The following is a 57,671-nucleotide window of genomic DNA, read 5'->3' as shown; positions in this document are numbered from 1 at the left end:
TTTGGGCAAGGTTCCTGCGAAATTACCATTCCGATAAATCCGATCATTCATAATAACTTGAGCATTGTTCACGGGGGAATCACTGCAACAGTACTTGACACGGCCATGGGTGTCCTCGCCAATCATCAGCTGCCGGAAGGCTATGGAGCTGTAACAAATCAGCTCAATATTCATTATATTCTGCCGGGAAAAGGCGATACACTCCGCTGTAAAGCAGAAATAATCCATAAAGGCAGTAAAACGCTGGTTATTTCCGGTGAGGCTTTTCGTGATGACGGACGAAAAATCGCCTACGCGACGGGAACTTTTTTTATCATTCCTAAAGAATAAAATGGGGGCGTCTTCAAATGGTTACTGCTATTGTCATCCCAATCCTTTGCTTGTACTTTTATTGGCTGACAAAGAAAGAAATGAAAGAACAGGATGAGAGGTGGCTTGACGTCAGTAATGTTCGAAAGGAATCTGTCATAATAGGGGAGATTATTAGTATTACCGAAGAAAGACAGCGCTTTTATTATCACCGATACATATTTGTCCAAACACTAAGGCTTCAGACTGCTACAAAACTCATCACCGCGAAAAAGGTGACACCTATGACAAAAAACGTAAAAAATGATTCGTTTACAGTGGGTGAAGTGATTCTAACGTACGGCACTTGGGAAGGCAGCCAATTTTTGTTTAGTGAGTATGAACTAAAAAAAAGGTGACATCACGTCACCTTTTTATTCTTCTTTTTTTTGGATAAAGTTTTGCGTATAATATTTTTGAAATACTCCGACACCAATATGAGTAAAATCTTTATTTAATAGGGATTCCCTATGTCCCTTACTATTTAGCCATCCTTCGACCACGGCCGGGCCGTCTGAATAATTCGCTGCAATATTTTCTCCGGCATTAAGGTACGCGACTTTTGCCGTTTTTAATCGATTTGATAGGTCTCCAAATTTCTTTGAAGTATGTGAGAAATCATCATTTTCAGCCATATCCTTACTATGCCCATAGGCAGCCTCAGCTGTCATATCATCCCATATCAGCGGTTTTATTTTATTTCTGAGACGTAAGACGTTAGTAATGTCAAAAATCTCCTGAGCCATACCCGTTTCTATCAGCTTCCAGGTATCCTCATCAGGCTCTTCCGCTTTAATTAATTCTCCACTATAAACTAATTCGTAAGGTCGCTGTTTAATGAGTGTTTCAGCATTCAAAAAACGTACACTTGAGAGATTTCCCGTAAATTTATCTATGTAGAGCTGCACATAAATATCCCCTAATTTAACCATTGGCCGAAGATTTAAATCTGTATCATTAAGTTCAAAACGGTAGGAATTTCCGTTCACTTCAAGATTAATATTTGTATCAAAAAATTGCGTATTAAAGATTTCTTCTACTGGCTGACCAATTTCAAATGGAGCAACATCCAAAGTTTCACCGATAGCAAAAATGGTTACGACTTGATTATTTTCAACCCCTGCCTGGAAATACCGATTATAATTCTGCTTATAAATATACCATTGATAGCCATACATCGATTGATCAATTCTGTCAGGCGGGCCAAATTCCTTTTCTAACATAGTAACATCTTGTCCTATCAATAAAGCAATGCCTTCATTTGGCTTATCAAAGACTGTTTTATTACCTTCTTGAGTGTCAGGGCCATGAGGCAAAGATTGTTTCATTTCTAAATTGTGATCTTCTTTAATCATCTCATTGCTGTTATTTTTTTCATTTATGCTTACATAAAAACCAATCGTTAAAAAAACAACTGAGAGTATCAGAATTCTACTAAGAGTACGCAGAGGCATTCACCCTCTCTATTACTAGTTCCTTCATTATATGTATAGATAAACTAATTATATCACCTATGTCCAGATTAGTAACAGACAATATCGAAAATGTCTGATAAATCTAAAGAAAACAGGTACGCCTTGTACCTGTTTTCTCGAAAAATGCTAATTTTTAATTTTTAGTGTTGAACACCATTATAGTTTTGCTCAGAGATTTCAGTCAATGCTTCCTTTGCCTGATCATCCGTTAATTCACGGATCGCAAAATCACCAAGTGAAACAATACCCACTAACTCTCCATTCTCGACAACAGGTAAACGTCGAACTTGATGCTCCGCCATTAACATTGCCGCTTCTTTACTCGTTGTATCAGGAGATACTGTTACCAAGGTCCTACTCATTATATCTTCTACCTTCGTTGAACCAGGGTGTTTTTCCGCTACACCCCTGATAACGATATCTCTGTCGGTTATCATACCAACCAGCCTTTCCTGGTCAACGATTGGTATAGCTCCAACATTTAGTTCCTTCATTTTCACCGCAACCTCAAACATGTTATCCAACAATGTACAGCAATCCACATCGTCTGTCATAATTTCACGAATTTTTTCCATCATATTTTCCTCCAAGGTTATTAATTACGCTAAACAATATTATAGTTATCAAACCGTTATAGTTTTATTCGATGAACTATCCATTGCAAGTTGAAACATTTTCAACTATTATTAAAATGAATTATACTTGCTATTAAACCAAACTTGGGAACATAGGGGTAAGAAAAGCGTTTTTAGGAGGGTATAAAAATGAAATTTGAGAATACGGGAATTGAGAATTTAAAGGCGGAATTAAACCGTTTAGACGAAGTAATGCATGACCACGGTTTGGTTCGTGCCGGGCAATGGGATTACGAACGTGTTACATACGACCGCAAGTTTGAATTAAAAGAAGGTGTATATTACCTTCGCGTCCAGGGTTATTCAATTGAAGGTGACGTCGATACATTTAAAGCAACAATACAATTGATGACACCTCATTTGGGAAAACATTATTATCCACACGGTGTTGAGTATGGTGAAGCCGAGAACTTCCCGACTTCGCTTGTCAATCAATGCAAAAAGATTCTCGAAGCAGTAAATGCAGAAGTAAGTAAATTCGCATTATAATAAAGAAAAGCGTATGGTGTCTAGCCATGCGCTCTTCTTTTATATTAATTGGTACAAAGTAAAATAATAATATTAATAAAATTTCTATTCTAGTAAAACTTTTTCCATAGGGATAATAGATTAGAAGCCAAGAATGGCCTTAATCATGGATGTCGTTTCTCCGCCCTGGTAAAAAACATATAACAAAAGGTAAACAGCAACACCTGTAATTGCTGTAAAGAACCATATGATACTAGTAACCGGCCCAAGCTTCCGATGGATTGTCAGTTTATTCTTAAATCCAGTCAGGATGGAGACAATCCCAAATACCGCTCCAATTGTCGCTAAGGTAATATGGAAAATCAAAAATAGTGTGTAATAAATTTTAATCTCATCCGGCCCGCCAAAGGAGGTATTTCCAATAAAAATGGTACGCGAAGCATAGATAATAAAAAAGATAAGTGCAAACACCCCAGCAAGAAACATTGTTTTTTTGTGGGATTCAATTTTCCTTTGTTTTATTTGCCACCAGCCAATGGCAACGGTAATAGCACTTAAAACAATAAAGGAAGTACTGATTGTTGGTAAAATCGGTAATGAATTCATCCATAGATCCTCTCTTTTTACATATTCTATCCTCATTTTAAGGCAGTTCTCTATCCATTTCAATTAATATAAAGAAAACTCCCAATAAGAATGGGAGTTCATTCAATAATATTAGGATTTAAGATATGTTTCTTCATTTCACGTTCTGATTCTTCTTGATCTTTACGATACCATTCAAAAAAGACTTGAGATAAGACAACCGCATAAATGATTTCTTGAATGATTTTCATTACAACACCACCAAGGCGTTGGTCGTCTACTAATGACATCGAGCTAAATAACTCTGGGCCGCTTAAGTTTAAATTTGAAAATACTGATGGCCCTACACATAAACTCATAACATTTGCCCATACATCAGGGTCATGATAGGTTGCATAAATGGAGGAATCTGAAAAAATAATCAATGCACAAGCTGGTGTGATTAGCATACTGTTAGCAAATAAATAAGCTACTTTTTTAATTCCACTCAATGGTTGAAATTCTGACACAGGGCTGATTAATGACCACCACATAAAGACGGCTAAAACAAATAAAAGCATTGAATAACCGCCATGGTAAAATCGATTCTGCATCATATGATCAAAAATGATTGGAATATGGTAAAAGGAAAAGAAGCCGTTAAATAAAAGCAAGGCAATAACAGGTTTTGTAAAAAGCCTAAACAAAGAGTGAATGATTTTAACTCGTAAAATACTTTGCCACAGCCACGGTGGGATTGATAAAATAAATAACGGTGGAATCAGTAATACTAAAATCACCATTGTAATCCCGTGGATGTAGAACATTAGGTGTCCCATTAAATCAAGCGGTGAACCTTTAATCGCATACAATAAAATCATGGAAGTCAAAAATAATGAAGCTTGTTTGCCTGTTAAGGGCTCACTCTCATGGAACTTTGTTCTAAAAGTAATAGTAATAAGAAAATATGCAGCAGTCAGTACAACTAGGATGAACAAAAAGTACGGGCTCCAAAGGGCTTTAAAACCAAATATATCTAATGTAAGCACCTTGATTTCACCTCAATATTTAGTAAACGAATCTTGTCTTTATTATACCCATAGAAAATTCTCTGTGCAAAAAATTGAATTGCAATTTAAATACCTCTTCACTACCTAAAAAGAAAATCGGCTTCACGCCGATTTTCTTTTTCTTTTACCACCAAATAATGGTGACAAATGTCAATATTGTTAGTACAGCAACAAACACTCCTGAAAACAGAAACATTTGTGGAGCTTCATGACCTTTATGGCTCATGTGCATAAAGTAATACAATTGGAATACAACTTGAACTGCCGCTAATAGAAGGATAAATGGTACTGTAAACCATGCTGTGAATCCTTTAATAGCTACAGCGGCAAATGCGATTAATGTTAAGAAAATCATCAAGGAAAAAGATATGACTTGATAACGCATCTCCTCTGCACTTTTCCTGCGGCGATATTCAAGATCTACACTTGGGTTGTTTGAACTTAATGGCTGATTTGTCATTTTATCCCACCATCCCCATCAAATATACTACTGTAAAGATAAATACCCAGACAACGTCGATAAAGTGCCAATAGAGGCTGGCAACATAAAACTTCGGCGCATTGTACAGGTTTAAACCGCGTTTTGAGTTACGAATCATCAATGTCAGAATCCAGCATAATCCGAACGCAACGTGAGCACCGTGGAACCCAACTAATGTATAGAAGGCTGAACCAAATGCACTACTTGTAAAGGTATGTTTATATTCATGAACATAATGACTAAACTCATAAACCTCAAGACCTAAGAATCCAAAACCTAATAACACTGTAAGTCCAAGCCAAACCATCATTTTCTTAAAGGCAAAGTTTTTCATATGATACATCGCATATACACTTGTCAACGAGCTTGTTAATAACAACATTGTTGCCACAAATGTAAGCGGCAAATCATATAAATCTTTCGCCAGATGGTGACTTGTATCTGGCACCTTGTCTTTCAATGCAAGATAGGTGGCAAAGAGAGAGGCGAATAAAACAGTCTCTCCCCCTAAGAATAACCAAAAACCTAAAAATTTATTTTTTGCTTCAAGGGTGGATTTCTCCGGTGCCGCAGGCCAAGTTTCATACGTCATTTTCTCTTCAACGTGCATTATGCCTCAGCCCCCTTTTCTTCTTGTAATTCTTCTTTATGGATATGGAATCCGTGATCATCCTTAATTGAGCGAACAAACATAGAACCAAATGTTACAAGCAATCCGAAAATCATAAGCGGCAATGCCCATGCTGCCTTGTCAGCATGATACATCGCGCCAAAAGCAGCAATGAACAAACCAAGTGAAATCATGAATGGAATGAAAGATGAATTCGGCATGTGAATGTCACCAAGCGGTTCTGCAGGTGTCATACCTTTTTTACCTTCCATTTTTTCAATCCATAGAGCATCTAAGCCACGAACAAGCGGCAGCTGTTTAAAGTTATAGAATGGCGGTGGTGATGGAATCGCCCATTCAAGCGTTCTGCCATCGCCCCATGGGTCATTGCCTACTTTTTCATTCTTTACAGAAGTAATGACAATGTTATAAAGCAATACAATTACACCAATGGACATAAATGCTGCACCAATCGAACTAACCATATTCGAAGCGTCAAACCCTTGCCCTGGAAGGTAAGTGAAAACGCGGCGCGGCATTCCCCACAGACCTAAGAAATGCTGGATAAAGAATGTTAAGTGGAAACCGATAAAGAAGAACCAGAAAGTGATTTTTCCTAATGTTTCATTTAACATCGTACCAAACATTTTAGGCCACCATAGATGTGTAGCAGCTAAAATTGCCAAAACAACACCGCCGACAATTACATAGTGGAAGTGTGCTACGACAAAGTACGTATCATGATACTGATAGTCAGCTGCCGCTGTAGCAACCATGACACCGGTTACCCCACCACAGACAAACGATGGAATAAAACCAAAGGCATAATACATAGGGGTAGTAAACTTCACACTTCCGCCCCACATCGTAAACAACCAGTTAAAAATCTTAATCCCAGTAGGTACACCAATGGCCATTGTTGCCACAGCGAAAATAGCATTGGCAACAGGACCCAACCCAGTTGTGAACATATGGTGTGCCCATACCATGAAGCCTAAGAAACCGATTAACACGGTTGCAAAGACCATTGAAGAATAACCGAAAAGACGTTTTCTCGAGAAAATTGAAAAGATTTCCGAGAAAATACCAAAGGCAGGAAGGATCAGGATGTAAACTTCAGGATGTCCGAAAATCCAGAAAAGATGTTCCCAAATAACTGTATTACCACCCATTGTTACATCAAAGAAATTTGCACCAAACATACGGTCAAACATCATAAGTGTAATTCCGACAGTTAACGGCGGGAATGCGAATAAGATCATCGCTGAGGCAACGAACGTTGTCCAAGTAAACAACGGCATCCTCATATAGGTCATTCCCGGTGCACGCATATTAATAATAGTAACAAGGAAGTTAATCCCACCTATTAATGTTCCAAAACCTGAAATCTGCAATCCTAATACGTAGAAATCAATTCCATGTCCTTTTGAATGAATGGCAAGTGATGCATAAGAAGTCCAACCTGCATCAGGTGCGCCTCCCAAAAACCATGAAAGATTTAAAAATACTCCACCAAAAAAGAACAGCCAGAATCCTAATGCATTCAAAAATGGAAATGCAACGTCACGTGCTCCAATTTGCAATGGCATAACCGCATTCATAAAACCAAGCAAAATCGGCATGGCAGCTAAGAAAATCATCGTTGTTCCGTGCATGGTGATGATTTCATTAAATGCACCAGCACTAACAAAATCATTATTCGGTACTGCCAGCTGGATGCGGATAAATACGGCTTCAAGTCCGCCAACTACAAAGAAAAATCCACCGGCGATTAGATATAGGATTGCGATTTTTTTATGGTCAACTGTTGTTAAAAAGTCCCATAATGTTGCGCTAAATCCCTTTTTTTGAGCAATGGTACTCACAATTTTACCTCCCTTTCAACCAATTCCCCTTATTCCTGAACCTTTAAGCCCATTAAATACTCTGCCAAAGCATCAAGTTCATCATCAGACAGTTCTCCATACTTTCCAGTCATTGTATTACCTGGTTTATAGGATTCAGGATCTTTAATCCAATTTTTTAATTCTTCTTTATTGTGTTCTAAAATACCAGCAACACGTGATCTTTCACCAAAGTTTGTTAAGTTAGGTGCCAGGCGAGCTGTCTCAGGCATTTTATTAGCTGGTGTTACAGCATGACAGCCAATACAGCTTTGATTGAAAATATCCTGTCCTTTAGCTGCTAAATCAGTTTGAGCCTTTTGTGGTTCTGTTACATCCTGCATTGCAGCTACCCACGCATCAAATTTATCACGGCTGATAGCTTTTACTTTAAAGTCCATCAAAGCATGTGACGGTCCGCAAAGCTCAGCACATTTTCCATAAAAAAGATTTCCGGCTTCATTAGCGCGTTTATCATCAAATTCCAACCAGAATTTGTTAATGTTATCCGTATTAGTATCTAATTTTCCGCCCACAGCTGGAATCCAGAATGAGTGTTTAACATCCATTGATTTCAGGTTAAAATAAACCTTTTCATCTGTAGGAACGACTAAATCCTGACTCGTCACAATCTTTTGACCAGGATATTCAAAATCCCACCAGTATAAATGTGATCTTACGTTAATAACTAACGCGTCAGAGTTTTTCTTATCCATTTCTTTTACATCCGCAAGTTTAAATGTTGCAGATACAGTTGGTACTGCCAAAATGAGAAGTAATAAAATAGGGATCGCAGTCCAAATTATTTCTAACGTATGACTTCCCTCAACTTGCTTTGGAATTTTGTCGTCTTTTCTTCTAAAACGCACAAAAATAATGACAAAAATCAGCATTACTACAATGATTACTCCCACCATGACATAGGTGCTTAACTTCATTAAATCATATTGCATGTCTGCCACTTCACCAGCTGGTCTTAGCGCTGAAACAAAGTTTTCACCGCGGCATCCGGAAAGTACAAGCGCTAATAACGAGAACAACGAAATTAGGCGCCATTTCGCAAGCCTTTTCATAGCTTAATCAAACCCCTCTTTCACTAATAAATTTTAAAAATTTTGTTTGGCCAAAGAAGTATGTAGGATGACTCTTCCCACTTACCTGCGGAAAGAATCGTTTACAAAACTAAATTAGTGTCACAATAACCATTGCTACAAAAATAATAGTTAAATATTGCAAAGAATAAACAAACATTAGCTTTGCCCACTTAATGTCATCTTTGATCCTATATCCATAAATCCCTAATGCAAGCCAGCCTATATTTAAAATGCTGGCTAAAATTAGAAATGGGATTCCTAGTTTGGTGAGAAAAAATGGGATAGGCAAGAGCAAGGCCACCCAGATCAAAATATGGTTTTTCGTTGTTTTGAAGCCTTTCACAACTGGCAGCATTGGAACACCCGCAGCACGGTATTCTTTCACTCTTCTCATTGCAAGTGCATAAAAATGCGGAGGCTGCCAAACAAACATTAGGACAAATAACGCCCAAGCCATTATATCAAGATTAGCATCAACCGCTGCCCAGCCGATTAATGGCGGAACCGCGCCTGAAATACTTCCGATAATTGTATTGGAAACCAATTGACGCTTGGACCAGAGTGTATAAAGGAAAACATAACTAAAAACTCCAAGCAGTCCAATTACTGTTGCAGTCATGGTTGTAAAGAATAAAAACAGTGTTCCCATTCCAATAAGGAAAATACCTAGAAGAAGGACTTTTACTGGCTGTATTTTCCCTGTAACGGTAGGTCTTGCTTTCGTCCTCTCCATCAAATGATCAATATCACGATCAACATAATTATTGATGGCACATGAACCGGCAATAATCAGGGAAGAACCTGCCACGGTAAATAAAACAATATCTATATTACCGAGAAAGCTTTGGCCAGAAAAATGAAGCGCCAGCCATAGTCCAGTAAAGGTGGTAATTAGATTAGAATTAACAATTCCAATTTTAATCAGGGCCATGAAGTCTTTCCATACCGAGGTCTGTTCAATTGTTGAATGCAGGCTTGCAGCACCATTCTCCATGGCAGCTTCTCCATAAGCCTTTGAGTTAGACATATATTTCTCCTCCTAATCCTTACTAACAAATATTCACCAATCGAGGAATATCAATACTAAATTATTTAAAGTTATCTATATATTGAAGTTAAAAATTAAATGGTTCGAAGAAATAGATGAGTAATAATTAATTAATCAAAAGAAGCAGTGATTTTTAAAACACTTTCTCTGTATATTAAATCACACTTTATGGTATTTTTGTGAACTTTTTTTGAATAATTTTTGACTAAATTGTGACAGCCTCTATATTATCTTTAATAATTGTTCGTTTTTCAACATCCTAGTATTGCAATCCTGTAATCAATTCATTGAACGTTGAAAAACACGAGAGGAATTAGCCTTAATTTCCCATATTTTTTATTACTTTTAAAAAATAATGATTCTAAATAAATAGTCTTCATATCTATTTCTAACAGACTCAAACAGAAGTTTCAACTGTTTTCACTATAATAATAGTGAAAAATATTTATTATTCATCAGCTATTTATATTTACAAAAAGTTATCTAAAAATCTATGCTGAAATTCTGTTCTTTTTTGATTTTATTCGTTATGATAAATAAGGACTTTTAAATCTAGTTACTTTTCATTCATTATACTGTCAGGATTATCCATAGACAAATGTTTGAACTTTTTAAGAGGTGAATTTTTTGCGACGTTCTTTGAAGTGGTTTGCGGTTGCAACTACAATTGGAATGATATTTATTTTGCTAGGCGGAGCATTAGTAACAAAGACTGGCTCCGGAATGGGCTGCGGGCGCTCATGGCCATTATGCAACGGGAAATTGCTTCCTTCGGAAATAACCCCTGAATTGATTATTGAACTTTCCCATCGACTAGTCTCCGGTGCAGGTGGCATCATGGTACTCGTCCTTTCAATCTGGTCATGGAAGGCAATCGGTCATATCAGGGAAACCAAATTTCTTTCAATGCTTTCCTTTTTCTTTTTATTATTACAAGGTTTGATCGGGGCAGCTGCCGTAAAATGGGGACAATCAAGCTTTGTACTTGCCTTGCATTTTGGGATTTCGCTCGTTTCTTTTGCAGCGGTATTTTTATTGACATTGCTTATTTTTGAAATCGATAAAAAGTTTGATGCAGAAAAACTTTACATTGATAAGCGGATGGGCTTCCATATCATCGGTGTTTCAATTTATAGCTACCTCGTTATTTACACTGGTGCGTTAGTTCGTCATATGAAGGCAAGCCTCATTTGCCGCGATTGGCCTTTATGCCTTAATGATGCCCCTTCATTACCTGCTAACATCTATGAATGGGTCCAAATGGGGCACCGCGCTGCTGCAGGTCTTATCTTTATTTGGATTGCTTATGTTTTTTATTTAGCTCTTCGGCATTATAAAGATCAAAGGGTACTGTATTGGGGATGGACGATATCCTTTATTCTCGTTTCCCTGCAAGTAATTGCCGGTGCTTTTGTCATCTTTAGCAGACTTAACCTGTATATCGCTTTGCTTCATGCCTTCTTTATCACCTGCCTGTTTGGCGTTCTAAGTTATTTTCTGTTGTTATATTCAAGAACAAAACGAAAGCATTAGTAAAAAAGCTGCCTGCGATTTTTGGATCGCGGGCAGCTTTTTTTCCTATGATTTTGTCAATTCAAGTAATAGATCACCTGTCAGGATGGAGTCCCCGCTAGATACATAGATATCTTTCACAATGCCAGAGAAAGGAGCCTGAACGGTTGTTTCCATCTTCATCGCTTCCGTAATCATTAAATGATCACCGCGTTCAACCTTCTCCCCTTTTTCAACCACTACTTTTATGACTGTTCCCGGCATAGTTGCGGAAATGTGTTGTTCATTTTTAGGATCCGCTTTTAATCTTGAAATGACCGTGGATTTGATACTATCATCCTTTATAACAACTTCCCGCGGCTGACCATTTAACTCAAAATAGACAACTCTAGTACCATCTGCCTGAGGCTGTCCAATTGAAACAAGCTTTACAATCAGTGTTTTGCCAGTTTCAATTTCGATTTCGATTTCTTCCCCGAGCCGCATTCCATATAGGAATGTTGGTGTATCTAGCATTGAAATATTCCCGTACATTTCCACTGTTTTCATATATTCCATAAAAACTTTCGGATATAAAGCATAGGAAATAATCTCATGTGTTGTCACTTGTCTGCCAAGCTCTTCAAAAAGCTCTTTCTGCAGCTTGCTGAAATCCACTTCCTCAAGCAATTCTCCAGGGCGGGCCTCTAAAGGTTTTTTCCCTTTTAAAATTACATTTTGAAGCTCCTCTGGAAACCCGCCGTATGGCTGACCTAAATATCCTTCAAATAATTCAACAACAGAATCAGGAAAATCGAGTCCTTGCCCCTTTACTAACACGTCTTCTTCGGTTAACTCATTTTGAACCATGAATAGCGCCATATCACCGACAACCTTTGAAGAAGGTGTCACTTTGACAATATCGCCGAACATGTTATTTACTCGGGCATACATATCTTTTACATCTTCCCACTGCTCGCCAAGCCCAACAGCCTTAGCCTGCTGCTGCAAATTGCTATATTGTCCGCCAGGCATTTCATGCTGATAGATTTCCGTATGCGGGGATATCATTCCGCTTTCAAAGTCCTGATAGTACTTCCTGACATCTTCCCAGTAATACGACAATTTCTCAAGTGCGTCGATGTTGACTTTCGGCTTACGCTCAGTGCCTTCTAGTGCGTAATATAATGAATTTGCACTAGGCTGAGAAGTTAAGCCGGCCATTGTGCTTAATGCAGTATCAACGATATCAACACCGCCTTCAATAGCGCGCGCATAAGTAAATATTCCATTTCCACTTGTATCATGTGTATGAAGATGAATTGGGATATCTACTGCTTCTTTTAATTCAGACACTAAACGATAGGCTGCCTCCGGTTTCAATAACCCGGCCATATCCTTGATCCCTAATATATGGGCACCTTGCTTTTCCAGCTCTTTAGCAAGATTTTTATAATATTCAAGATTATATTTAGACCTTGCTGGATCTAAAATATCCCCCGTATAACAAATGGCTGCTTCAGCTATTTTTCCTGTCTGCCGCACCGCATCAATTGCCACTTCCATTCCCTTTACCCAGTTTAAACTATCAAAAATTCGGAAGACATCGATGCCTGCATCGGCTGATTGGTTAACAAAATCACGAATTAAGTTGTCCGGATAGTTTTTATATCCTACCGCATTGGCCCCACGGATCAACATTTGGAACAGGACATTTGGAATTCTTTCACGTAATGTCAATAATCGATCCCATGGATCCTCTTTTAAGAACCGGTAGGCAACATCAAAAGTTGCCCCGCCCCACATCTCAAAAGAGAATAAATCCGGCAATAGTTTGGCTGTCGGCTCTGCAATATGCAAAATATCAGTCGTCCTCATTCTTGTTGCTAACAATGACTGATGAGCATCCCTGAAGGTGGTATCCGTTAATAAAACCTGTTTTTGACTTTTCACCCATTGGACAAGTCCATCCGCACCAAATTTATCCAAAATTTGTTTCGTACCATCTTGATATGGGAAATTGTATTGTATCGTTGGAATTCTAGGCTTAGAGAATACAGGTCGTTTCTTTTTATCGATGCCCGGGAATCCATTTACCGTTACTGTGCCAATGTAATTTAGCATTTTTGTTCCCCGGTCTTTACTTACAGGGAAAATAAATAATTCCGGTGTAGTATCAATAAATGAGGTGTCATACTCACCATTTCGAAACTTCTCATGCTTAACAACATTTTCTAAAAACGGAATATTTGTTTTAATGCCTCTTATTCTAAATTCCTGTAAATTTCGAACCATTTTTGAAGCTGCCTGTTCGAACGTCAATGCCCATGTTGATAGTTTCACAAGCAAAGAGTCATAGTAAGGTGTAATCACAGCTCCTTGAAAACCATTCCCTGCATCAAGCCGTACGCCAAATCCGCCGCCGGAGCGATAGGCCATAATTTTTCCTGTATCAGGCATGAACTGGTTGAGGGGATCCTCTGTGGTAACCCTTGACTGAATGGCAAATCCATTCAGTTGAATTTTCTCTTGATCTGGAATACTAATGATTGGCCCGTGTAACTCATGGCCTTCGGCAACTAATATTTGTGTTTGGACGATATCAATACCTGTTACTAATTCTGTAACCGTGTGTTCAACCTGTACGCGCGGATTTACTTCAATAAAATAAAAATCATTACCGGAGACAAGAAATTCTACTGTACCCGCATTTAAGTAATTGACATTTTTCATCAATTTTACAGCGGCATCACAAATCTGCTTTCGTAATTCTTCAGAAATTGACACACTTGGGGCAACTTCGACTACTTTTTGATGGCGCCGTTGAACGGAACAATCGCGATCATAAAGATGGACGATATTCCTGCTGCTGTCTCCTATGATCTGAACCTCAATATGTTTTGGTTTTTCAATTAATTTTTCAAGATATACCTCGTCATTTCCAAATGCCGCTTTTGCCTCCGATTTCGCTCGGTCAAATGCCTCTCGAACTTCCTCACTTGTATGTACTATTCTCATCCCACGGCCGCCGCCGCCAAGTGAGGCCTTTATGATAATAGGGAATCCATGGACAGCCGCAAACTCCTCGACATCATTCACATCATTCACAGGCCCATCACTTCCCGGTATGACAGGGATATTGGCAAGTTCAGCCTGTTTTCTTGCCTTTACCTTATCACCAAACATATCCAAGTGTGTGGACGAAGGACCAATAAAAATAATTCCCTCTTCTTCACATCTTCTGGCAAAATGAATATTTTCGGACAAAAATCCATAGCCGGGATGAATGGCATTCACACCGCTTTTCTTGGCAATGGCAATGATGCCTTCAATGTCCAAATATGCATCAATTGGTTTCTTACCTTCCCCCACTAAATAGGCCTCATCCGCTTTATAGCGATGGTAGGCGCCTGAATCTTCTTTTGAATAAATTGCAACAGTCCGAATATTCAGTTCAGTACAAGCACGAAAAACCCTTATTGCAATCTCACCCCGATTGGCAACCAATACTTTATTTATCTGTCTTGTCACGTAAAGCACCTTCTATTCTATGTATTTTAAAAAGGCCAGGGGAGCTTGTCCCCCGCATTTTTATTAAATGTAATAAACCTTGCCATCGTTCGACTGTTGTTTTTTATTTTCTATGTCGTGTTTGTTTTTATATTTTTTTTCAAACTTCACAAACATCGAAACATTTACAAGTATTCCTGTTGCAGCAGCAAGCATCAACAAGGAAGAACCACCATAGCTTACATATGGCAGCGTAACGCCTGTTAATGGGATTAATCCGGAAACACCAGCTAAATTGATAAAGGATTGAATCCCTATCATACTCGAAATTCCAATTGCAAGCAGGCTCCCAAAAGGATCCTTACATTGCAGACCGATATATATCCCTCGTAAAACAATATAGGCTAATAGAAGAATAACGAATCCTACTCCCCAAATACCAAGTTCCTCCGCAATAACAGCCATAATAAAGTCTGTATGCGATTCGGGTAAATAACCAAGCTTTTGAATGCTTTTCCCTAAGCCGAGTCCGTTTACACCGCCAGAGCCGATTGCAATATAGGAATTTGCTAAGTGAAAACCAGCTTCTTGTGCATCTGCGAATGGGTTCTCCAAGACAGTAATCCGGCTCATCCGCTTTTCTGAAAATATCGCATCTCTCGCAACAAATATCACTGGTAAAAGAACGATAAGAGCCATGATAAGCAGTTTTGAAATACTCTTAAAATTCATTCCTGAAGAAAGAATAATCATCCCGGCAATCGCAGCAATTATGATTGCCGCACCATAATCCGGTTGCATGACAATTAAGCCACATACAATAAATAGAAACACTAATGGAGGCAGAACGCCTTTATTAAATTGGTTAATATAAGCCTGCTTTTTAGCGTAAACAGCTGACAAATAAATAATTACTGCCAGTTTAACAAATTCCGATGGCTGTAAACGAAACGTACCAAATTCATACCAGCTTTGTGCACCCCCGGCAATAATTCCAAAGGGAAATAATCCTATTAGCAAAAGAAGAGACCCAATGACCATGGGAACCTGAAACCCTTTTGTAAATTGCATTATTTTATATGGGGCGATAGCAAAAAGAATAAAGATGCCGAAAAATAAGAGAAGCCACATTTTTTGTTTTTGATAAAAATAATCTGGCGGGAAACCATATCTCTGGACAGCCCATGCCATGCTGGCACTGTATACCATCACAAGACCAAAGCCACACAACAGGATAACAGCGATGATTAAGGTATAATCATATGATTTCACTATTTTTTTAACCATTTAAGCCGTCCTCATTTTCAAAATTGATATATTCCACTCTATTATAATAGAAAATGAATGATATGACTTGGGTAAAAGAAAATTTGTTACAAGATTTTAATAATGAATAGTTCGAATATAGAGACAATAACGGATAATAAAAAACCCAAACAATCCCTATGAATTGTTTGAGTTTTTAATCCATTATTTTTTCAAGGATGCATCATGTAGTGCCGATAATTCTTTTTCTAATTGAGCTAAAATCGCTTTTCCATCCTTGCCATCTATTAAGCCTAATCGAACAGCAAAGTCTATTTCCCTTGATAGGCCAAACATTTGTGTATCCAATACCTCTTCATAAAGAGGGCATTGAGGCATCGTGAGATTATCCATTTGCACTTTGATAAGCTTTAATATTTTTTCAGCGTCAGCCTGCAATAAAGCAAAGGCTTTTTCCTGATGATTCACGATCATTTCAGACGCCAACATTGATCCCCCCATTTCAGAGCGATAATTCAACTTATCTATAAATTTTACCGTTTACCAGCAAAAATTGCAAGAACAATGAAGGATAATAACAAATAGGAGTGCACTTTATGACATTCTATTTAAAAAAAGCTATACTTAAATCTGTGTTAGACTTTAGGGGGTATGGAAGATGGAAAATATTTTGATTATATCTGGAAAAGTGAAATTTCCGATTACACTGGATCCTGGTGTCTGGATTTTTGATGATCGCCGTATTGATTTAACTACTTACTTTTTAAAGGAAATGGAAAATTCAGATTCAGTGGAGGCATATACGAAGGCTGTTTCAAAGCATTGGGATCGCGAAATAATGGAGGGAGCTGTTTTTCCTCCAACATTAAAAAGCGAGAAGAAATTTGAAAAAGAAAAGGTGTTGACTGGTACTTTTGGAATACCTTTTAAGCCTTTTTTAGCGAATGCCGAGCCGGAAAGTCATGCAGAGACATTGGTCGTCCACACGACAAATGGCGACTATGAGTTTCCTCTTGAAAAGGCTTTCGGTCTCATTTTAGGATTTTCAACGAATGGTCAGCCGTTATCATCTGATGGCCCCGTTCATATCTATAAAGGTGATGGTTCAAATCAGGAAAACCCAATTAAACATGTAATAGGCTTTACTGTGAAATAAACGGGCGCCAAACGGCACCCGTTTATTTATACTATCAGAATTAATATCGACATTGAGAAATGTCCAGCTCCAGCGCCCTAGCGGCGAGACGCCTTCACTTTTCTTATAATAAATCTGCCGCAAGTCTAGCCAGTCCGGACCGCTCCCCTTTTAATAGTTTTACATGCCCGGATATATCTTGATCCTTGAATTTCTCAACGACGTAGGTTAACCCATTGTTATAGGCGTCAAGATATGGATGATCAATCTGTTCCGGGTCGCCCATTAACACGATTTTACTTCCTTCTCCTACCCTGGTTAAGATCGTTTTCACTTCATGCTTCGTTAAATTTTGTGCTTCATCGATAATAATAAACTGTTTTGGCAAGCTCCTGCCGCGAATATAAGTCAATGCTTCTACCTCAATCGAACCCATACCGGCTAATATGGCATCAAGTTCACCAGGCTTCTTTGTATTAAAAAGATATTCCAGGTTATCGTATATTGGCTGCATCCAAGGTCTAAGCTTTTCCTGTTTTTCACCTGGCAAAAAACCTAAGTCCTTCCCAACTGGGACGATCGGTCTCGCGACTAAAAGCTTCTTATATTCTCTTAAATCCTCCGTGTGCATTAATCCGGCAGCAAGAGCAAGCAAGGTCTTGCCTGTCCCTGCTTTCCCGGTTAAAGTAACCAGCGGAATATCCTTACGCAATAATAATTCAATAGCCATGGTTTGTTGGACATTTCTTGGATGAATGCCCCAAACATGCTCTTGATTTAACGTTAATTTTTTTACCTTCTTACTCGTTTTATCAACCATTCCTATTGCCGAGGCAGAACTTCCAAGTATATCCTTCATCAACAAGTATTGATTTGGATAAAACGGATGATTAGCCACTTCTGAAAGCGATAATTCTCCCTTCTCATAAAACCGTCCTAATAATTCAATTGGCAGGTGGAGCTCAAAAAATCCGGTATATATATGTTCCACTTCTACCACACGATCATTCAAAAAATCTTCCGCAGTCAATCCGATTGCATCTGCTTTTACTCTGACTAATGCATCCTTACTAACAATGATGACCGGCTTCCCATTTTCCTTTGCTTGTTCCTCTAAGAATAAATTTTTTGCGACCGCAAGAATGCGATTATCATTGGTTTTTTCAATAAAAATATCTTGAAGTTCATGAAACGATCGATGGTTTAATTCAATACGAATGGTACCCCCGCCTTCAAGCGGGATTTTTTCATGAAGCTTACCTGATGCCCTTAGGCCATCAATTAGCCTTGATACATGTCTTGCATTTCTTCCTACTTCATCCATATATCTTTTCTTTGAGTCCACTTCTTCTAGAACTACTGCCGGAATAACAACTTCATTATCTTCAAAGGAAAAAATGGAATACGGGTCTTGTAATAAAACATTTGTATCTAACACGTATATTTTACTCAAAGCTACGCCTCCTGCTTCCGTTGGTGTCAGGTTAGTTATCATTTCAACAACCCTTTTGCTAGATTGAACTTTGGTAAAATATATGTTTATTGGAATAAAGATAGAAGACGTTTCGCACAATAATTGTTAATGACGACACTAACTAATCTTCTTGGAGGAGGGTTTAAATGAAAAATATTATTTTTATGATGCTAATATGTTTATTTTTAGCAGGTTGTAATGCCAATAATCATAAAGAAATCGCTAAAAGTGAAAACAATTCATTAGTAAATGTAAAAAACAGCTATATCGAAAGTGTCGACCGTAAATCGGGTCAGGAAATTTCAAAGCGTTTAGTTACTCTCGCCACAAGCATACCAAATGTAAACGATGCAACTGCTGTTGTTTTAGGGAATTATGCCATTGTCGGGATCGATGTAAATGCAAAAATCGACCGTTCACAGGTAGGCTCGATTAAGTATTCTGTGGCGGAGAGCTTGAAAAAGGACCCTTATGGCGCTAATGCAGTAGTAGTAGCAGATGCGGATACGACCGAGCGGTTAAAAGAAATCCAAGCAGATATCAAAAAGGGCAGACCAATACAGGGAATTATGGAGGAGTTAGCCGATGTTGCAGGGCGTCTAATGCCTGAAATTCCTGGAGATCTCATAACACCAAGCCCTAAAAATGCGACCGAAAAACCAGATAAAAAACTTCCGGCCGATGAACAAAAGAAATTAAACAAAGAACAAGAAGACCAGTCTAATCATCATAAATAGAAAAATTTCCATTTAACTATAAAGAAAAAAAGCTTAGTTTACACTAAGCTTTTTTCATTGCTTCCATCACTTGTCTGTCCAATTTTTCTGCCGCATTTTTATCATAGGTTTTGTCATACTGTACTTCTGTGACAATTTTCGATCCGTAGAACATAACATCCCTTACTTCATGGATGGTAACCTTTACAAGCGCAAGCTTTAACGGAACATCTTGCAGTCGTTCTTCTTTGACCGCTGCTTCACCTTGAATGGAATATGTAGATTCATTCGCAATCAAATTAATGATTACCTTGTTATTCTTATAAATATTTTCTAAAATACGGGAGCGATTATCTACTGCAAAATAAATCGTGCTGTCATCTTTAGCTAGTACCCAGGAAATCGCACTAACATTTGGTCCCCCTGTCTCATAATCAATGGATGCCAACGTTACAAAACGCTCTTTTTGCATCGCATCATATAATGGCTTAATAAGTTTAGGTTCCACTTGATTTGCCAACATTACAACCCCTTTACTTTTCCTACTTTCTGTTTAAAAACAGATAATCTCATATTACTACTATCCCTTTTTTTCATCAACTCTAACCAATTGATTAACTCCAGGTGTTCACTCATGGTATACTATAATACAAACTACTGTTTTAAGAAAGAAATGAAGAGGTGCTTAATGAGAGTAAAGTGTGTAATTTGCGATAAAATTGAAGCGATTGAAGATGAATCGTTAACAGCAAAGCGTCTTCGCAATCGTCCTATTCATACATATATGTGTAATTCCTGCCATGCCAGAATAACGGATAAGACAAATGCCCGAATTGAATCAGGAAATTTTAAGCTTTTCCGGACAAAATCTGATAATGATGATTGGTAAATAGTAAAGCGTAAGTGCCCTGGAGCTGGATATAAAAAAAGTGCTGACCTTAAAAAAACAGGCCAGCACTTTTTTTAATCTTCAAATGGATAGTCTTCATACTTTTCAGGTTCTTTGTTTATTTGATCCAGCATAATTTCAATTAATTCACGAGGATATCGGACTTTTTTCGTCTCATCACCTTGCTCATAGGAAAGGTAATACATCACGGCATCTGTTGTGATATTGATGTTTGATACTTGATGCTGCGCTGTTAACATCTCTTCAAAAAACTCCCGTGTTTCTTTTGCTGCTACATCATCAGGGCGGGCATCACAAACAACCTTAATGGTAAGCCAATTATAAAGTGCATCTTGTAAGGATTTCATTCCCTTACCTCCTTTACTTTACTTCAGCCTCTTGCTTTTTCGATTGGTGCAGACGAATTTTATATACAATTAATATTAAAGCTGCCACACCCAACCCTTCGGCAATTGGTAATGCATAGGAGAAAAACAACATGATTAAACATCCAATGCAAAGACTGATATAAATAACAATGTTTTTCAAAAGAGGTAATTTTTTTGCAAACCCTAACCTGTATACAATCACCGACAAAATAACAATAAAAACATATTGCAGCAGTACACCAGTTTCTACATCTTTTGTAAGCTCAATAAAAAACCTTAAACTCGGGGAGAAGGATCTTAAATCTTCCACAGCGTGCACCTCATTACTTAACTCATTTCAGCGTATTTTTTCTTTTTCGCCGCTTTTTCACGTTCATTCTTATCAAGAATTTTCTTTCGTAACCGAATAGATTCAGGAGTTACCTCACAATATTCGTCATCATTTAAATATTCTAATGACTCTTCCAATGTCATGATGCGCGGCTTTTTAATGACTGACGTTTGATCTTTATTGGCCGAACGGACATTTGTCGCCTGCTTCACTTTCGTAATATTGACAGTGATGTCATTTTCACGAGTGTTTTCGCCAACAATCATTCCCTCATAAATTTCCGTACCCGGTTCAACGAAAATGGTTCCACGGTCCTCTACTTGCATTATACCATATGTGGAAGCTTTTCCGGATTCCATTGAGACAAGAACACCTTGGTGTCTTCCGCCAACCTGTCCAGCAAGCATCGGCTGATAGCTGTCAAAGGTATGATTAATAATCCCATATCCGCGAGTCATTGTTAAGAATTCAGTTGTGTAACCAATTAAGCCGCGTGCAGGTACATTGAATATTAACCGAACTTGACCTGATCCATTATTAATCATATCAAGCATCTCGCCTTTACGAGCACCAATGGATTCCATTACAGAACCTGTATGTTCTTCAGGAACATCGATTTGTACTCTTTCCACAGGCTCACAGCGTACTCCGTCAATTACTTTCACAATTACTTCTGGTTTAGAAACCTGAAGCTCGTAGCCTTCACGGCGCATATTTTCAATCAAGATCGATAAATGGAGTTCTCCACGACCGGAAACAATCCAAGCATCCGGGGAATCCGTGTTTTCAACCCGTAAACTAACATCTGTATGCAATTGAGCAAGAAGTCTCTCTTCAATTTTTCTTGAAGTTAAATATTTTCCTTCTCTTCCAGCAAATGGACTATTATTTACGGCAAATGTCATTTGTAGTGTTGGTTCGTCAATTCGTAAAATTGGTAATGCTTCTTGATGCTCAATTGGGCAAACTGTCTCACCGACATTTATATCTTCCATGCCTGAAACTGCAATTAAATCCCCAGCTTGTGCTTCTTGTACTTCCTGACGCTTTAACCCGAAGAAACCAAATATCTTGGTCACACGGAATTGTTTAACACTGCCGTCTAACTTCATTAAGGCAACCTGTTGGCCAACATGCATTTTTCCACGGAAAACACGGCCAATCCCGATTCTACCCACATAATCATTATAATCAAGCAGAGCTACCTGGAATTGCAGCGGTTCGTCTTGATTATCAATTGGTGCAGGGATATATTCAACGATGGCATCATATAGACATTGCATATTCTCATCTTGTTTTTCCGGATTCATACTTGCAGTACCGTTGATACCTGATGCATAAATAACAGGAAATTCAAGCTGATCTTCTGAGGCATCAAGTTCAATAAACAAATCAATGACTTCATCTACTACTTCAGCGGGTCTGGCAAAATCACGATCAATTTTATTTACCACGACGATCGGAGTTATCTTTTGCTCTAATGCCTTTTTAAGAACAAAACGTGTTTGCGGCATACAGCCTTCATATGCATCGACTACAAGCAAAACACCATCAACCATTTTCATGATTCGTTCTACTTCACCGCCAAAGTCTGCGTGTCCCGGTGTATCCAAAATATTAATTCTTGTATCTTTATATTGAATCGCGGTATTTTTCGCAAGGATGGTGATTCCGCGTTCTCTTTCTATATCACCAGAGTCCATGGCACGTTCTTCCACGTGCTCATTAGAACGAAATGTTCCAGATTGTTTTAACAATTGGTCAACCAACGTCGTTTTCCCATGGTCAACGTGGGCAATGATTGCTATGTTACGTACATCATCTCTAAGTTTCAAAATTCCACTCCTACCTATTTTATAAAAATAAAAGCTATTTTTAGTTTCCCAAATACAACTAAAATATTATACCATACTTAAAGTGGAAACCGAAAAGCATTTTATGTAGAATAAAAAATATACCAGAAAAAATTTAATTAAATATAGAAAAACAAAGGGGTTTGAAAAATGAAAAATATAAAATGGTCTTTACTCTTTTATGCAATTTTAGCTGCATCATTCATAATGGGAATTGGAATTGCAATTGGTGAACAAAGTTTAATCGGAGCAATCGGCTGCATTTTTGCATTAATTGTGATCATGGGGATGGGCTTTAAAACAAAGAGAAAAATGCGTGAAAACGGAGAGATATAAAAAGAAGCCATGGATTGGCTTCTTTTTAAAATATTGACCTTATTGAACTACTTTTAAATAATCCTTTAAAATTACTTGATGCAGTCCTGGTTTCGCGGTAAAAAGTGAATCCTTAGAAATAAAGTCCAGTTTTTCTCCCTTTATATTTGTTACGACTCCTCCTAATTCTTCAATAATGACTGCCCCGGCAGCAATATCCCATGGAGACAGCCGCATCGAAAAGTAGGCATCTACTCTTCCGGTTGCTACAAACACCATCTCAAGTGCAGCTGTACCATATGATCTTGTCCCTCTGGCATCTCTTACCAATGGAATCATTAAATTGTGATCAATGCGTTTATTTTCCATAACCCATGTAGCATTAATTGCAAGGATGGATTCCTTAACAGTTGTTTCCTTGAGTCCAGGCAGAGGTTTTCCATTCATATAAGCACCCTCGCCGCGAATGGCGTGATAGAGCTCATCATGTACTACATCATATATGAGTCCGATTTTACCGACTCCATTTTCATAAACCCCGATCGATACTGCAAAGTTCCTTTGCTGGTGGATAAAATTCATTGTTCCATCGATGGGATCAATTAACCAGACAATTCCCTCAAGGCTATTTAATTCATCACCAAAGCCCTCTTCACCCAATATTTTATGATCCGGGTACTTTCCTCTAATCTTATGAATAAAAAATTGCTCAATTTCCTTATCGATATTAGTTACCAGATCATTGGGATTTGATTTTGTTTCAATATTTAACGTTTTCTCAAACGATAGACGAATCCTGTCCCCTGCTTCTTTGACCCATTCCTTAGCATGAGCATCAATGTCTTCCCAAATCATAATACGCCTCCATTTCTCCGTTTACCTTTTTTAAATCCAATGTATGTAGTATGATGCATGAGAAATATTTTAATGTACCTATAGCTTACTCAAATTGAAGAAACACAGCAACTTTTAACAATTTACGTTCAAATTATCACACAAAGGCACAATAATAAACGAACCCCTCTCATTCCTTCTCCGGAGTCCGTTTTAGATAAGTCGATAAACTACTCTCTTTTTGTTCATTGCAATTTGTTACTCCCTTGATAAAATATCAGCTAATCAATTAAAGAGCTTTTAATCGTACTAATTCCATACGGATTTTTTCTAATTTTTGTTTACATTCTTTCATTTTCTTCTCATTCTTTTCACCAATTGCTTCAAATAAGACAGCCAATTCATAATCCATTTCCAATCTTAATACTGCCGTTTTTTCCTTTTCTCCCACTTTTTTTAAAGATGTATTCATCAATTGTTTCACCTTGTTTCTCCCCTTTCAGTTAGTTAATTAATTATTCAGATTGTTTTTTACTGTATAATATGAGTCATCTTGATATGTTGCAACAAATATGTGCTTTAACCTAGAAAGCAACACGCTTCGTGAAATCTCGGAGTTATGCTACAATTAGTGACAAACGGCTTGTTGGGGGTACTTCAATGAACTTTACAGGATTTACTAATGAAGATTTTGATGTTTTTTTAATAGATGGATTAGAACCAAGAATGGACGGGCTTAAAAATACGATCCGACCTAAATTAGAAGCTTTAGGGGAATACTTTTCACCTTCCTTATCCTCGTTAACGGGTGATGAAATGTTTGTTCATGTTGCCAAACATGCAAGGCGTACCATCAACCCGCCTAAGGATACATGGGTGGCATTTGCCCATAATCCTCGAGGCTATAAAATGCTGCCGCATTTTCAAATTGGCTTGTGGCACACCCATTTATTTATTTGGTTTGCCGTTATTTATGAGGCACCCCAAAAAGAGGCAATAGGGGCACGATTTGCGAAAAAAGCGGCAAAAATCTATAAAGAAATTCCGAAAGATTATGTCTGGTCAATTGACCACATGAAGCCTGATACACTTCCACATGGTCAATTGACTAAGGTTGATCTTCTCTCCCACTTTGAGCGGCTGCAGAATGTAAAAAAAGCAGAACTATTATGTGGATATACCATAGACCGTGAGGCTGCTATCCAATTAGGTTCTGAAGGGATATTAGAACAAATTGAGGATGTCTTTAAGAAAGTAGCACCACTTTATAAAATAGCCCTAAATATTAAATAGAAAAAACTCCCGAATCCATTTTCGGGAGTTTTTTAAGATTATTTCATCATGATTCGGCTGCCTGATGGCGCTTCTTTTGCTTTTTTGATTGTTCGATAAGACGAATAACCGCTGATTTCTTCAAATTCATCACAAATGTTTTTTTCTTCCGCTTTGCTTGGAACGATTTCTTTGAACCGCCGATAGGCGTTCATAACCTCGTCTCTTTCAATCCCTTTTTCGTACGCCTTCTCGATTGTTTCGAAAAATTTGATTACATCAACAATTTCATCGGTTGACCAATTAAAATCAATCGGATATTGGTATTCCATTCATTTCACCTGCTTACTATTTACATTTAAAATGAATCATACCTTTATTTTCCCCATTTTGCACGAATTTCTTCCGCATCATGAATCATTCGTTCAAAAAGTACTGAAACACTAGGTATATCCTTAATCAGCCCCATGACTTGACCTGCCCATGCAAAACCTTTGCCCTCATCACCTTCATATATGTACCGTTTATTAGCCGTTCCACTAATAAATTCCTTCAGCTGATCATAATTTGCGTTTTTCTTTTCAATTTCAAGAATTTGTTCCGTCCATGGATTTGCGATGGCTCTTGCAGGCGCACCAAGTGATCGCTTAATTACCACCGTATCCGCCTCTGTTCCTTCAACGAGCCTTTGCTTATATACTTCATGTGCATGAATACATTCTTTAGTCGCAATAAATCTTGTTCCCATTTCAACCCCTTCTGCACCTAAACTTAGTGCAGCCATCAATCCCCTTCCATCACCAATTCCTCCTGAGGCAATAACGGGAATCGAAACTGCATCAACAACTTGAGGAATTAATACCATTGTCCCGATATCATCCCGGCCGAGATGGCCGCCGCCTTCCTGGCCGACAACCATAACCGCATCTGCACCAAGCTGTTCTGCCTTTATAGCCTGCCGTCTGGCAGCGACGAGAACGAGTTTTTTTATGGTTGTTCCCTTTAACTGATCAAATATGGGTGCAGGGTTCCCTCCTGTCATAGAAACAACAGGAACTTCTTCCTCTATCGCCACCTGAAGGAAATCCGCGAACGGGCGTCCATGCTGTCCAATCGCAAAATTAACCCCAAAAGGATGTTTCGTTAAATGTTTTACCTTCCGGATTTCCTCACGCAGTTGTTCAGGATTACTTAATGACATAGCTGTAATCTGCCCTAATCCTCCAGCATTCGAAACAGCGGCCGCTAATTCAGAATAGGCCAAATAGGCAAGTCCACCTTGTATAATTGGTATACGGATCCCTAAAGTCTCCGTCACTCGTGTTTGCCAATTCAAATTGAATCACTCCTCATTATTCATTTATTTCTTATTTCGCCTTAAAAGGTTAAATTTCCTTTCATCAAGGGAAACTAAGCTGTAAGAAATAATCAAAGAAATGCGGAAAGAAATCTATGCAACCCCCTGGATTAGTGCTATAATTCCATTGTTTTATGTTTTTAATCAACGAATATAAAGAAGTATTTTTAATAAAGAGGTGTAGTAATCATTGTCACAAAATCAAACACCGTTATTTAGCGGTTTAGTTGCGCATGCCAGAAAAAACCCGATTCAATTTCATATTCCAGGTCATAAAAAGGGAGCAGGAATGGATCCTGAATTCCGTCAGTTTATTGGTGAAAATGCCCTGTCCATCGACTTAATAAATATTGGCCCGCTTGATGATCTTCATCATCCAAAGGGAATGATCAAGGAGGCACAAGAATTAGCTGCTGAAGCTTTTGGAGCCGATCATACTTTCTTTTCTGTCCAGGGTACAAGCGGGGCGATTATGACGATGGTAATGGCCGTTTGTGGACCTGGAGATAAAATCATCATACCAAGGAACGTCCATAAGTCTATCATGTCGGCTATTGTCTTTTCCGGAGCAATCCCAGTCTTCATCCATCCGGAAATAGATAGAGAACTAGGAATTTCTCATGGAATTACAACAGATGCCGTGGAAAAGGCTCTTGAGCAGCATCCTGATGCAAAAGGGGTTTTAGTGATTAATCCGACCTACTTTGGTATCTCAGCAGATTTAAAGAAAATCGTTGAAATTGCCCACTCGTACAATGTGCCCGTTTTAGTTGATGAGGCCCATGGTGTCCATATTCATTTCCACGATGATCTTCCAATGTCTGCTATGCAGGCCGGTGCTGATATGGCAGCAACTAGTGTCCATAAGCTCGGTGGCTCCATGACACAAAGCTCCATCCTAAATGTCAAAGAGGGACTTGTTTCAGCGAAACATGTTCAATCGATTTTAAGCATGCTTACAACAACGTCAACATCCTATTTGCTGTTAGCTTCGCTGGATGTGGCTCGTAAGCAATTAGCAACCAAAGGTAAAGCACTGATTAACAGGACTATTCAATTAGCACAGTCTATTCGTAAGAGAATCAACGAAATTGACCATATTCACTGTATCGGCGAAGAAATACTAGGCTCTAAAGCCACGTTTGATTATGACCCGACAAAACTCATTATTTCCGTGAAAGAACTGGGATTAACCGGGTATGAGGTTGAAAAATGGTTAAGAGAAAAGCATAATATTGAAGTAGAATTATCAGACCTATATAACATCCTTTGTATTATTACATTCGGTGATACTGAAAAGGAAGCAGCCCTATTAGTCAATGCATTAAAAGAATTGGCGGCTGAATATAAAGATCAAGCTGGGAAAATTGAACCTGTGGAGGTCCTTCTTCCAGAAATTCCGATACTTGCCTTAACTCCGAGAGATGCTTTTTATGCTGAAACGGAAGTCATTCCCTTTGCTGAGTCAGAAGGCAGGATTATTGCCGAATTTGTGATGGTCTACCCGCCAGGGATACCTATTTTTATCCCGGGTGAAATCATAACAGAGGAAAACCTTCATTATATCCGGGAAAACCTCGAGGCTGGCTTACCTGTTCAAGGTCCCGAAGACGATGAAATTAAATTCATTCATGTGATAAAAGAGTACAAAGCCATAAAATAAAAAAATCAGGATTCCGGTTACGGAATCCTGTTTATTTATTTAAATGTTCTGATTTAATTATTCTTCCTCGTGATGATGATGGTTGTCGCAACAATTGCACTTCGAGTAAAGCACCGTAACTTTTTCATCTTCAAAATGATCAATAGTAGAGTTACAAGTCTGGCAAACAAGAGTACCCATCTGTTCAATCCCCTTTTCATGAGTGAATAAAAACGAATTTGAAAGCGTTTAAATATCCTTAATCCAATAATAATATATCACATTAGATTTTTCAAGCCTAAATTGTATGTCACATTTAAAAAAAGGCACAAAAAAAAGGCCACTATTTGCCTTTTCTTTAACTTTACTCATATTGTAACATTGTAAGTGTTGTCAGTCCTTTTTAATCAATGCTAGAATAGAAATTGAACATCAATAGACAATAGGGGGGGAATGATGATGGCTGTAAACGCATTTATTAAGCTTGTGCCCTCATCCGCTAAACAATCGGTAACGATTGAAGAGGTAAAGGACTTATTTCATTACTATAAAAATATAACAGCAAAAACGGGCGACCAATTAAATTGGCAATATGGGGAATCTGCCTTTCCGTATGAAATAAAAGAAACCGAAGAAGGCAAAGGGCAGTGGTTTTATTTACATTCAAGCCATGAACGCTACAATGCCATTTTAATCGGTGTTGATACAGAGACAGTTCGCGATGAAGATGGGGCAGAAAGAGAACTGGTATACATACAAGTCACACTTCCGGCACAATCTACTCATGGGGATAAAGGAAAAGCAAATGAATTTTGTAAATTCCTAGCTAAAAAGCTTCAAGGTGAGCTGCACCTATTTAACGAAAGAATCATGTATTTCTACCCAAGAAAATAATTTGTAACGAAGCTCCCTTAGAGGGGCTTTTTTTAATGGATAAATTGCACCAATGTATAATGCAGGGAAGTATAAATCACTAAGCTTAATACAGTGATGAAGAGGGTTTTCCTCCTTGATTTCGTCACATGGTTTCCAATAATATACGCCAGATAAAAAAAGACAAAAAACATTATGACCTTATAAATAAGTTGATCATGTTTTGAAATCCATTCAATTAATGTATAACCGCTCCAAATCATAAACTGCAGGATCATCACAACATAAACCTTCATATTTATCACCACTCAAAATCCATTGATCTTTTCGAAGAACAAAGACATCCAGTGTTATAAGTATATGTTCGAATAGGTAGAGATATATTTAATTTTCAAACGATTCGGGTATTTTAAAATAGGGAAAAGTATTGGTTACCTTTATTATTCGCCGCAAAAAAATAAAGTCCTTTTCTTTTTTAGAAAAGGACTTTATTTTCGAACTATTTAACAATATGGATTGGGGTTCCAAGAGCAACTTCTGCTGCTTCCATTGTTATTTCACCGAGCGTCGGATGAGCATGGATTGTCATAGCTAAATCTTCAGCTGTCATGCCAGCTTCAATCGCTAAACCTAGTTCAGCAATCATGTCTGACGCACTTGCACCTGCAATTTGCGCCCCAATAACAAGACCGTCTTCTTTACGGGTAATTAATTTTAAGAAGCCATCGCCGCTGTCCAGTGATAATGCACGTCCATTTGCTGCAAATGGGAATTTAGCAGCGTTTACTTCAATACCTTCTTCTTTTGCTTGTGACTCTGTATATCCTACCGAAGCCAATTCAGGTTCTGAGAAGACTACCGCAGGAATTCCTAAGTAATCAATTTCAGAAGAATGTCCGGCAATTGCCTCTGCCGCAATTTTGGCTTCATAGGATGCTTTATGGGCTAATTGTGGACCTTGGACAACATCACCAATCGCATAAATATTACCAATATTTGTTCGGCATTGTTTGTCAATTTCAATTAATCCTCTGTCACTCAGTTTCACACCAACTTGTTCTAAGCCCATTTCATCAGTGTTTGGACGGCGTCCAACCATAACAAAGACATAATCAGCTTCGATTTTCTTCTCTTCGCCTTTTGTTTCAAATGTGACAACCACACCGTTTTCCGTTTCTTCGACCCCTTTAGCCAATGCTTTTGTATAGAATTCAGCACCTTTTTCTTCATGCTGCGCTTAACAAGGGAAGCCATTTGCTTATCAAAAACGCCAAGACCTAATATTTCTTCTGCACCTTCTAGAATGGTCACTTGACTGCCAAAGTTTGCGTAGGCGCCGCCAAGCTCAATCCCGATTACACCGCCGCCGATGACGACAATTTTTTCTGGAATCTCATTTAAATTAAGGGCTCCAGTCGAATTAAGAACGCGTTTCGAATATTTAAAGGCAGGAAGTTCAATTGGACGAGAACCAGTAGCAATAATCGCATTTTTAAAAGTATACGTTTGTGCAGAATTTTCATCCATCACCCGAAGTGTATTAGCATCAACGAAATAGGCTTCACCGCGTGCAATATTGACTTTATTTCCTTTTAATAACCCTTCCACACCGCCAGTTAATTTTTTCACGATTCCTGATTTAAATTCTTGAACCTTTGAAAAATCAACCTTTACATTTTCCGCCGTAATTCCGAATGACTCAGAATGAAGGGCAGTTTCATAACGGTGACCTGCTGCAATTAGGGCTTTAGAAGGAATACACCCAACATTTAAGCATACGCCCCCAACATATTCTTTTTCAACAATTGTTACTTTTTGTCCTAGCTGCGCAGCGCGAATTGCTGCCACATATCCACCAGGACCCGCACCAATAACTATAGTATCTGTTTCTATAGGGAAATCTCCAACGACCATAATATTACGCCTCCATTAACAATAGTTCTGGATCGTTCAATAAACGTTTAATATGATTTAATGCATTTTGTGCTGTTGCACCGTCAATCATTCGATGATCAAAGCTTAAAGAAAGTGCTAAAACAGGTGCAGCAACAATTTCACCGTTACGAACGATTGGCTTTTCTGCAATACGGCCAACACCTAAAATAGCTACTTCCGGATGGTTAATAACAGGAGTAAACCACTGGCCGCCTGCAGAACCAATGTTTGAAATAGTACATGATGCACCCTTCATTTCATTTGGCGCAAGTTTGCCTTCACGAGCTTTACCTGCCAACTCATTAATTTCGTTAGAAATACTGAAGACTGACTTACGATCAGCATCTTTTACAACTGGAACCAACAAGCCCTTTTCTGTATCCGCAGCAATTCCGATATTATAGTAATGCTTGTGAATGATTTCGCTAGTTGCATCATCAAGTGAAGTATTTAAAGCAGGGAATTCCCTTAATGCACTTGTTAATGCTTTTACGATATATGGCAAGAAAGTAAGCTTAATGCCTTTAGCGGCAGCCACTTCTTTGAATTTCTTACGATGGGTAACTAGTTTCGTTACATCGACTTCATCCATTAATGTAACATGTGGTGCCGTATGTTTTGAATTGACCATTGCTTTAGCAATAGCTTTCCGAATACCGCTCATTTTCTCACGAGTTTCAGGATATTCACCTTGTGGGATTGCTGCCGCTTGTGGTGCCTCAGCTTTCGCTGCTCCCGTTTCTGCAGGTGCCGCAGCTGCTGCTTGCGGTGCCGCTTGTGCCCCGCCGCTCACGAATGCATCAATATCACTTTTTAGAACACGGCCATTATCACCTGACCCTGAAACTAAATGAATATCAATACCTTTTTCACGTGCATATTTACGTACAGATGGCATTGCGATAATTCGTCTATTTGGATCAACCTCTGCTTGTGGTGCTGGTGCTGCTGCTGTAGGTGCCGGTTGTGTGGCCGCCTCTTGCTTAGCTTCTGGGGCAGGAGCTGGAGCTTTTTCTTCTTGTTTAGGTGCATCATCGTGATCGTCACCTTTAAATTGCAGGTTTTCATATCCTGGTGCATCAAATGTAACAAGAACTTGGCCAACTGTTGCAACAGTTCCTTCGCCAACTAATAAATCTATTACTGTTCCCTCAACTGGGGAAGGAATTTCAACCACTGCTTTATCATTTTGAATTTCACATAGGACATCATCTTCTTGGACTTTATCACCCGGTTTGACAAACCATTTGACAATTTCTCCTTCGTGAATACCTTCACCGATGTCAGGCATTTTAAATTGAAATGACACTGAGCTTCATCTCCTATTTTTTCATGTATTTTAGCCAATTTTGCTAGGATGAAAATGGGAAAGGAACACCCTTTCCCTGGATTTAATTTACCAACGCCAAAATAGTACTCTTCAACGTCTAGAACGTTAATACCTTCTTAGCTGTTTCAATAACGTCCTTATAGTTAGGAAGCCAAACGGATTCCGCTTGCGGGAAAGCAAATACAGTATCTGGAGCTGCAACACGCAATACAGGTGCTTCCAAGCTTAAAATAGCACGATCGTTTATTTCTGCCACAACGTTTGCAGCAATACCTGCTTGCTTTTGTGCCTCTTGAACAACAATGGCACGCCCGGTTTTTTCAACCGATGCAATAATGGTTTCAATATCGATTGGACTTACAGTACGCAAGTCAATTACTTCGGCAGAATACCCTTCTTTTTCCAGCTCTTCTGCTGCTTTTAATGACTCATGGACCATTGCACCATACGTAATGATGGAAACATCTTTCCCCTCACGTTTCACATCCGCTTTTCCTAACGGAATCGTGTATTCCTCTTCAGGAACTTCCTGGCGGAAAGAACGATATAGCTTCATATGCTCAAGGAAAATAACCGGATCATTGTCACGGATAGATGCAATAAGAAGACCTTTTGCATCATATGGTGTTGACGGAATAACCACTTTTACTCCAGGTGATTGTGCCATAAGACCTTCTAAGCTGTCAGCGTGCATATCAGGAGTATGTACGCCGCCTCCAAAAGGCGAACGGAATGTTACCGGAGCATTAAACTTGCCGCCAGTACGATAGCGGAGGCGTGCAGCCTGACCGGAAATTGAGTCCATTACTTCAAATACAAATCCGAAAAATTGAATTTCTGGAACAGGACGGAATCCCTGTAAACTCAGACCGACCGCTAAACCGCCGATACCTGATTCAGCAAGTGGTGTGTCAAATACACGATCTTCGCCAAATTCATTTTGCAGTCCTTCTGTCGCACGGAAAACACCACCGTTTACACCCACGTCTTCACCGAAAACTAAAACATTCGGATCATTACGCAATTCCGTACGTAATGCATCTGTAATTGCTTGGATCATTGTCATTTGAGCCATGGCTTACTTCGACTCCTTTTCTTTAAATATTTCATATTGTTCTTTTAAGTTATAAGGCATATCTTCGTGCATAATTGAAATCAAATCAGTTACCTTTTGTTTTGGTGCCGCATCTGCTAGCTTAATCGCTTCTTTAATATCTTCTTTGGCTTGTTCAATTACTTCGTTTTCCTTTTCTTCGCTCCAAAGCCCTTTGTTTTCAAGGAATTTGCGAAAACGAACAAGCGGATCTTTCTTTTCCCACTCATTGTCAAGGTCAGCTGTTACAATAACGTGTTGGGTCATCACCGGCCATTGTGTGCGGGCCATAACGGTATGTTAATGTTTCGATAAGTGTTGGACCTTCACCATTAAGCGCACGTTCGCGGGCATCACGAGTTGCTGCATAAACAGCTAACGGATCCATACCGTCAACGACGATACCAGGAATACCAGCTGCAACTGCCTTTTGAGCAAGTGTCTTTGCTGCAGATTGTTTAGCAACAGGGGTTGAAATAGCAAAACGGTTGTTTTGAATAATAAAGATAGCCGGAGCTTTAAATGCACCCGCAAAGTTAATGCCTTCGTAGAAATCCCCTTGAGACGTTCCACCGTCACCTGTATAAGTAATTGCAACGGCTTTCGCACCACGTTTTTTCATTCCTAGTGCTACACCTGCTGTTTGAACGTATTGAGCACCGATAATGATTTGCGGGATAGCTATATTAACACCTTCAGGAATCTGTCCACCTTGAAAATGTCCTCTGGACCATAAAAACGCTTGCGATAAAGGCAATCCATGCCAAACAATCTGCGGAACATCACGATATCCCGGTAAAATAAAATCTTCTTTTTCAAGGGCAAACTGAGAAGCCAATTGAGAAGCTTCCTGTCCGGCAGTTGGTGCATAGAAACCAAGTCTTCCTTGACGGTTTAAAGAAATAGAGCGTTGATCAAGAATCCTTGTATAGACCATACGGCGCATTAATTCCTGTAATTGTTCATCTGATAGGTCAGGCATTGCTGCTTCGTTAACAACCTCACCTTGTTCATTAAGAATTTGAAGCGTTTGAAATTGATCTTCTACAGTCTCGAGCGCTTTCTTCGCATCTAGCTGGGCGTTCTTAAGTTTAGAAGCCATTTTGGTCACCTCTTCCTTTCTATTCGGAGCTTAATATTAAAAATAAAATCCACTGTTAGATTACCCAAAAAACAGACAATAAAAGCATGATTCACAGAAACGATTTATATAAAACAAACAAAAACTTCTACTCACCCTAATTATATTCTGTATTACTCTTTTAGGTAACTCTATTGATACAACTTTTCAGCTCATATATGAGTTTACATCAACATTTTTTACGCGTCAAATACTAAGATTATAATTTTTCATCATAATCATATTAGAAACATTTTATTTTATAAAGCCATCTGTACCACCCTACCATTTCAAACTGTTATATAAAATTAGCCAATTATTATTGTTGTTATAATATAGAAAAAATCGGCTGGTTCAGCCGATTCCAAATTTAGCAATGATTATTTACTCGATTTAAGCCCTGCCTTTTTATAAAATGAAAGCTTCTTATCATTGTATTGTTCCGTAAGCATATTAAACTTTTCATTAGCATCCGAAACCTGTTTATACTGTCCATTTAATTTATTTACCTGTGCCTCAAGATTTTCTAAAGGAAGGTTCTTATTTTTAAACATTTCATATAATTCTTTATCATATTTTAAGGCATCAGAATATTCTTTGTATAACCATTCATGTGCTTGATACCGCTGCATCATGATATCATAAAGTTCATTTGCTGTCTTTGTAAGCTCAGGGTCTTCAAATTCATCTTTAATTTTAGTTGCTTTCTTAAATTCCTTTTCTGATTCGTTTAAGCTTTCTGTTTCCTTTTCCATATGATTTTTTCTTTTTTCCGTTAAGAGAATTGCTTCATCAGAAAGTTTGACAATCTGGTCATATTCTTTAATGCCAAGATCGATAATTTGGTCATATAGTTCTTTTTCTTCTATTTCCAAATTAACAAGCGGATCTTGTTGTTCCTCGAAAGCCTTTTCTTTAGCTACAACACCCTCTAAAATATCATACATCTTCTCAACAGAAGTCTTTTTTTCAGTACATCCTGATATAATGAATATGATGATAGCTAAAATAGAAAGTAAATATCTTCTATTGCCTTTTAAAAACATATTGAAACCTCCTAACTACTGCCAACTTTAACTATATCTGTCCTAGGTTTGTTTGACAATATACCAAGGAAAAAAAGTATGCAAAAATCAGGATGTACAGACAATCAATGGTTAACATTTTATCTAATGTTTGATAGACTAGTGATTGCAAATATTTTTAATTGAACACGGGAGTGAAGGTTCATGATCACGATGGACGATATTATTCGAGATGGACATCCTACCCTCAGAAAAGTGGCTGCAGAAGTTGCCATGCCGCCATCAGAGGAAGATAAACAAATCTTATCCAGCCTTTTAGAATATGTTATTAATAGTCAAAATAATGAAATCGCGTCAAAATATAGTTTACGTCCGGGAATTGGTTTAGCTGCCCCGCAAATAAATGTTTCAAAAAGGATGATTGCCGTTCATCTAACAGATGACAAAGGGAATCTTTATAGTCATGCATTATTTAACCCTAAAATTATCAGCCATTCTGTTGAAAAAGCCTATTTACAACAGGGCGAAGGCTGCCTTTCAGTTGATGAGGCCATTCCAGGCTTTGTACCGCGGTATGCAAGAGTTACCGTGAAGGGGGTAAATCTTGCAGGTGAAGAAGTGAAGCTTCGGCTTAAAGGGCTTGCCGCCATCTGTTTTCAACACGAGATTGACCATTTAAATGGAATCATGTTTTATGATTATATTGATTCCAATGAGCCATTTAAGCCGATTGAAGACGCAATCGGGATCGAAAGGTAAAAACACTGGCCTTTTTATTGGGTCAGTGTTTTTCTTTCATTAAAGACTGTCATTGTTATTCCATGTTTAACCATGAAAATATCAGCGATTTCATCATATAATAATAGTAAAAAAACATTTATTTTTTAAAAAATCTCAATTATCTCCCATTGCTTGCTTTACATTGGACAAGGTTCGTATAAAATAAGAAATAAGGAGATGATCCACTATGTTAAAGAAGCTAAGGAAGAAGCTTGTAAAACAGTGGAAAGATTTACTGAGAAAAAAAACGATTGCCTAATTTTTTTAAGGGCCCTTCAAACTTGCGAAGGGCTCCTTCGTTATTGTAAAGTGGGAAAACAAGCGGTTATTAAGATACTATTCATTATTATTCCAAGGGCTTCCAAAGAAAATAAATGAAAAAGATGAAAATATTATATATAATAGAAAAAGCTATGATTGAATAAGGAGCGAATTTATATGATATATAAAGTATATTATCAAGAAAGCATTACTCAAGTACCTGTTAGAGAAAACACAAAAACCCTTTATATTAAAGGTGAATCGGTAAGAGATGTTCGCGCAAAAATTGCCTCCCGCGGGTATAATGTTGAATTCGTACAGGAAGTAACAGGAGCATATTTAGAATATGAACAACAAAATGAAGACTATAATGTATTGGAGATTGGATAATTTATGAAATTTGTAAAAAATGATCAAACTGCTGTTTTTGCCCTTGGTGGATTAGGTGAAATTGGCAAAAATACGTATGCAGTTCAGTTCCAGGATGAAATTATTTTAATCGATGCCGGAATCAAATTCCCTGAGGATGAATTATTAGGTATTGATTATGTTATTCCTGATTACACCTATTTGGTAAAAAATGAAGAAAAGATTAAAGGTTTATTTGTCACTCACGGTCATGAAGACCACATTGGCGGTATCCCCTATTTACTGCGCGAAGTAAATATTCCCATCTATGGCGGCAAGCTGGCCCTTGGGTTAATCAAAAATAAATTAGAAGAGCATGGTTTGCTTAGAACTGCAAAATTAATTGAGATAAAAGAAGACGATGTGATTAAATTCCGCAAAACATCTGTTACTTTTTTCCGGACTACGCATAGTATTCCTGATTCTTATGGGATTGTCGTTAAGACACCTCCAGGTCAAATAGTTCATACAGGTGATTTTAAATTTGATTTTACCCCTGTAGGTGAACCAGCCAATTTGACTAAAATGGCTGAGATCGGAAAAGAAGGCGTATTATGCTTACTTTCAGATAGTACGAATAGTGAAATACCTGAGTTTACGATGTCTGAGCGCCGAGTTGGCGAAAGCATCCACGATATTTTCAGGAAAGTGGATGGACGGGTCATTTTTGCTACCTTTGCTTCAAATATCCACCGGTTGCAGCAAGTGGTAGAGGCCGCCGTCGTAAATGGCAGGAAAGTTGCCGTGTTTGGCCGGAGCATGGAAGCTGCAATCAATATTGGACTTGATTTAGGTTATATTAATGCCCCAAAAGAAACATTTATTGAAGCAAATCAAATTAACCGGTTACCGGCTGATAAAGTCACGATTTTATGTACAGGTAGTCAAGGTGAACCAATGGCCGCTCTATCACGAATTGCCAATGGCACACACAGGCAGATTCAAATTATTCCCGGTGATACTGTCGTGTTTTCATCTTCACCGATTCCCGGGAACACAATCAGTGTAAGCAGAACCATTAATATGCTGTACCGTGCAGGTGCAGAAGTAATATATGGGAAATTAAGCAACATCCATACTTCAGGACACGGCGGTCAGGAAGAACAAAAACTAATGCTCCGCTTAATTAAACCAAAATTCTTTATGCCCATTCATGGTGAATACAGGATGCAGAAAATGCATGCTAAACTTGCGGTTGATTGCGGTGTAGAAGAAGATAATTGTTTTATTATGGACAATGGAGAAGTATTAGCCCTCTCAGACCAAACAGCACAGGTGGCCGGCAAAATTCCGTCTGGTTCTGTCTATATTGATGGCAGCGGCGTTGGCGACATTGGAAATATTGTATTAAGGGACCGCAGAATTTTGTCTGAAGAAGGTTTAGTCGTCGTTGTTGTAAGTATTAATATGAAAGAGTTTAAAATTGCTTCCGGGCCAGACCTTATTTCTCGTGGTTTTGTTTATATGAGGGAATCCGGAGATTTAATCAATGATGCCCAAAATTTGATCACCAAACACTTGAATAAAGTAATGGAAAGAAAGACAAGCCAATGGTCTGAAATCAAGAATGAAATCACGGATACATTAGCACCATTCCTTTATGAAAAGACAAAGCGGAGACCTATGATCTTACCGATTATTATGGAAGTTTAAAAAAAACGGAAGCGCCACATTAGTTTGAGGCGCTTCCGTTTTTTATTCAAGGACTTTTCTTTCGAATCTGTCGATGTCGGTATCTGTACCAATTACGATTAAAACATCATTAACAAAAAGTGTTTCCTTCGCTTGTGGAGAAACGATGATTTCTTCCCCTCTTTTAATAGCTACAATATTAAGCCCATATTTTTTGCGGATATCCATATCTATTATTGTTCGCCCGCTTAACCGTTCATTTGCGACAATTTCAACAATGCTATGTTCATCGGAAAGTTCAAGATAGTCGACAACATTACTGGAAGCCATATTGTGGGCAATCCGTTTCCCCATATCCCTCTCAGGATGTACCACATGGTCTGCACCAATTTTGCGAAGGACCTTTTCATGGTAATCATTTTGCGCCTTTGCCGTAACACAAGCGACCCCTAGCTCTTTTAAAATAAGCGTAGTGAGGATGCTTGCCTGTATATCATCACCAATCGCAACGATCACATGATCGAAATTACGAATCCCTAAACTCTTCAATACATTCTCATCCGTTGTATCACCAACCACGGCATGGGAAGCAATCATAGCAAATTCATTAACACGTTCTTCATCCGCATCAATCCCCAGTACTTCCATTCCTTCATCGGTTAAAGTGCGGCAAATACTGCCGCCAAACCGGCCAAGTCCAATTACCGCAAAACTCTTCTTCATAAATTACTCCCCCGATAACAACAATGATTTGATATGTTGTATATTTTAGCACTCTTCATCCTTTTTTAATAGAGAGAGTTATCTCCGTTTACCCCTGCCGATTTCTTTTTCTTTTTTTATAGGAAAAGAGAATGAGAAACACAATTATAAATATTATTGCCAGCACAGGTATATTTCCAATAATAAATACTACTAATCCTGACAGGCCCGCCAATAACATATTGGTGCTTTTCATAAACTGTTTTTTCGTTTTCTCCCAAGTATTTAGTTGATCATTATCAATGGCAGGAACAATTACCTTATTTTCGTAAAGGGTAATGGTCACAGTTGAAAACGAGGTTTGGTTTTCTAAAAACTTCATTTTACCTTGAATCGTCTCAATTTCTTCCTGAACGGCTGCCAGGTCTGCTGAAATTTTAAGTAAATCCTCTGTTTTTGCTGCCCCCTGCATAAATGTCAGCAATCTTTCCTCAACGGCCTTTTTTGATTTTAATCTGGATTCAAGGTCGACATACTGCTCCGTTACATCCTGCCCGCTAATATTCCTCTGCAGGACCTCAGCCGCTTGCCCTTCAGCATCGTGTAAAAAGTCTTGAAAGTGCTTTTGGGGAATCCTTATTCTTAGACTGCCGCTCACCTGCTCTTTACCTTCTCTCGCCACTGTGGATTCGGCTATATAGCCGCCATATTTCTCTGCTTTTTCCTCCAAGCTTCGAACAGTTTGCTCAAATTTTTTTACCCGCAGCTGAAGGTCTGCCTGATAGATAACCATCTTGTTGGTAACTTCAATAGTTGCCGCTCCTGCTGTTTGATTTTCCTTTGCTTTATCGTTATTGAATAAAGCTGCCTGCTCCCCGCTGCCGGCCTGTGATGTATCCATTTCTGTTTTACTTTCCCTATTCATTTTTGCACTATCACTCTTATTGCCTGCACTACAGCCAGCTAATCCTAATAATACAGCCATTATTAAAATTGGACATGCCCTGATTAACTTTTTCAATGACTACACCCCTTTTTCTCTATCATAATTACTAATACCGACGATAAATAGGAGGCAAGGTTACACAAAAAAAGCTGTCCGTTATGAAAACGAACAACTTTTTCTTTTCTTTTTATTCCGTTTTTTCTAACTCATCCAGTACACGGTTGACACGTTTCTCAAGCATCTTCATTCCGCTCCCTCCCGCTTGGAAGTGACGGAGCTTGCCTTCACGATCGAAAACATAATAGGCAGGGACATATTGATTCTCCAGTGCTTCTGTTAATTTATGCTCACTGTCTACAAAGATTGGCTGAGTGATCCCGTGTTCTGCGGCAACTTTCTTAATTTCTTCCAGATTCAAATCATCTTCCGAACGCGGCATATGGACCGCAACGACGTTTAGCTTCTCTTTAAAATCATCACGGAATTGATTTACCTGCGGCATCGCTTCTTTACACAAATGACAGCTAATAGACCAAAAATGAATCAATGTAGGTTTTTCACCGATAAGATCATCTTTGGTTACTTGGCCGTTTAACCATTCGACAGCCCCAGTTAACTCCGGCATTGGTTCACGTAATTTCATTTGTCTTGCCCCCTTTTTAAAATAGACCTAACACTGTATAAGGTTAGGTCTATCAATTGATTAGAATTTATACCTTTGGACTTTGAGAATTGTCCAGCACCAGCACCCAGCGGCTAGTGTACTAGCCCTCTCCTCCCTACGATAAGTCAACATCGGACCGCTAACGCTCTCCGTGTTTCCTTTATCTCAGTCGGAGCGGTCTAGTCCATACGCCGCTAAACGGGCGCTTCCGCTTTTCTTATTTATACGTTTAACGTAGCTTGTCCAGGCTTCCAGTTCGCCGGGCAAAGGCCACCAGTTTGCAATGCTTGAAGCACACGCAGGGTTTCATCAACGTCACGGCCGATATTGTTGTGATTTACAACAGAATACATTAATTCTCCTTCTGGGCTGATGATAAATAAACCGCGTAGAGCGATACCTTCTTCTTCAATTAATACTCCGTAGTCCCGTGCAACAACATGGTTTGTATCTGCTGCAAGTGGATAGTTTAAATCACCAAGGCCGTTTTCTTTACGGTCTGTTTTAATCCATGCTAGATGTGTATGGATTGTGTCAGTTGATGCTCCAATAACAACTGCATCTAGATCATCAAACTCTTCAAAACGATCTGACATTGCAGTGATTTCAGTTGGACATACAAATGTAAAATCCATTGGATAGAAGAACAATACCGTCCATTTATCATTTTTCATGTTTTCTTCAAGACTGACTTTTTTAAATTCTTTGTTTGGCATTACAGCGTCCATTTCAAAGCGTGGAGCTTGTTTGCCTACCATACGTTCTGGCATGTTAATCCCTCCAAATAAATTAATGAAACAAGTTTTTGCTGCATTCCCATTTCAGTTTTACCTATAATCCATGAGAATAAACGACAATTTCTAACAGTATTCCATTAAATTTTAACATGATTAACCAGTAGAACAAAATAAAATGACTTTAAAAAGTAAAGTCTTTACCTATTCCCTTTATACGTTAGATAGCTTGTCATGAGCCTTACAGCAACATCAATCGCAGCTTCATTTGGGTTTAATTTAGCATGATGCAGCCCAAACGGGGAATCAACCCCAAGCCAGAACATGAACCCAGGTATTTCTTTTAGCATATAACCAAAATCCTCGCCCGTCATCGCTTCTGTACATTCGATAACTGTTATATCTGGTTTCTGCTGCAAAAAGTGAATAAATTCTCTTGTGATCGATTCCGTGTTATAAACCTGATGGTACATTGAACCATAGTCAATAACGGCTTCACATTCAAAGCCCGTTTCAATTCCTTTTACTACTGCTTCAATACGATGCTTAACCTTTTTCATCGATTCTGGTGATAAGGTACGAATCGTTCCTTCAAGCCTAGCTGTTTCGGCAATAATATTTTGTACCGTTCCACCAGTTATTTTGCCAATAGTAATGACGGCACTATCCAATGGGTTTACATTCCTTGATACAATGGTTTGCAACTGATTGACGAGCGTACATGCTGCGATTACCATATCATTTGTTTGGTGTGGGTATGCAGCATGTCCCCCCTTCCCCCTAAGATCGATAAACAATTCTGACGTATTCGCAAATAATAATCCTTCTTTTAAGGCGATGGTTCCAACAGGATACTCCGGTGCTATATGGAGCGCAAAAATCATATCGGGCATCCATTCCCGCATTTCCTCCGAAGCCAGCATGGGCTCCGCTCCACCTGGCCCTTCCTCAGCAGGTTGAAAAACAAACAAGAGGTCATCACTTATGGGATTTTCGACAAAATGTGTCAGGACCCCAAGGGCAATTGTCATATGAAAATCATGACCACAGGCATGCATATTGGTCCCATGGGATGAAGAAAAGGATAAACCGGTTTCTTCACTAATAGGGAGACCATCAATATCTGTTCGATATCCAATTATTTTATCGGGGTTGAGCCCATGAACTTTTACAAATAAGCCTGTCCGCCATTCTTTTATTGAAACTCGCTCCTCTGGCAATGACTGTATGTATGACAATAAATAGGCCTGCGTTTTATATTCTTGAAAACCGAGTTCCGGAATTTGATGCAGATCTCTACGGATTTTGATTAAGGAATCCATATTATCTCTCCTTTATAAAAAGGCGTGGAATAGAATCCCACGCCGTACTAGTTTAATAAAAATAAAATAAAGGTCTTACTTCGAGAATTGTCTAGCTCAGCGCCCTAGCGGCTAGTGTCCTTCGCACTCCGCCCTACGATAAGTCAAGCACGAATGCGCCTCAGGCTCTTCGTGTTTCCTTTATCTCAGTTGGAGCGCTCCAGGCCATACGCCGCTGACCAGGGCACTTCCGCTTTTCTTACAGTTGACGAAGCTCTTGCATGATTTCTGTTTTTGATTTCGTTTTTTCGTCAATGTCTTTAATTTTTCTTGCTGGCATCCCTGCCACTACTGTGTATGGAGCTACATCTTGAGTGACAACCGCTCCGGCAGCAACGACAGAACCTGTACCCACTGTTACACCTTCAAGAACAACAGCATTGGCACCAATTAAAACATCATCTTCGATAATAACAGGCTTCGCAGATGGCGGCTCAATGACACCTGCTAAAACAGTCCCGGCTCCAATATGACAGTTCTTACCAACAGTAGCTCTGCCGCCGAGGACAGCTCCCATATCAATCATCGATTTTTCGCCAATAACCGCTCCGATATTGATAACAGCCCCCATCATAATAACGGCATTATCACCAATTTCAACCTGGTCTCGGATTGTAACACCAGGCTCAATACGAGCATTAATATATTTTGTATCTAACAATGGAATAGCTGAATTGCGGCGGTCAGTTTCCACCACAAAATCTTCAATTTTCGACTTATTTTCTTCTATCACAGCATTAATTTCAGCCCATTCTCCAAAAACAACACCAGTACTGCCATTGATAAAAGCTTTTGTTTCGCTTCCAAATTCAATTCCTTCTAATTCACCTTTCAAATAAACCTTAACAGGTGTTGCTTTTTTACTATTTTGAATAAAAGCGATAATTTCATTCGCATCCATCATTTTCATTATGCTTACCCCCTATAAATATGTACTGAAAATACTTTATCAAACAAAAGTGATGAAAACAAGAAAAACAAACTAATCTTCAGAAGATTCAGCGATGTGCTCCTTGATTAACTCGACGAATGCGGAAACTTGCTTTAATTGGAAGGATGACTCATACCCTAACAGCCATGTATCACGTTTTAAGGGCTCGTTATTCTCATTTACAAGCGGTATTTTGAAAATATCGTTTTCAGCCTTTCTCAATGTAATTGCCGGCAAAATGGCATAGCCAATTCCATTAAAAGCCATTTGCTTACATGTTTCAATTTGGTCTACTACAACTGTCCTCTTTGGAGACGTTTTAAAGTTTCGCATCCACCAATCTTGAATCTCCTGATAATAATTTGAATCACTTTTAAATTGAATAAACGGACGGTCAGTTGCGATTACTTGTTCAGGCCGGGTAATTTCCCGATCAACCAAATAAAGCGGATCGTTAAAGAGATGGACCTTTATCCCTTTCCAATCCGGAGTTCCACGGATAATCCCTATATGTACCTGATCTTCATATAAGCATTTAAGAATTTCGCTGCTCCATCCTGTAATTAATGAAATCTTGGCTTGCGGATACCTATCAATAAATTTTTTCAATACTTGCGGAAGCCAATTTTGTCCCACAATAGATGCTACAGCAATTTTTAATGTTCCGGAAATTCCTGCTTGGAGAGAATAGATCGTTTCGCGGACCTTTTCTTGTTTATTCAGGACATCATTGACGAAATCGATGACATGCTCCCCGGCCGGGGTAAGTGCAAGCCCTTTTTGTGAACGAATAAACAGTTTTGTTCCCCACTCTTTTTCGATTGTTTGCAGCCGCTGGGAAAGAGCTGGCTGCGAAACAAACAATCTTTCCGATGCTTTACGCATATTCATTTCCTGTGCCAAAACAGATAATAATTGGAATTCTGATAATGAGGACAAGAAAATCCCTCCTTATAAAGCCTGGTTTACACAGCGCCCTTTCTCTTTTTAGGTATAAATAATATCAATAGCAAACTTATTAAAGCACAGGTGAGAACAACATAATAAACTGTGTGTAAGGAAAATGCCAGTCCCTCCTGTAAAATATTCTTGACTGAATCCGTCAGTTTGTCCCGTTCACTTGCTTTTAAGAGAATATTAGTGTCATCGACTGTTAATGTCTTATCATTTTGCCTAAAATAATGGACCATACGGTTATTAAGGATTCCTCCTAATAAAGCAACACCAATTGTACTGCCCAAATTCCGCATAAACATATTCGCTGCTGTCGCTATTCCCCTCTGCTGCCAAGCAACAGTGCTTTGAATCGAGACGATAAATGCAGTAGATGTCAGCCCCATGCCCACACCAACGAAAAAGGAGCCCGCAGCTGCCCATATCGGACCCGAAGAAGCCGACATCGTAACGAAAGCAATACTCCCAATCAGTAAGAATGCCCCTCCAATGATTGAGGTTTTCCGGTACCCGATTGTGATCAGCATCCGTCCCGAAAGTGCGGATGCGATTGGCCAGCCGATTGACATCGTAGTAAGTGTAAACCCGGCGACAATTGGAGTTTGTTCCATTACACCCTGTACAAAAGCCGGTAAAAAGCTCGAAATGCCGATTAACATAACGCCAGTTGTCAGTGATGTAATATTAGCGATAAAAATGGAGCGTTCTTTCCAAATTGAAAATGGCATAACTGGTTCAGATGCACGCCCTTCTTGAAAAATAAAGGCCAACAAAGCAAGTCCCGACAAAACCATCAAACTAACCATCTGCCAAGCCCCCAACCTGCTTCCATCGATAAGGACAAACATAAGTGTCGAAATCGTGATCGTTAAAAGAATGGCCCCCAGGTAATCTATTTCATGTTTTTTCTTTTCAACATTTTCATGTAAGAAAAGCCATAATCCAACTAATGAGAGAATCCCAAGGGGGATGTTTATCCAAAAGACATAATGCCAGCTGGCATATTGGACAAGTAAACCGCCGACTGCTGGTCCAGTAATAGCCGAAATCCCCCATACACTTGAAAGGTACCCTTGTATTTTCGCTCTTTCTTCTTTCGAGTAAATATCACCCACAATAGTTGTCGCAATAGGTGTGACAGCCCCCGCTCCGAACCCTTGGATTAATCGATAAATGATCAATGTCTTCATTGATCCAGCAAAGCCGCAAAGGACCGAACCGATTAGAAAAATAATAATTCCAATGGTAAGTATAGGCTTTCGGCCAAATAAATCTGAAAGTTTTCCATATATCAAGACGGTGACAGAATTCATTAAAAGATATGCAGAGAACACCCAGCTATAATGTGTAAATCCTCCCAAATCTGCAACAATTGCCGGCATCGCAGTTGATACAATCGTTGCTTCAATTGCTCCCATAAACATGGCCAGCATCACTGCGGCCAGCACAAGCGGTTTTTTTGTCCTGTTTACAGCAGATTTTCCAACATCTGTATCCATCATTACACCTCAAAGAGAAAAAATATAGCTCCCTTTATGGGAGCCTAAATATCAACTACTTTTTAAATCTTTTTACAATTTTATTTAATTGATTTAAAACCGTGCTTCTGGGTAATATCCCTTCAAAAAAGCCATCTTCATTTTCAACGCATAGAAACGGATGATTGACAAGCACATCCAGGCACACAATCAGCGACTCAGAAATAACCACTCGTGGAATCAAGCTTTTCATGACCTCTTCCACCCGTTTATTTTCAAGCTGTTCAAATTCAATCCGTTCAAGCCCAAGTATCGAATCCATAATAATGGGCGTGCTTATTAACCCATGCAGTTTGTAATGCGGATCCAATACAGGAATGGCAGTATATCCGCTTTTCGTAAGGACCAACAATGCATGTTCGAGATTATTTCCAAGCTGCACATGAGCAACCCGCTCTGAAGGAATCATTAATTCTTTTATTGTTAACTCTAAAAATTCTCCACTGGGAAGACTGATCATCACCGAAAACTCCTCAATGTTTGTTTTTCTACAGACCTATTTTATCATAGTTTTTAGTGATCAGGTTAATTTTGAAGCGTTTTCTACATAAAAAGAAGGAACCAATAATGGTCCCTATTGAATCAAATCAAATATTTCAATGGTAATCATATCAATATTATCAAATTGATAACGCTTCGGCTTTTCCTTTTCGTTATATATTTCTAATTCAAACGTTTCCGTTTTTGGATGAAATGTTACCTGACACTTTCTTTCGCCATTTACCTCGAAATAGCGTTGCGCCGGCTCACCACTAGTAGATTGTTCCTGAAGGTTTTTTAATCTTGTTAATATACCTTGCAGCTGTGACATAGGCTTATCCTCCCTTTCAAACCCAAAACAAACTGTTTACAGTTATGTTTCTCATTTGGCATATTTCTATCCTGATGGATTTTTTCTAGAATTTTACAAGTAGTTCTTTTTATATGCCAATATTAAAAGAATAAAATAATAGACACCATTTGTCCAAGTAAAAATAAAATAAATGGGGATTTTTTTTAAAAATAGAATAGAAAAAATAGGCCTCTCGATGCTGAGGCCTATTATAAAAAGGTTATGGCGACGAATAGAACTATAAAAAGAAGTAGTGCAAAAAAAATTCCATATGCCAGGAAAATTGGATTTCTTAAATATACATTCCCTTGTACCGGTTTAGCAATTTTTGAATCGAATTCCCCTTCTACCGTCTTTTGCTGTCTAGCGACAACAAAGGTATATAAAAGAGATACCGCAAGAATAGCGACAATCGCAATGGCCAGAATGTTAACGAAAAGATTCATGAGCAAGTCTCCTTCTAATGGTCGTTACACTTAAATTGCCACTCCGTGAATCATTCTATACAGGTGCATTCTTACAGTAATTCGTCATGCTCAAATAAATATTGGTAGGATATATCGATAAACAAATAATCATTTTCGTTAACAGGAAAAGAAAACGTCCGAATGGTCTCACCTGTTTCAATGTCACAATACAAATCAGATAACCTTCCTTTTCGTTCATGACGCATCTTTATGATATTTTCTAAAAAATACGGGCGCCAACTCCAATTTTTATTTAAATATTCAGGCTGTGTACTCCAGCCATTGGTACCTTTGAAAATATTTTCCGACTTTTGAAAACCATCCTCGTCACAAACGTACATGCGGAAAGCAATACCATCCATTTCCTTTACGAGTGCTTGGAACAGGTTCTCGTAACCTGACTTCCTGTTTTTCACAACAATTTCCTGAACCGTCGCTTGAAAAAATTCTGCTGTCGTAAAGACTGCCTCTAATTTTCGTTTTTCGTATGAAATAAAATCATGAAATTTTTCTTTTAAGCGATATTTTAATATATCATGTTTTATAAATTCAGCTTCAGGCGGATGTAAATAAAACCCCTGATAAAAGTGACCGCCATTTTTCCAGGCAAATTGCAGCTGGTAACTCATTTCAATGTTTTCAAACAATAGGGTTGCACCAATTTTTCTTGCCAAGAGTGACAACGCAAATAAGACATCATTAAAATTTATACCTGTTGCAGTAGATTTTAATGCCTGAAGATTGATTTTTATTATATCAGGTTCAAGCTGGCCGATTCGTTCAAAGTAATGACTTTCGCTCCCAATACTAGATATAGCAATTTTAATCCCATATGTCCGGTAATATTGCAGGAGATGATCAAATTGATCCAAATCACCATGGTAATTCCGATCAGAAATTTCCAGAACAATGCGGTTTAAACTTAATCCCCTCTTTTCAAATGCTATAAGCTCCTGTAAAAAAGGTTCACCATGGCCATACATTAATAATTCCGCATTTCGATTCAAAAAGACACTTATATTTTCATCAAGCTGAAGTGCCTTTTCGAGTGCCTTTTTCACTATTAGTAAATCCACTTCAAACTTATATTCATCAGGGATCTGATCATCCTGAAAGAAAGGGCCTAAGCTTATTATTCCACCCTCTGATTGATAACGCCCCAATACCTCATAAGCGATGACACATTGCTCATCGGCACTAAAAATCGGTTGAAAATACGGTATACAATTTTCAAGATCCGATAGAATTTCCAATGCATCCATCCAAGTTCCTCCAAAAAAATAATTTTCATAATACCATACGCTATAATCAAGCTTCGCGTTCTTTGCCAAAAGAATACCATTATATCTGCAAGGATACAATCATATCCTATATCCAAGCTCCATCAAAGGAGGTCAAGTGTTGAAGAGGATTTTTATTTTTGCCTCAATCTTGCTAATGATTGGATGCAGTCACTTTCAAGCCAATACAAATAAAAGATCAGCACCTGTAAAGGCACCTGTACAAACAAAATCTCAAGCGCCATCCCCGAACGGGAAAAATAATAAATCCTATACGACAAAAGATCTTAATAACCAATTGATGATTCCTGAAAGGATAGAAATATTGAAAACACCGTTAAGCCAACTCCAATAAAGGAATCAATCATGCTTGATGTCATTCAAATTAATCAAAATCCGGAGCTCCGGTATGGGTGCGAAGTGACCAGTCTAACAATGGTCCTCCAATATGCAGGCGTTAAAACAACTAAAATGGACCTGTACCAAGCTATTCAAAAAGATCCAGATCCGCTAATTAAATCAGCGGCAGGGGATATCTTACATTGGGGGAATCCGGCCGATGGATTCGTTGGGGATATGACTGGCAAACAGGCGGGATATGCGGTTTTTGATCAACCGATGATCAATTTAATAAACCAAAAACTGCCTGGGAGAGCAGTGAATTTAACTAACCAACCTTTTGAAAAGGTTCTGGAACATGTTTCTGCCGGCTATCCTGTAGTTGTTTGGACAACAGGGGATTACCGTCTCCCTGATCGCTGGGAAGGCTGGTATCACGGCAAGCAATATATAAAAACACCACTTGATTTACATGCTGTCGTCTTGGTCGGTTATGATGCCAATTTTGTCTATCTAAACGATCCCCTGTCAGGAAAGAAACAAGCGAAAGTTGGTAAAGAACGATTTATTTCTTCATGGAAAGCGCTGCAAAGCCGTGCGGTAAGTTATAGATAAAAGCAGTCATATTTTTTTGACTGCTTTTTTAATCATTTTTATTTGCTTTATTGAATAAACACTTATAAGGACCTTTTTGCTTGCAATATAGGTTAATATTAAAGAAAATACAAATGGACTCTACTATTTTCTAGAAAGTGAAAAAAAAGTTAGGTTGGTAGAAAAAATGGCAAAAGATCACACAAGGAGAACTTTTCTGAAACGTACATTTGGTTCATTTCTTGCCGTTCTCGGGTTAAGTTCGGGGGATATATTTATGCCCATCGAATTGAGCCCTCCCTACTCGATATTCAAAAGCGGCAAATTAAACACCGATTAATTCCAAAAAGCTTCGACGGAATAACAATGGTTCAATTTAGTGATACCCATCTTGGTTTTCAATACAATCTTGACCAATTCAAAAAACTAGCTGCTAAAATAAATAATCTCAAACCTGACATTATTTTATTTACTGGAGATTTGCTGGACGAGCCGAATAAATTTACTGAAATGAATAAATTAATGACCATTTTAGAAACATTACAAGCTCCACTTGGTAAATACTGCATTTTTGGAAACCATGACCATGGCGGCTATGGGTCTGCCATTTATCGTAATATTATGGAGACAACTAATTTTACTGTCCTCTTGAATGAATCTGCACCGATTAAATTGCCGGATGGCAGCACCATTTATCTGCTGGGAATTGATGATGCGATGTTAGGAGCCCCAGATTTGCCATTGGCCTTAAAAGATGTACCGAATAACCGCTTTAAACTATTATTATCCCATGCCCCTGACCTTGCTGAGACAGCTTCGCAATATCCTATCCAGTGGCAAATCAGCGGTCACAGCCACGGTGGACAGGTTAAAATCCCATTGATTGGGGCGTTAGTTACCCCCCCCTTCGCTCAACTATATCCGGAAGGACTATATCAGCTTGGAGAAGAAAATCCATTAACCCTCTATGTAAATAGAGGGATTGGGACAACACGGCTTCCATTTCGCTTTATGTCTAAACCGGAGTTAACCATTTTCACATTTAAAGGTGAAAACTAAAAAATCCTTATCCAATAATGGATAAGGATTTTTAGCTTTTCCTTTGTCCTAAAAATTTTTGCTCAACCTCTTCAATTGGGATTGGTTTCGAGTAGTAGAATCCTTGGATTTTATGGCAGCCAGCATGAGAGAGAAACTCCACTTGCTTTTTAGTTTCCACACCCTCGGCAATTACTTCTAAACATAGACTTTTCCCTAGATGGATAATGGTTGACGTAATCGCAGCATCCTTATGATTTTTCAGGATATCTCTGATAAAGGATTGATCAATTTTCAAACAATCTATTGGAAACTGTTTTAGATAGCTTAATGAGGAATACCCCGTCCCAAAATCATCTACAGATATTGATACGCCCAATTCCTTCACTTTCGTTAGAATGGGAATCGTTTCCTTCATATCACTCATTGTCCCTTCCGTAATTTCAATTCCTAAGGAAGATGCCTTGATTTGATATTTTTCAATCATAGATTGAATAAATGGAACAAGATTTGGATGTTGTAACTGCTTTGGTGAAATATTTACCGCCACCTGCAGATCGGTATATCCTTTTTCATTCCATACGTGAAGTTGACCGCAGGCATTTTCAATTACCCAATTTCCAATTGGGATAATTAACCCTGTCTCCTCAGCCAACGGAATAAAGACGGAAGGTGAAATAGCACCAAATTCTCTATCATTCCAGCGAAGCAGAGCCTCAAAACTTTTGACCTCACCGGTAGTCAGGTCAATTTGCGGTTGATAAAATAAGGAAAGTTCATTTTTGTCAATAGCCTTCCTTAGATGCGTTTCTAACGTTACTACATTGGAGAAAAAGGAATTCATTTCTGTCCGGTAGAATTGAAAATGCGCCTTTCCTCTTTCCTTCACACGAAAAAGGGCCTCATCCGCATTCTTAATCAGCATTTCGGCATCTTTCCCGTCATTTGGAAACATGCTGATCCCAATACTCGTAGATATAAAATACTCCTGTGAATTTAAATAAAAAGATTGTGAGAAAACTGAAAATACCTTCTTAACAAAGGTGCCGGCTTCCTTTCTGTCTGCCGAAAGAAGCAAGATATTGAACTCATCCCCGCCTACTCGATATATATAACATGTTTCATTTTGAAATTGTCCTAAACGTTCGGCAACTTTTTTTAATATTTCATCACCTGCCAAATGCCCAAGCGTGTCATTTAAATATTTGAACCGATCTAAATCAATTGAGATTAACGCAAACTCCTGCACGCTTTTAACTTTGGAATAAATATGTTGATTTAAATGTTCAAGCAATGCTCTTCTATTTAACAGCCCCGTCAATTGGTCATGAAAAGCCATAAACTTGATCATTTCCATATTCTTCGACTGCTCTGATAAATCCTTACATATGACATAAAGTCCGTTTATGATTCCATGAATGACAATCGGGACTGTTTTTATATGTACCATTAGGATATGACCTTTTGCATGAATAATTTTACAATCAAGTGATTCAAGTGCATAACCTGAACAAGTTTTTTCTAATAGGGTTTTAAATTTGACTAAATCATAATCATTGATAACATCATATATGGATCGATGTAACATCTGACTTTCCGAACACCCTGTTAAGACAGATGCAGCTGGATTTGCTTCTAGAATTTTCCCTTCCGGGCTGATGGTAAAAATAGCATCCAAATTATTATTGATAATGGAACGATACCTTTGTTCACTTTCGACAATTTTATTTTTCTCAATTGACCATTCTGTTACATCTCTCGTTACAGCAACGATATATTGGATTGTATTTTTATCATTATAAATTGGAGTTAAGATGGTTTCCCCATAAACTGTTTTTCCATCATCATAGGAAAATTGATCATCAAATAAAATGATTTCTCTTTTTTTTAATAATTGTTCATATTTTTGCTGCAAGGAGGTGGAAAACTCCTGTGGAAGAACTTCTTGAAACGTTTTTCCAATTGATTTAACAGTAAGGTTTGCTTTTTTCATCCCTGCTTCATTAACAAATATATAACGAAATCTTGGCCCCTTCTCAACCTTCATCACAAAAACCATATCCTGCACATGTTGGAAAATGATATCAAAAATGATTTTCTGTATTTTCACACTGGTGTTTCCAGAAACTAATTCATTGGTCAATAAACTATGTACATGATCCATTCAATCATCCTTTAGCAGAAAAAGTTCTGATTTTGTACAATAATGTTTTTACATTCTAGTAATTCTATTTTACAATGAAATTAACTGAAAGAAAGTAATTTATAGAAAATAATGATTATTTTACTAAAACTTTTATTACCTGGTTGTAGTATAGGATGAACTCACAATACTAATTCGTACTTTAACCGATCGGAATAAAGCACAAAAAAACAATTACAATATTTCTATTTAGATGAAAACAGGGTATAATGTAGATGTTTTAAAAGAATGAAAGGAGAACATACGTTGAATCACGATCAGAAACATCCCCTAAAAAAAATAAGTCTAACCAGTGAAAACCTCGCACAAGCTGTCTTTATCGTGAATCGCCATGCAAAAACAGCACCGAACCCCAAATATTTGTACAAATTGAAACAAGAATCACTAAAAAAATTGATTAATGAGGGCAAGGCAAGAAAAATAGGTCTCCACTTTTCTCAAAATCCGCGCAATAGCCAACAGCAGTCCGACGTGCTCGTTGAATGTGGAAGATATACCTTCCATATCCCACCAACAAAAGCGGATTTTCAGGATCTTCCGCATCTGGGCAAATTAGATGGCAGTGTTAGAAATCCGAAGGCAACACTTTCACTTACAACGGCAAAAACATTGCTGCAAACCTACACCGGAATAACTGAGTTTGAAAATCACCCACCGAACAAACGCACCTATCAAAAACCGATTTTCAAGAAATTAGGCGAGCATTATTCTTAATATCAATGAAAAAGTCAGGAAAAAGACATTTCCTGGCTTTTACTTTTCCAGGAGGAATAAGGTATACTTTTATCTCCTTGTCTAAATTTCGCTACATCTTTTTGAGGATTTTGTGAACATCATCACAATTGGATAGACTCTTTTATCAATCGGAATTACAATACATACATAAGGTGTACTTAATCAATATGCAGTAAAAAATAATAAAGAGGTGCTTGAATATGAAAGGAACTGCCATTCTTTTCCAAGAGCAGAATATTACGTTTATTGAGGATGTTGAACACTCCTTTTACGAAGAAATCAAAGAGCAATGTGGTTGTGATCATTGCAGCTGCAAGCTTGATGAAAAAATAGTTGAATTCGGATCTGTCTCGCCTGTTTTTTGGCATGAAGACGAAGTTGACTGGGATTATGGATATTAATAAATACTCTTTCAATTTGATATAGACTCCCCTACCCCTAAAAAACGGTCCCTGAGAAAACTCGGGTCCGTTTTTTATTTCTTCTAGATACCCGCCTTTAACAGTAGAATCTAGACCTGATTATAGTCTATAATCAGTATATTCTAGAAAGTAAAATATCCTTACGAGAAGGGATCGTCAAAATTGGAGCATTTAATTAATCAACGTGTGAAAAACATTGAAATCTCAGGCATTAGAAAATTTTTTAATATGGTAGCCCATATGGATGACCTGATTTCTTTTACAATTGGACAGCCCGATTTCCCTACCCCCGAACATGTGAAAAGAGCTGGTGTGTCCACAATCAATCAGAACTTTACTTCTTATACACATAATGCGGGTACCCTTGAATTAAGAGAGGCCTCCTGCCACTTTGTCAATAAAAAATATGGCTTGGATTACACTCCCGAAACTGAAGTAATCGTAACCGTGGGGGCTAGTGAAGCGATTGATATTGCGTTTCGGACCATTTTAACAGAAGACGCGGAAGTAATCCTGCCAGGTCCTATTTATCCAGGCTATGAACCGGTTATTCGAATGATGGGTGCAAAGCCTGTACATGTTGATATTCGAGAACATCAATTCCGCTTTACAATTGACATAATCAAGCCATATATTACTGAAAATACCCGCTGTATTGTTTTGCCCTACCCATCCAATCCAACTGGCGTAAGCCTTTCAGAAAAAGAGCTGAAGGAAATCGCAGACTTTTTAATGGATAAGGATATTTTTGTCCTTGCTGATGAAATCTACAGCGAACTCTCTTATGATCATAAACATACATCGATTGCCAGCTTCTTAAAAGAAAAGACAATCGTAATTAATGGGCTATCGAAATCCCACTCAATGACAGGCTGGAGAATTGGCTTTTTATTTGCTCCTGAAAACATCACGAAGCATATTTTAAAGGTTCACCAGTATAATGTGTCCTGTGCAAATTCAATTGCCCAGAAGGCCGCATATGAAGCTTTAACAGCGGGATTGGATGACGCAGCTGCTATGAAAGAGGAATATATCAAAAGAAGGGAATATGTACATAACCGTTTACTCTCAATGGGGCTTGCTGTTGTGAAGCCTGATGGGGCCTTTTACTTCTTTGTTAAGATTCCTGTGGCAATTCCACTTAATAGCTTTGATTTTGCCCTTAATCTTGTTCAGGAAACAAAAGTGGCTGTTGTTCCCGGCAGTGCTTTTTCCGAGTATGGTGAAGGATATTTTCGATTGTCATTTGCTTGTTCAATGGAGACCTTGGAAGAAGGCCTAAATCGATTAGAGCAATATTTAAAAAAATGGTCCTAAATTCAGGCAGAAAACCCTCACCATTATAAGTGAGGGTTTTCTGCTAGTGGGATTATTGCCCCTTATATTTTCCGTTATTTTTCGGTGCCTTCTCTTTTTTAGCTTTGTCTTTATGGATTTGATTTGTGGCTTCAGATCCTATTTCATGAGCGAATTCTTCATTTAATACTGCAGAATCGAAACCTTTTTTGTTCTTTTGCTTCGCGTCGTTCTTTTTCGTCCGTTTAGCCATATAAAATCCCCCTATCATAATTTTCTATCATAGTTTCTTGTAGTCAGGAGGATTTTATCCTTACCAGTTTTTGGCCCATGCAGGATTATTTCTTCCAATATTTATAGAGAGCCTGCGTACCGCTGTTTTCTTCACCCTTCTCCGCCAATTGGTCATATAGAGATTTCGCAAGGGATAATCCAGGAACATCCATATCCATTCGTTCAGCTTCATCTATAGCAATTTTCATATCCTTAATAAAGTGCTTTATGTAAAATCCAGGCTCGAAATTTCCATTTAACATTCTTGGGGCGAGATTGGATAATGACCAGCTTCCGGCCGCACCGGTCGTAATACTTTCCAGAACCGTTTCAGGATTTAATCCTGCTCTTTCAGCATAAACAATCGCTTCACAGACACCCATCATATTCGATGCGATTGCTATTTGATTACACATTTTTGTATGCTGGCCGGCTCCCGGCTTCCCTTGATAGACAATATTTGTTCCAAGATATTCAAGCAGCGGGCGAACCGCCTCAAATGCCTCTGCTTCACCGCCAACCATTATGGAGAGCTTCGCATCTCTCGCTCCTACATCCCCGCCGGAAACTGGGGCATCAATTGTATGGATCCCTTTCTTTCTCGCCGCATCATAGATTTTCACCGCCAAAGAGGGGGCAGAGGTTGTCATATCAATAAGATAGCTTCCCTGCTTACCATGTTGAATTAAACCGTTTTCACCTAAAAATATTTCCTCTACATCTTTTGGATAGCCAACCATGGTGAAGGTAACTTGGGCCTTTTCTGCGACTTCTTTTGGTGTATCTACCCATATTGCTCCACTCTCTATTAAGTCATTTGCCTTATTTTTTGTTCTTGAATAGATAATTAAAGAGTAACCTGCAGATAAAAAATGCCTCGCCATGCTTTTGCCCATTACACCTGTGCCAATAAAACCGATTACCGTATTATTTGGAGTGAACAAACAAATCCTTCCCTTCATTTTTCATTTTCTTTTATTTTATCACTCCCATTATTATTGGGAAAATAAAAAAGACCGTGACGCCCCAGCTCGTCCGGTCCTTTGTGCTCCATCTCCAAATTTATGCACATTTTAATGGTTTCCCTTACGGATAAAAAATAAACCATTTTTATAACTCTGATGAAAAATTTGTTAGGTACGTCCGTCCAAATACCTCTTTATCATTAAATACTTCAATTGACACTGCATGGTCCCGCTCAATCATCGTTTTTAGCTCTTGAATATGTAAATCTTTTTGCAATGGGAGAGGGTCCATAAAAATATACTTTTCGCTTTTTTCTTTCACTTCTAAATAATCACCATTTAATACTTGATCTTCACCATATATAATTTCTCTTTTACCGATTGCAGCCGCCAATTTATCATCATGGATGGTAATCTTCACCTTGTATAATTGGTGCCCTTCTAATATTTCATTGTTAATTCGAAAACGAAATTGGAGTTCATTATTCTTAGTGAGCAAGGCATCCGCATAGCGATTTACGATTAACTCATTTGAAAAAAGCATGCCGCACCCAGTTACTAAAAATGAACCCAATACCACCATGATACCGATAATGACCAGTTGAATCTTCCTTCGCATTCGTAACACTCCCTTATATTTTTACCATAGCCAAAATACATTGGTAGTAAACGTTAGGAAAGAGTAATTTAGGAGAAATTTTTTCAGTTAATTAGGTTTCATCACTCCTTCTTTTTCTTCTATTATTTCTATTATACAAGATTACGAAAGGAAATACTTGGGAACTTCCAA

The 57,671-nt window shown here is 38.4% G+C and carries 62 protein-coding genes and 2 pseudogenes (1 of these 64 running past the window's edge); 20 read left to right on the top strand and 44 right to left on the bottom strand.

Going from position 1 to position 57,671, the window contains the following annotated elements:
• Positions 1 to 330, top strand: partial view of a PaaI family thioesterase gene (locus ACO1D1_RS00640; protein ID WP_423334592.1) — the 3' portion only. It extends 159 nt beyond the left edge of the window; the window shows 330 of its 489 coding nt (coding positions 160-489); its start codon lies off the left edge, out of view; it ends in the stop codon at positions 328 to 330.
• A gap of 17 nt (positions 331 to 347) precedes the next feature.
• The gene (locus tag ACO1D1_RS00635; RefSeq protein ID WP_149869478.1) at positions 348 to 707 is read left to right on the top strand and encodes a hypothetical protein; all 360 of its coding nucleotides are present in this window, start codon (positions 348 to 350) and stop codon (positions 705 to 707) included.
• 15 nt (positions 708 to 722) lie between these two features.
• On the opposite strand, the gene ACO1D1_RS00630 is transcribed toward ACO1D1_RS00635, so the two are convergent.
• Together ACO1D1_RS00630 and ACO1D1_RS00625 are read right to left on the bottom strand one after the other, a co-directional pair.
• A complete protein-coding gene (locus tag ACO1D1_RS00630) occupies positions 723 to 1,802 on the bottom strand; it encodes a CAP domain-containing protein (RefSeq protein ID WP_149869477.1) in 1,080 nt (359 codons plus the stop codon).
• Positions 1,803 to 1,963: 161 nt separating this feature from the next.
• Complete coding sequence (locus ACO1D1_RS00625) at positions 1,964 to 2,398, bottom strand: CBS domain-containing protein (protein ID WP_149869476.1); 435 nt, start codon at positions 2,396 to 2,398, stop codon at positions 1,964 to 1,966.
• A 189-nt stretch (positions 2,399 to 2,587) separates the two neighbouring features.
• On the opposite strand from ACO1D1_RS00625, the gene ACO1D1_RS00620 reads away from it, so the two are divergent.
• Positions 2,588 to 2,947, top strand: a complete 360-nt coding sequence (locus ACO1D1_RS00620; RefSeq protein ID WP_149869475.1) for a YugN family protein — start codon at positions 2,588 to 2,590, stop codon at positions 2,945 to 2,947.
• A 120-nt stretch (positions 2,948 to 3,067) separates the two neighbouring features.
• Here the strand turns inward: ACO1D1_RS00620 and ACO1D1_RS00615 are convergent, their stop codons facing one another.
• The 7 genes from ACO1D1_RS00615 to cyoE all read right to left on the bottom strand — a co-directional run bounded on the left by ACO1D1_RS00615 (position 3,068) and on the right by cyoE (position 9,655).
• Positions 3,068 to 3,532, bottom strand: coding sequence for a DUF420 domain-containing protein (locus ACO1D1_RS00615; RefSeq protein ID WP_149869474.1), 465 nt, complete (start codon positions 3,530 to 3,532; stop codon positions 3,068 to 3,070).
• Positions 3,533 to 3,630: 98 nt separating this feature from the next.
• Positions 3,631 to 4,539, bottom strand: coding sequence for a cytochrome c oxidase assembly factor CtaG (ctaG, locus tag ACO1D1_RS00610; RefSeq protein WP_423334591.1), 909 nt, complete (start codon positions 4,537 to 4,539; stop codon positions 3,631 to 3,633).
• 145 nt (positions 4,540 to 4,684) lie between these two features.
• The gene (ctaF, locus tag ACO1D1_RS00605; protein WP_149869472.1) at positions 4,685 to 5,020 is read right to left on the bottom strand and encodes a cytochrome c oxidase subunit IVB; all 336 of its coding nucleotides are present in this window, start codon (positions 5,018 to 5,020) and stop codon (positions 4,685 to 4,687) included.
• Between the two features lies 1 nt (position 5,021).
• Positions 5,022 to 5,651 (bottom strand): cytochrome (ubi)quinol oxidase subunit III, encoded by a 630-nt coding sequence (locus tag ACO1D1_RS00600; protein ID WP_149869471.1) that lies wholly within the window; start codon positions 5,649 to 5,651, stop codon positions 5,022 to 5,024.
• Entirely contained in the window at positions 5,651 to 7,516 is a 1,866-nt protein-coding gene (gene ctaD / locus ACO1D1_RS00595) for a cytochrome c oxidase subunit I (protein WP_149869470.1), read from the bottom strand. The genes ACO1D1_RS00600 and ctaD overlap by 1 nt, the downstream gene beginning before the upstream one ends.
• A gap of 29 nt (positions 7,517 to 7,545) precedes the next feature.
• Positions 7,546 to 8,607, bottom strand: coding sequence for a cytochrome c oxidase subunit II (gene coxB, locus ACO1D1_RS00590; protein ID WP_149869469.1), 1,062 nt, complete (start codon positions 8,605 to 8,607; stop codon positions 7,546 to 7,548).
• A 109-nt stretch (positions 8,608 to 8,716) separates the two neighbouring features.
• Positions 8,717 to 9,655: a heme o synthase gene (gene cyoE, locus ACO1D1_RS00585; RefSeq protein ID WP_149869468.1), complete on the bottom strand. Its 939-nt coding sequence runs from the start codon at positions 9,653 to 9,655 to the stop codon at positions 8,717 to 8,719.
• Positions 9,656 to 10,303: 648 nt separating this feature from the next.
• Here cyoE and ACO1D1_RS00580 point away from each other — a divergent pair.
• Entirely contained in the window at positions 10,304 to 11,209 is a 906-nt protein-coding gene (locus ACO1D1_RS00580) for a COX15/CtaA family protein (protein ID WP_149869467.1), read from the top strand.
• 45 nt (positions 11,210 to 11,254) lie between these two features.
• On the opposite strand, the gene pyc is transcribed toward ACO1D1_RS00580, so the two are convergent.
• From pyc to ACO1D1_RS00565, 3 genes are all read right to left on the bottom strand, one after another.
• On the bottom strand, positions 11,255 to 14,698 hold the full coding sequence (gene pyc, locus ACO1D1_RS00575) for a pyruvate carboxylase (RefSeq protein WP_149869466.1): 3,444 nt from the start codon (positions 14,696 to 14,698) through the stop codon (positions 11,255 to 11,257).
• Between the two features lie 63 nt (positions 14,699 to 14,761).
• The gene (locus ACO1D1_RS00570; protein ID WP_149869465.1) at positions 14,762 to 15,964 is read right to left on the bottom strand and encodes an FtsW/RodA/SpoVE family cell cycle protein; all 1,203 of its coding nucleotides are present in this window, start codon (positions 15,962 to 15,964) and stop codon (positions 14,762 to 14,764) included.
• 183 nt (positions 15,965 to 16,147) lie between these two features.
• Positions 16,148 to 16,429, bottom strand: coding sequence for a YlaN family protein (locus ACO1D1_RS00565; RefSeq protein WP_149869464.1), 282 nt, complete (start codon positions 16,427 to 16,429; stop codon positions 16,148 to 16,150).
• Positions 16,430 to 16,601: 172 nt separating this feature from the next.
• Between ACO1D1_RS00565 and ACO1D1_RS00560 the strand changes: the two genes are divergently transcribed.
• On the top strand, positions 16,602 to 17,099 hold the full coding sequence (locus tag ACO1D1_RS00560) for a peptidyl-prolyl cis-trans isomerase (RefSeq protein WP_149869463.1): 498 nt from the start codon (positions 16,602 to 16,604) through the stop codon (positions 17,097 to 17,099).
• Positions 17,100 to 17,202: 103 nt separating this feature from the next.
• Here ACO1D1_RS00560 and ACO1D1_RS00555 read toward each other — a convergent pair whose 3' ends face one another.
• A complete protein-coding gene (locus tag ACO1D1_RS00555) occupies positions 17,203 to 18,573 on the bottom strand; it encodes a PhoH family protein (RefSeq protein WP_423334590.1) in 1,371 nt (456 codons plus the stop codon).
• A 125-nt stretch (positions 18,574 to 18,698) separates the two neighbouring features.
• Here ACO1D1_RS00555 and ACO1D1_RS00550 point away from each other — a divergent pair, with 125 nt between their 5' ends.
• Positions 18,699 to 19,289 (top strand): YhcN/YlaJ family sporulation lipoprotein, encoded by a 591-nt coding sequence (locus ACO1D1_RS00550; RefSeq protein ID WP_149869461.1) that lies wholly within the window; start codon positions 18,699 to 18,701, stop codon positions 19,287 to 19,289.
• A gap of 43 nt (positions 19,290 to 19,332) precedes the next feature.
• Here the strand turns inward: ACO1D1_RS00550 and ACO1D1_RS00545 are convergent, their stop codons facing one another.
• Complete coding sequence (locus tag ACO1D1_RS00545; RefSeq protein ID WP_149869460.1) at positions 19,333 to 19,788, bottom strand: pyridoxamine 5'-phosphate oxidase family protein; 456 nt, start codon at positions 19,786 to 19,788, stop codon at positions 19,333 to 19,335.
• A gap of 168 nt (positions 19,789 to 19,956) precedes the next feature.
• On the opposite strand from ACO1D1_RS00545, the gene ACO1D1_RS00540 reads away from it, so the two are divergent.
• Positions 19,957 to 20,157, top strand: coding sequence for a YlaI family protein (locus ACO1D1_RS00540; protein WP_149869459.1), 201 nt, complete (start codon positions 19,957 to 19,959; stop codon positions 20,155 to 20,157).
• 74 nt (positions 20,158 to 20,231) lie between these two features.
• Here ACO1D1_RS00540 and ACO1D1_RS00535 read toward each other — a convergent pair whose 3' ends face one another.
• From ACO1D1_RS00535 to typA, 3 genes are read right to left on the bottom strand one after another with little or no spacing between them, the layout of a single operon-like run.
• Complete coding sequence (locus tag ACO1D1_RS00535) at positions 20,232 to 20,525, bottom strand: hypothetical protein (RefSeq protein WP_423334589.1); 294 nt, start codon at positions 20,523 to 20,525, stop codon at positions 20,232 to 20,234.
• A 13-nt stretch (positions 20,526 to 20,538) separates the two neighbouring features.
• Positions 20,539 to 20,856 (bottom strand): YlaH-like family protein, encoded by a 318-nt coding sequence (locus ACO1D1_RS00530; RefSeq protein ID WP_190284852.1) that lies wholly within the window; start codon positions 20,854 to 20,856, stop codon positions 20,539 to 20,541.
• A gap of 17 nt (positions 20,857 to 20,873) precedes the next feature.
• The gene (gene typA, locus ACO1D1_RS00525) at positions 20,874 to 22,712 is read right to left on the bottom strand and encodes a translational GTPase TypA (RefSeq protein WP_149869457.1); all 1,839 of its coding nucleotides are present in this window, start codon (positions 22,710 to 22,712) and stop codon (positions 20,874 to 20,876) included.
• Between the two features lie 168 nt (positions 22,713 to 22,880).
• On the opposite strand from typA, the gene ACO1D1_RS00520 reads away from it, so the two are divergent.
• Entirely contained in the window at positions 22,881 to 23,066 is a 186-nt protein-coding gene (locus tag ACO1D1_RS00520) for a YlaF family protein (protein WP_149869456.1), read from the top strand.
• Between the two features lie 39 nt (positions 23,067 to 23,105).
• Here the strand turns inward: ACO1D1_RS00520 and ACO1D1_RS00515 are convergent, their stop codons facing one another.
• Positions 23,106 to 23,900, bottom strand: coding sequence for an inositol monophosphatase family protein (locus ACO1D1_RS00515; protein WP_190284851.1), 795 nt, complete (start codon positions 23,898 to 23,900; stop codon positions 23,106 to 23,108).
• A gap of 268 nt (positions 23,901 to 24,168) precedes the next feature.
• Positions 24,169 to 24,363 (bottom strand): hypothetical protein, encoded by a 195-nt coding sequence (locus tag ACO1D1_RS00510; RefSeq protein ID WP_149869454.1) that lies wholly within the window; start codon positions 24,361 to 24,363, stop codon positions 24,169 to 24,171.
• A 176-nt stretch (positions 24,364 to 24,539) separates the two neighbouring features.
• Between ACO1D1_RS00510 and ACO1D1_RS00505 the strand changes: the two genes are divergently transcribed.
• The gene (locus tag ACO1D1_RS00505; protein WP_149869453.1) at positions 24,540 to 25,172 is read left to right on the top strand and encodes a YktB family protein; all 633 of its coding nucleotides are present in this window, start codon (positions 24,540 to 24,542) and stop codon (positions 25,170 to 25,172) included.
• 38 nt (positions 25,173 to 25,210) lie between these two features.
• Here the strand turns inward: ACO1D1_RS00505 and ACO1D1_RS00500 are convergent, their stop codons facing one another.
• Both ACO1D1_RS00500 and ACO1D1_RS00495 read right to left on the bottom strand, forming a co-directional pair.
• Positions 25,211 to 25,483: a UPF0223 family protein gene (locus ACO1D1_RS00500; RefSeq protein WP_149869452.1), complete on the bottom strand. Its 273-nt coding sequence runs from the start codon at positions 25,481 to 25,483 to the stop codon at positions 25,211 to 25,213.
• Between the two features lie 44 nt (positions 25,484 to 25,527).
• Positions 25,528 to 26,487: an NAD(P)H-dependent flavin oxidoreductase gene (locus ACO1D1_RS00495; protein ID WP_423334588.1), complete on the bottom strand. Its 960-nt coding sequence runs from the start codon at positions 26,485 to 26,487 to the stop codon at positions 25,528 to 25,530.
• 211 nt (positions 26,488 to 26,698) lie between these two features.
• On the opposite strand from ACO1D1_RS00495, the gene ACO1D1_RS00490 reads away from it, so the two are divergent.
• On the top strand, positions 26,699 to 28,171 hold the full coding sequence (locus ACO1D1_RS00490) for an aminotransferase class I/II-fold pyridoxal phosphate-dependent enzyme (protein WP_149869450.1): 1,473 nt from the start codon (positions 26,699 to 26,701) through the stop codon (positions 28,169 to 28,171).
• 57 nt (positions 28,172 to 28,228) lie between these two features.
• Here ACO1D1_RS00490 and ACO1D1_RS00485 read toward each other — a convergent pair whose 3' ends face one another.
• A complete protein-coding gene (locus tag ACO1D1_RS00485; protein ID WP_149869449.1) occupies positions 28,229 to 28,351 on the bottom strand; it encodes a GapA-binding peptide SR1P in 123 nt (40 codons plus the stop codon).
• Positions 28,352 to 28,609: 258 nt separating this feature from the next.
• Between ACO1D1_RS00485 and ACO1D1_RS00480 the strand changes: the two genes are divergently transcribed.
• Entirely contained in the window at positions 28,610 to 29,044 is a 435-nt protein-coding gene (locus tag ACO1D1_RS00480; RefSeq protein WP_190284922.1) for a DUF1885 family protein, read from the top strand.
• 32 nt (positions 29,045 to 29,076) lie between these two features.
• Here ACO1D1_RS00480 and ACO1D1_RS00475 read toward each other — a convergent pair whose 3' ends face one another.
• The 6 genes and pseudogenes from ACO1D1_RS00475 to ACO1D1_RS00450 form a co-directional block, all read right to left on the bottom strand.
• The gene (locus ACO1D1_RS00475; RefSeq protein ID WP_149869447.1) at positions 29,077 to 29,319 is read right to left on the bottom strand and encodes a hypothetical protein; all 243 of its coding nucleotides are present in this window, start codon (positions 29,317 to 29,319) and stop codon (positions 29,077 to 29,079) included.
• Between the two features lie 203 nt (positions 29,320 to 29,522).
• Positions 29,523 to 30,937: pseudogene (lpdA, locus tag ACO1D1_RS00470) on the bottom strand (dihydrolipoyl dehydrogenase).
• Positions 30,938 to 30,941: 4 nt separating this feature from the next.
• On the bottom strand, positions 30,942 to 32,267 hold the full coding sequence (locus ACO1D1_RS00465) for a dihydrolipoamide acetyltransferase family protein (RefSeq protein WP_149869445.1): 1,326 nt from the start codon (positions 32,265 to 32,267) through the stop codon (positions 30,942 to 30,944).
• A 118-nt stretch (positions 32,268 to 32,385) separates the two neighbouring features.
• Entirely contained in the window at positions 32,386 to 33,363 is a 978-nt protein-coding gene (locus ACO1D1_RS00460) for an alpha-ketoacid dehydrogenase subunit beta (protein ID WP_423334587.1), read from the bottom strand.
• A 3-nt stretch (positions 33,364 to 33,366) separates the two neighbouring features.
• Positions 33,367 to 34,483 (bottom strand): annotated as a pseudogene (gene pdhA, locus ACO1D1_RS00455) (pyruvate dehydrogenase (acetyl-transferring) E1 component subunit alpha).
• 398 nt (positions 34,484 to 34,881) lie between these two features.
• Positions 34,882 to 35,547: a YkyA family protein gene (locus tag ACO1D1_RS00450; RefSeq protein WP_423334586.1), complete on the bottom strand. Its 666-nt coding sequence runs from the start codon at positions 35,545 to 35,547 to the stop codon at positions 34,882 to 34,884.
• A gap of 183 nt (positions 35,548 to 35,730) precedes the next feature.
• Here ACO1D1_RS00450 and def point away from each other — a divergent pair, with 183 nt between their 5' ends.
• The 3 genes from def (at position 35,731) to rnjA (ending at position 38,628) form a co-directional block, all read left to right on the top strand.
• Entirely contained in the window at positions 35,731 to 36,285 is a 555-nt protein-coding gene (gene def, locus ACO1D1_RS00445) for a peptide deformylase (RefSeq protein WP_149869441.1), read from the top strand.
• Between the two features lie 459 nt (positions 36,286 to 36,744).
• Positions 36,745 to 36,957, top strand: coding sequence for a DNA-dependent RNA polymerase subunit epsilon (locus ACO1D1_RS00440; protein ID WP_149869440.1), 213 nt, complete (start codon positions 36,745 to 36,747; stop codon positions 36,955 to 36,957).
• A 3-nt stretch (positions 36,958 to 36,960) separates the two neighbouring features.
• Positions 36,961 to 38,628 (top strand): ribonuclease J1, encoded by a 1,668-nt coding sequence (gene rnjA, locus ACO1D1_RS00435; RefSeq protein WP_423334585.1) that lies wholly within the window; start codon positions 36,961 to 36,963, stop codon positions 38,626 to 38,628.
• 42 nt (positions 38,629 to 38,670) lie between these two features.
• On the opposite strand, the gene ACO1D1_RS00430 is transcribed toward rnjA, so the two are convergent.
• From ACO1D1_RS00430 to ACO1D1_RS00375, 12 genes are all read right to left on the bottom strand, one after another.
• Entirely contained in the window at positions 38,671 to 39,330 is a 660-nt protein-coding gene (locus ACO1D1_RS00430) for a potassium channel family protein (RefSeq protein WP_149869438.1), read from the bottom strand.
• Positions 39,331 to 39,418: 88 nt separating this feature from the next.
• Positions 39,419 to 40,330 carry a DUF4349 domain-containing protein gene (locus ACO1D1_RS00425; protein ID WP_149869437.1) on the bottom strand — a complete coding sequence of 304 codons (912 nt, stop codon included), beginning with the start codon at positions 40,328 to 40,330 and terminating at the stop codon, positions 39,419 to 39,421.
• 112 nt (positions 40,331 to 40,442) lie between these two features.
• Positions 40,443 to 40,898 carry a TlpA disulfide reductase family protein gene (locus ACO1D1_RS00420; RefSeq protein ID WP_149869436.1) on the bottom strand — a complete coding sequence of 152 codons (456 nt, stop codon included), beginning with the start codon at positions 40,896 to 40,898 and terminating at the stop codon, positions 40,443 to 40,445.
• 242 nt (positions 40,899 to 41,140) lie between these two features.
• A complete protein-coding gene (locus ACO1D1_RS00415) occupies positions 41,141 to 41,689 on the bottom strand; it encodes a peroxiredoxin (protein ID WP_149869435.1) in 549 nt (182 codons plus the stop codon).
• Between the two features lie 164 nt (positions 41,690 to 41,853).
• Entirely contained in the window at positions 41,854 to 42,975 is a 1,122-nt protein-coding gene (locus tag ACO1D1_RS00410; RefSeq protein ID WP_149869434.1) for an N-acetyldiaminopimelate deacetylase, read from the bottom strand.
• 238 nt (positions 42,976 to 43,213) lie between these two features.
• The gene (gene dapD / locus ACO1D1_RS00405) at positions 43,214 to 43,924 is read right to left on the bottom strand and encodes a 2,3,4,5-tetrahydropyridine-2,6-dicarboxylate N-acetyltransferase (protein WP_149869433.1); all 711 of its coding nucleotides are present in this window, start codon (positions 43,922 to 43,924) and stop codon (positions 43,214 to 43,216) included.
• Positions 43,925 to 43,996: 72 nt separating this feature from the next.
• Positions 43,997 to 44,884: a LysR family transcriptional regulator gene (locus tag ACO1D1_RS00400; protein ID WP_149869432.1), complete on the bottom strand. Its 888-nt coding sequence runs from the start codon at positions 44,882 to 44,884 to the stop codon at positions 43,997 to 43,999.
• Positions 44,885 to 44,910: 26 nt separating this feature from the next.
• Positions 44,911 to 46,398, bottom strand: a complete 1,488-nt coding sequence (locus ACO1D1_RS00395; RefSeq protein WP_423334594.1) for an MDR family MFS transporter — start codon at positions 46,396 to 46,398, stop codon at positions 44,911 to 44,913.
• Positions 46,399 to 46,453: 55 nt separating this feature from the next.
• Positions 46,454 to 46,897, bottom strand: a complete 444-nt coding sequence (gene cbpB / locus ACO1D1_RS00390; RefSeq protein ID WP_149869430.1) for a cyclic-di-AMP-binding protein CbpB — start codon at positions 46,895 to 46,897, stop codon at positions 46,454 to 46,456.
• Between the two features lie 114 nt (positions 46,898 to 47,011).
• Entirely contained in the window at positions 47,012 to 47,248 is a 237-nt protein-coding gene (locus ACO1D1_RS00385; protein ID WP_098526949.1) for a YkuJ family protein, read from the bottom strand.
• Positions 47,249 to 47,478: 230 nt separating this feature from the next.
• Positions 47,479 to 47,715, bottom strand: coding sequence for a hypothetical protein (locus tag ACO1D1_RS00380; protein WP_149869429.1), 237 nt, complete (start codon positions 47,713 to 47,715; stop codon positions 47,479 to 47,481).
• Positions 47,716 to 47,786: 71 nt separating this feature from the next.
• Complete coding sequence (locus tag ACO1D1_RS00375; protein ID WP_423334584.1) at positions 47,787 to 48,998, bottom strand: EAL-associated domain-containing protein; 1,212 nt, start codon at positions 48,996 to 48,998, stop codon at positions 47,787 to 47,789.
• 139 nt (positions 48,999 to 49,137) lie between these two features.
• Here ACO1D1_RS00375 and ACO1D1_RS00370 point away from each other — a divergent pair, with 139 nt between their 5' ends.
• The 3 genes from ACO1D1_RS00370 to ACO1D1_RS00360 all read left to right on the top strand — a co-directional run bounded on the left by ACO1D1_RS00370 (position 49,138) and on the right by ACO1D1_RS00360 (position 51,008).
• Positions 49,138 to 49,371 carry a hypothetical protein gene (locus tag ACO1D1_RS00370; protein WP_423334583.1) on the top strand — a complete coding sequence of 78 codons (234 nt, stop codon included), beginning with the start codon at positions 49,138 to 49,140 and terminating at the stop codon, positions 49,369 to 49,371.
• An 11-nt stretch (positions 49,372 to 49,382) separates the two neighbouring features.
• On the top strand, positions 49,383 to 49,970 hold the full coding sequence (locus ACO1D1_RS00365; protein WP_423334582.1) for a C39 family peptidase: 588 nt from the start codon (positions 49,383 to 49,385) through the stop codon (positions 49,968 to 49,970).
• 345 nt (positions 49,971 to 50,315) lie between these two features.
• Positions 50,316 to 51,008, top strand: a complete 693-nt coding sequence (locus ACO1D1_RS00360; protein WP_423334581.1) for a metallophosphoesterase — start codon at positions 50,316 to 50,318, stop codon at positions 51,006 to 51,008.
• Positions 51,009 to 51,039: 31 nt separating this feature from the next.
• On the opposite strand, the gene ACO1D1_RS00355 is transcribed toward ACO1D1_RS00360, so the two are convergent.
• Positions 51,040 to 53,151 (bottom strand): EAL domain-containing protein, encoded by a 2,112-nt coding sequence (locus ACO1D1_RS00355; protein ID WP_423334580.1) that lies wholly within the window; start codon positions 53,149 to 53,151, stop codon positions 51,040 to 51,042.
• A gap of 285 nt (positions 53,152 to 53,436) precedes the next feature.
• Here ACO1D1_RS00355 and ACO1D1_RS00350 point away from each other — a divergent pair, with 285 nt between their 5' ends.
• From ACO1D1_RS00350 to ACO1D1_RS00340, 3 genes are all read left to right on the top strand, one after another.
• Positions 53,437 to 53,904 carry a YkyB family protein gene (locus ACO1D1_RS00350; RefSeq protein ID WP_223820925.1) on the top strand — a complete coding sequence of 156 codons (468 nt, stop codon included), beginning with the start codon at positions 53,437 to 53,439 and terminating at the stop codon, positions 53,902 to 53,904.
• Between the two features lie 221 nt (positions 53,905 to 54,125).
• Entirely contained in the window at positions 54,126 to 54,326 is a 201-nt protein-coding gene (locus ACO1D1_RS00345) for a hypothetical protein (protein WP_149869425.1), read from the top strand.
• Positions 54,327 to 54,509: 183 nt separating this feature from the next.
• A complete protein-coding gene (locus ACO1D1_RS00340) occupies positions 54,510 to 55,664 on the top strand; it encodes an aminotransferase A (RefSeq protein WP_423334579.1) in 1,155 nt (384 codons plus the stop codon).
• Between the two features lie 52 nt (positions 55,665 to 55,716).
• On the opposite strand, the gene ACO1D1_RS00335 is transcribed toward ACO1D1_RS00340, so the two are convergent.
• The 3 genes from ACO1D1_RS00335 to ACO1D1_RS00325 form a co-directional block, all read right to left on the bottom strand.
• Positions 55,717 to 55,896, bottom strand: coding sequence for a hypothetical protein (locus ACO1D1_RS00335; RefSeq protein WP_149869423.1), 180 nt, complete (start codon positions 55,894 to 55,896; stop codon positions 55,717 to 55,719).
• An 85-nt stretch (positions 55,897 to 55,981) separates the two neighbouring features.
• Complete coding sequence (locus tag ACO1D1_RS00330; RefSeq protein WP_149869422.1) at positions 55,982 to 56,860, bottom strand: NAD(P)-dependent oxidoreductase; 879 nt, start codon at positions 56,858 to 56,860, stop codon at positions 55,982 to 55,984.
• A 166-nt stretch (positions 56,861 to 57,026) separates the two neighbouring features.
• Positions 57,027 to 57,500 (bottom strand): hypothetical protein, encoded by a 474-nt coding sequence (locus ACO1D1_RS00325; protein ID WP_149869421.1) that lies wholly within the window; start codon positions 57,498 to 57,500, stop codon positions 57,027 to 57,029.
• Positions 57,501 to 57,671: the final 171 nt, after the last annotated feature.

The organism is Neobacillus sp. 19, from assembly GCF_049463095.1.
Classification (GTDB): domain Bacteria; phylum Bacillota; class Bacilli; order Bacillales; family Cytobacillaceae; genus Neobacillus.
The sequence above is the reverse complement of the archived record's forward strand: the minus strand, read 5'-3'. Positions and strand labels throughout refer to the sequence as shown.

Coding starts and splice junctions, on each gene's coding strand:
- ACO1D1_RS00635 (WP_149869478.1), top strand. CDS start 348: ATGGTTACTGCTATTGTCATCCCAATCCTTTGCTTGTACTTTTATTGG.
- ACO1D1_RS00630 (WP_149869477.1), bottom strand. CDS start 1,802: ATGCCTCTGCGTACTCTTAGTAGAATTCTGATACTCTCAGTTGTTTTT.
- ACO1D1_RS00625 (WP_149869476.1), bottom strand. CDS start 2,398: ATGGAAAAAATTCGTGAAATTATGACAGACGATGTGGATTGCTGTACA.
- ACO1D1_RS00620 (WP_149869475.1), top strand. CDS start 2,588: ATGAAATTTGAGAATACGGGAATTGAGAATTTAAAGGCGGAATTAAAC.
- ACO1D1_RS00615 (WP_149869474.1), bottom strand. CDS start 3,532: ATGAATTCATTACCGATTTTACCAACAATCAGTACTTCCTTTATTGTT.
- ctaF (WP_149869472.1), bottom strand. CDS start 5,020: ATGACAAATCAGCCATTAAGTTCAAACAACCCAAGTGTAGATCTTGAA.
- ACO1D1_RS00600 (WP_149869471.1), bottom strand. CDS start 5,651: ATGCACGTTGAAGAGAAAATGACGTATGAAACTTGGCCTGCGGCACCG.
- coxB (WP_149869469.1), bottom strand. CDS start 8,607: ATGAAAAGGCTTGCGAAATGGCGCCTAATTTCGTTGTTCTCGTTATTA.
- cyoE (WP_149869468.1), bottom strand. CDS start 9,655: ATGTCTAACTCAAAGGCTTATGGAGAAGCTGCCATGGAGAATGGTGCT.
- ACO1D1_RS00570 (WP_149869465.1), bottom strand. CDS start 15,964: ATGGTTAAAAAAATAGTGAAATCATATGATTATACCTTAATCATCGCT.
- ACO1D1_RS00560 (WP_149869463.1), top strand. CDS start 16,602: ATGGAAAATATTTTGATTATATCTGGAAAAGTGAAATTTCCGATTACA.
- ACO1D1_RS00555 (WP_423334590.1), bottom strand. CDS start 18,573: ATGATAACTAACCTGACACCAACGGAAGCAGGAGGCGTAGCTTTGAGT.
- ACO1D1_RS00550 (WP_149869461.1), top strand. CDS start 18,699: ATGAAAAATATTATTTTTATGATGCTAATATGTTTATTTTTAGCAGGT.
- ACO1D1_RS00540 (WP_149869459.1), top strand. CDS start 19,957: ATGAGAGTAAAGTGTGTAATTTGCGATAAAATTGAAGCGATTGAAGAT.
- ACO1D1_RS00535 (WP_423334589.1), bottom strand. CDS start 20,525: ATGAAATCCTTACAAGATGCACTTTATAATTGGCTTACCATTAAGGTT.
- ACO1D1_RS00520 (WP_149869456.1), top strand. CDS start 22,881: ATGAAAAATATAAAATGGTCTTTACTCTTTTATGCAATTTTAGCTGCA.
- ACO1D1_RS00515 (WP_190284851.1), bottom strand. CDS start 23,900: ATGATTTGGGAAGACATTGATGCTCATGCTAAGGAATGGGTCAAAGAA.
- ACO1D1_RS00505 (WP_149869453.1), top strand. CDS start 24,540: ATGAACTTTACAGGATTTACTAATGAAGATTTTGATGTTTTTTTAATA.
- ACO1D1_RS00500 (WP_149869452.1), bottom strand. CDS start 25,483: ATGGAATACCAATATCCGATTGATTTTAATTGGTCAACCGATGAAATT.
- ACO1D1_RS00485 (WP_149869449.1), bottom strand. CDS start 28,351: ATGGGTACTCTTGTTTGCCAGACTTGTAACTCTACTATTGATCATTTT.
- ACO1D1_RS00480 (WP_190284922.1), top strand. CDS start 28,610: ATGGCTGTAAACGCATTTATTAAGCTTGTGCCCTCATCCGCTAAACAA.
- ACO1D1_RS00475 (WP_149869447.1), bottom strand. CDS start 29,319: ATGAAGGTTTATGTTGTGATGATCCTGCAGTTTATGATTTGGAGCGGT.
- ACO1D1_RS00460 (WP_423334587.1), bottom strand. CDS start 33,363: ATGGCTCAAATGACAATGATCCAAGCAATTACAGATGCATTACGTACG.
- ACO1D1_RS00450 (WP_423334586.1), bottom strand. CDS start 35,547: ATGTTTTTAAAAGGCAATAGAAGATATTTACTTTCTATTTTAGCTATC.
- def (WP_149869441.1), top strand. CDS start 35,731: ATGATCACGATGGACGATATTATTCGAGATGGACATCCTACCCTCAGA.
- ACO1D1_RS00440 (WP_149869440.1), top strand. CDS start 36,745: ATGATATATAAAGTATATTATCAAGAAAGCATTACTCAAGTACCTGTT.
- rnjA (WP_423334585.1), top strand. CDS start 36,961: ATGAAATTTGTAAAAAATGATCAAACTGCTGTTTTTGCCCTTGGTGGA.
- ACO1D1_RS00430 (WP_149869438.1), bottom strand. CDS start 39,330: ATGAAGAAGAGTTTTGCGGTAATTGGACTTGGCCGGTTTGGCGGCAGT.
- ACO1D1_RS00420 (WP_149869436.1), bottom strand. CDS start 40,898: ATGAAATTACGTGAACCAATGCCGGAGTTAACTGGGGCTGTCGAATGG.
- ACO1D1_RS00415 (WP_149869435.1), bottom strand. CDS start 41,689: ATGCCAGAACGTATGGTAGGCAAACAAGCTCCACGCTTTGAAATGGAC.
- ACO1D1_RS00410 (WP_149869434.1), bottom strand. CDS start 42,975: ATGGATTCCTTAATCAAAATCCGTAGAGATCTGCATCAAATTCCGGAA.
- dapD (WP_149869433.1), bottom strand. CDS start 43,924: ATGAAAATGATGGATGCGAATGAAATTATCGCTTTTATTCAAAATAGT.
- ACO1D1_RS00395 (WP_423334594.1), bottom strand. CDS start 46,398: ATGGATACAGATGTTGGAAAATCTGCTGTAAACAGGACAAAAAAACCG.
- cbpB (WP_149869430.1), bottom strand. CDS start 46,897: ATGATCAGTCTTCCCAGTGGAGAATTTTTAGAGTTAACAATAAAAGAA.
- ACO1D1_RS00385 (WP_098526949.1), bottom strand. CDS start 47,248: ATGTCACAGCTGCAAGGTATATTAACAAGATTAAAAAACCTTCAGGAA.
- ACO1D1_RS00380 (WP_149869429.1), bottom strand. CDS start 47,715: ATGAATCTTTTCGTTAACATTCTGGCCATTGCGATTGTCGCTATTCTT.
- ACO1D1_RS00375 (WP_423334584.1), bottom strand. CDS start 48,998: ATGGATGCATTGGAAATTCTATCGGATCTTGAAAATTGTATACCGTAT.
- ACO1D1_RS00365 (WP_423334582.1), top strand. CDS start 49,383: ATGCTTGATGTCATTCAAATTAATCAAAATCCGGAGCTCCGGTATGGG.
- ACO1D1_RS00360 (WP_423334581.1), top strand. CDS start 50,316: ATGGTTCAATTTAGTGATACCCATCTTGGTTTTCAATACAATCTTGAC.
- ACO1D1_RS00355 (WP_423334580.1), bottom strand. CDS start 53,151: ATGGATCATGTACATAGTTTATTGACCAATGAATTAGTTTCTGGAAAC.
- ACO1D1_RS00345 (WP_149869425.1), top strand. CDS start 54,126: ATGAAAGGAACTGCCATTCTTTTCCAAGAGCAGAATATTACGTTTATT.
- ACO1D1_RS00335 (WP_149869423.1), bottom strand. CDS start 55,896: ATGGCTAAACGGACGAAAAAGAACGACGCGAAGCAAAAGAACAAAAAA.
- ACO1D1_RS00325 (WP_149869421.1), bottom strand. CDS start 57,500: ATGCGAAGGAAGATTCAACTGGTCATTATCGGTATCATGGTGGTATTG.